Here is a 57254-nt window from a genome sequence, read left to right on the forward strand (position 1 = left end):
CCGCTCGGCCCGCTGCCGCGGGAGACGGCGCTGCGGCTGCTCGGCGAGCGTGGCGCGGCTGTGCGTCCCGGTTTCCGGGTCGATGACGACCCCGAGGCCGCGGCGGAGATCGTCCGCCGTCTCGACGGCCTGCCGCTGGCCATCGAGCTGGCGGCCGCTCGGCTGCGGATGCTCACCGCGCGTCAGATCGCCGACCGGCTCGACGACCGTTTCCGGCTCCTCACTTCGGGCGCGCGGACGGTGCTGCCCCGGCAGCAGACGCTGCGTGCGGTCGTCGACTGGTCCTGGGACCTCCTGGACGAGGGCGAGCGGGCGGTGCTGCGGCGTCTGGCGGTGTTCACGGGCGGCTGTGACCTGGAGGCGGCGGAGGCGGTGTGCGGTGAGCCGGGGGAGGGCGACGGTGTCCTCGATCTGCTCGGTTCGCTGGTCGACAAGTCGCTCGTCGTCGCCACCGAGGCCGGGTCGGAGGCAGGGACCCGGTTCGGCACCGCCATGCGCTACCGGCTCCTGGAGACCGTCGCCGAGTACGCCTCCGAGCGGCTCGACGAGGCCGGGGACCGGCCGGCCGCCGAGCGGCGCCACCTCACCCACTACCGGGAACTCGCCCGCCTCACCGACCCCGAACTGCGCACCGGGCGGCAGGTCGCCGCCGTCGCGAAGTTCGGGGCGGAGTACGGAAACCTGCGGACCGCGCTGCGCACCGCCGTCCGGCTGCGGGACGAGCACGAGGGCCTGGTCCTGGTGCACGCGCTGCTCTGGTACTGGAACATGCGCGACCTGCGGACCGACGCGCTGCACTGGGCCGAGGCCGTCTCGGCGCTCGGGCCCGATCCGTTCCTGCCGCCCACGGCCCCCGTCGTACCGCTGTACGAGCCGGTCACGGCCGCGCCGCCGCCGCTCACCGAGGAGCAGCTGTGGGAGGCCAGGCGCGGCGTGCGGCTCATCGAGCTGCTGAACATGGACCACGAGACCGGGCGGTGGACGACCCCGACGGGGATCGAGCGGCTGCGGCTGATCACCCGGGTGTATCAGCCGGGACTGCCGCAGACCTGCCGACTGCCCGGCTCCTTCACCGTCTTCGCGGTCCTGCTCATCGGCGAGCCCGGCCGGATGCGCGAGGCCCTCGACGCGAACGTGGACGCCTGCCGCCGCTACGGCTACGAGTGGGAGCTGGCCAACGGGCTGCAGCTGCGCGCCAACCTCCTCGCCAACCGCGCCGACTGGGCGCGCGGCGCGGCCGAGGACGCCGACGAGGCCCTCGGTATCTTCGTGCGCCTCGACGACGCCTGGGGCGCGGCCGAGGCGCTGTCCTCGCGGGCCGAGGCACGGGAGCGGCGCCTCGAATTCGAGGGCGCGGCCGAGGACTTCGCGGCGGCCATCGAGTACGCGCGGCGGATCGGCGCCCAGTCCCAGATGGCGCTGCTGCGCGCCCGCTACGCGGACATGCTGGTGGAGACCGGCGACCGGGAGGAGGCGGAGCGGATCCTGCGCGAGGTCGTGGACGGCGAGCACGGCCGCGGCCACGAGCCGATGCTGGCGGCCCGGATCTTCCTCGCGTCGCTGCTCGCCCGCACCGGCCGCCCGGCGGAGGCGCGGGTCCATCTGCTGCGGCTGCTCGACGACTTCGCGTCGGAGACCTTCTCGATCTTCGAGGGCTTCACGCTCGGCAGCCTGGGCTGGGTGGACAATCTGGAGGGCGAGTACGCCGCCGGGTTCGAGGCGGGGCGGTCGGCGTTCCGGCGCTCGCTCGGCCCGCTGTCGCTGATGGTGGCCCCGGAGATGCCGGCCTTCCATCTGGTGATCTGCGCCTGGTCGCTGGCCGGCCTCGGCGGCCGCCCGGCGGCCCGGACCGCGGCCGTGCTGCTCGGCGCGTACGAGGGGCTGCTGCCGCCCGCACATCAGCGGCGGCCGGCGGAGCTGGAGATCCTGGAGCGCGCGACCGGGATGGCCCGGGCCGCGCTCGGCGACGACGCCGACTTCGAGGCCGCGTACGCCGAGGGCGGCGGCCTCTCCCTTGAGGAGGCCGCCGCCCTGCTCGAACGCGCCGACGCGATCTGAGGCGCGCCGAGTCCTGAGCGCCCCTGCGCCGGTCAGGTCTTCTTGCGGAACTTGGACACCGCGAGCGGCGCCATGACCACGGTGATGCCGGCGGCCCAGGCGAGCGTCATGAACGCCGAGTGGGCGACCGGGCCGCCGGTGATCAGACCGCGGGCGGCGTCGGCGAGGTTGGACAGCGGGTTGTAGTCGGTGAAGGTCTGCAGCCAGCCGGGCATCGTGGTCGGCTTGGCGAAGATCGACGAACCGAACTGCAGCGGCATCAGCACGAGCATCGCCATCCCCTGGACGGCCTGGGCCGTCTTCATGGTCAGACCGAGCAGGATGAAGATCCACATCAGGGCGGCGCCGAAGACCATCGACAGGCCGATCGCGGCGAAGAGGCCGAGGACCGAGGTGTGGATCTCCAGGCCGAGCAGGAAGCCCATGGCCAGCAGGATCGTGGTGGCGATCAGCATGCGGCCGATCTCGACGACGATCTTCGCGATGAGGACCGAGGAGCGGGCGATCGGCATGGTCCGGAACCGGTCCATGACGCCCTTCTTGAAGTCGTCGTTGATGCCGGTGCCGACGCCCATCGCGATGTTCATGCCCATCATGGCCATCAGGCCGGGCACCAGGTAGTTCACATAGGCGGACTGGTTGCCCTTGCCGGCCATCGCGCCGCCGAAGACGTACGTGAACAGCAGGATGAAGATGATCGGCATCAGGACGGCGTCGAACATCGACTCCGGGTCCTGCTTGATCTGGAGGGCGTTGCGCCGGGCCAGGGCGCCGATGTGGCGCAGGTTGGCCCGCAGGCCGATCCGGCCGTCGGCGGAGGCCGCGGCCCGCCGGTCGGGTGCCGGGGCCGAGGAGCCGACGGGGGGCTGGGACAGGGTGGTGGTGCTCATGCGGCGACCTCCTGGGCCATCGTGTCGCGGACGCCGTCGTCGGTGGTCGTCTTCTCGCCCGTGATGGCGAGGAACACCTCGTCGAGGCTGGGCAGGTGGGTGCCGATGTGGGCGATGCCGAAGCCGCGGGCGCCGAACAGGCCCACGACGGCGGTCAGCTGCTCGTCGCTGAGGATCGGCACGTACAGCAGGCCCTCGTCGGGCACCACGGTCGCGCCCGCGACGCCGTCGAGGCCCGCCTCGCGCAGCGCGGCGGCCATCGCGGCCAGGTCGGCCGGGACGGCCGGGCGGACCTGGAGGGTGCGGCCGCCGACCTTCGCCTTGAGCTCGTCGACCCCGCCCCGGGCGATGACCCGGCCGCGGTCGATGACGGTCAGCTCGCTCGCGAGCTGCTCCGCCTCCTCCATGTACTGGGTGGTGAGCAGCACGGTCGCGCCCTCGGCGACCATCCGCTGGACCTCGTCCCACACCTCGTTGCGGGTGCGCGGGTCGAGACCGGTGGTGGGCTCGTCCAGGTAGAGCACGGCGGGCCGGCCGATCATGGAGGCGGCCAGGTCGAGCCGGCGCCTCATGCCGCCGGAGTAGTTCATGGCCGGGCGCTTGGCGGCCTCGGTGAGCGAGAAGCGCTCCAGGAGCTCGTCGGCGCGGGTGCGGGCGTCCTTGCGGGAGAGGTCGAGCAGCCGCCCGATCATGTAGAGGTTCTCCCGGCCGGACAGCTTCTCGTCGACCGAGGCGTACTGGCCGGTGAGGCCGATGGTGCGGCGCAGCTGGCGGGGCTGGCGCACCACGTCGTAGCCGGCCACGGTGGCGGTCCCGGCGTCCGGGACGATCAGGGTGGACAGGCAGCGGACGAGGGTGGTCTTGCCGGCGCCGTTGGGGCCGAGGACCCCGAGCACCGTGCCCTCACGGACGTCCAGGTCGACCCCGTCGAGGGCCTTGGTCGCGCCGAAGTGCTTCACGAGGCCCCGGACCTCGACGGCGTTGGTGGTTGATCGCGTCATGTCCACCATGGAACAGGCCGCCACCGACAGCGCACCGACAAGCGGCCGACAGCGCCGCCGACGGACGCCGACAGCCCGCCGACGGACACCAGCCGACGGACACCCGCGGACGGCGGCAGCCCGCCGACGGGGGACGGTCGGCGGGCTGCGCGTGGTGCCGGTGGTGGCTAGTGGAAGGTGTGCTCCTCGGCGGGGAACGCCCCGCCGCTGACGTCCTCCGCGAAGGCGCGGGCGGCGTCGCCGAGCGTCTCGCGCAGGTTGGCGTACTGCTTGGTGAAGCGCGGCACCTTGCCGCCGGTCAGGCCGGCCATGTCGGTCCAGACGAGGACCTGGGCGTCGGTGCCGGCACCGGCGCCGATGCCGATGGTCGGGATGTGCAGGGAGCGGGTCACCTCGGCGGCCAGTTCGGCCGGGACCAGCTCCAGGACGACGGCGAAGGCGCCCGCGTCCTGGGCCGCCTTGGCGTCGCGCAGCAGCTTGTGCGCGGCCTCGTCGCTGCGGCCCTGCACCCGGTAGCCCATGGTGTTGACGGACTGCGGGGTCAGGCCGAGGTGGGACATGACCGGGATGCCGGCCTGGACGAGCAGTTCGGTCTGCGGCAGCGAGCGCTCGCCGCCCTCCAGCTTGATGGCGCCGACGCCGGCGTCCTTGACGAGCCGGGTGGCGTTGCGCAGGGCCTGGACGGGCCCTTCCTGGTACGAGCCGAAGGGCAGGTCGCCGACGACGAGGGCGCGCTTGGTGCCCCGTACGACGGCGGCGGAGAGCAGCGTCATCTCGTCCATCGTGACGGGCACGGTGGTGTCGTAGCCGAGATGGCAGTTGCCCATGGAGTCGCCGACGAGGATCACCGGGATGCCGGCCTCGTCGAAGACGGAGGCGGTCATGGCGTCGTAGGCGGTGAGCATGGGCCACTTCTCGCCGCGGGTCTTGGCGGCGGCGATGTCGTGGACGGTGATGCGGCGGGTGCCCTTGCCGCCGTACAGCGCCTTGCTGCTGTCGGCGGGCGGTTTCTGGGCAGCCTGAAGCGTCATGGTGAACGGCTCCTCTGTGTCATCTCGAGGCGCCCTGTGGCGTCCCCGGACCACATCCATGGTGGCACTTCGCCCGGCGGACGGGGAAGTCGGGCGCGCGAGTCGGCGCGAGTGGCGCTGTTCACACGCCCGCAACGTAAAGACTCCGTCAGCTCTTTCGATACGAGACGGTCTCGTATCGAAATGGGGCTACGCTGAGCGACATGTCTCAGCCGTCCTCCGTGCACCACCGCCGTCGCTGGGCGATCCTCGGCGTGCTCATGCTCAGCCTGTTGATCGTCGTCCTCGACAACTCGATCCTCAACGTCGCCGTCAAGACCATCGCCAGCCCCGCCCCCACCGGCATCGGCGCCACCCAGAGCGAGCTGGAGTGGGCGATCAACTCCTACACGCTCGTCTTTGCCGGCCTGCTCTTCACCTCCGGCCTGCTCGGCGACCGGCTCGGCCGCAAGAAGATCCTGCTCTTCGGCATCGTCGTCTTCGGCCTCGGCTCCGCGCTCGCCGCCCAGTCCGGCTCGCCGGGCGAGCTCATCGCCTACCGGGCCGTGATGGGCTTCGGCGCCGCGTTCGTCATGCCGGCCACGCTCGCCGTGCTCATGAACGTCTTCGAGCGCGAGGAGCAGCCCAAGGCCATCGGCATCTGGGCCGGCGGCGTCGGCCTCGCCATCGCCATCGGCCCGATCACCGGCGGCCTGCTCCTGGAGCACTTCTGGTGGGGCTCGATCTTCCTGGTCAACGTGCCCATAGGCCTGCTCGCGCTCGCCCTGATGATCTGGCTGGTCCCCGACTCCAAGGACCCGAAGCCCGGCCGCATCGACCTGCCCGGCGTGCTGCTCTCCGTCCTCGGTCTCGTGCTCCTCGTGTACGGCATCATCCGCGGCGGCGAGCTGGCCAGCTTCACGGACGTCACCGTGCTCGCCCCGGCGCTCGGCGGTCTCGCCGTCCTGGCCGGATTCGTCCTGTACGAGAAGCGCAGCGCGCACCCGGCGCTCGACGTCTCCTACTTCCGCAAGCCCGCGTTCTCGGCCGCCGTCGCCGCCATCGCGCTGACCTTCTTCGCCCTCATGGGCGTGACCTTCTTCTCCGCGTTCTACCTGCAGAGCGTCCGCGGCTACAGCGCGCTCCAGTCCGGCCTGCTGATCCTGCCGCTCGCCGTCGCCCAGATGATCTTCGCGCCGCGGGCCCGGCTCGTCGTCGAGCGCTTCGGCGTGAAGGCCGTGTGCACCGCCGGCATGATCGCCGTCGCCGTCGGCCTGGGCGCCTTCGCCTTCTTCGAGGCCGACACCCCGCTGTGGATCCTGGAGGTCGTCTTCTTCCTCCAGGGCGCGGGCATGGCGCACATCATGACCCCGGTCACCGTCGCCGTGATGCAGGCGCTGCCCCGCGAGAAGGCCGGCTCCGGCTCCGCCATCAACAACACCTTCCGGCAGGTCGGCGGCGCGCTCGGCGTGGCCGTCCTCGGCTCCGTCCTGTCCACCACCTACCGCGGCGAGATCGAGAAGCACCTCGGCGCGCTCCCGGCGGGCGCCCGCGACGCGGCCGGCGAGTCCATCGAGGCCACCCTCGCCGTCGCCGAGAAGATCGGCCCGGCCGGCCGCGCCCTCGTCGCCCCCGCGCACGAGGCCTTCCTCGACGCCATGCACGTCACCGCCCTCGGCTCGGCCTCGGTCGCGGTCATCGGCGCGATCGTCGTCGCCCTCTTCCTGCCCGGCCGCGCCCCGGCCGCGCCGGCCGCGGACGCCGCCGTTCCGGGCAGCCGCGAGGAAGCGGGAGAATCGGTGACGAGGTAACCACGGACAGGCAGGCGCAGCAGGAGAGGCGGAACGGACGTGTCCCAGGCCGAGGCCCAGGCACCGTCGCCGTGCGGGAGCACCGCACGGCGCGGGCGGCCGCGCAGTGAGGCGGCCGACCAGGCGATCATCGACGCGGCGGTCGGTCTGCTGGAGAGCGGGATCCCGCTCGCGGACCTCTCCATCGAGAAGATCGCCCGCACCGCCGGGGTCGGCAAGGCGACGATCTACCGGCGCTGGGCCGGCAAGGAGGAGCTGCTGATCGACCTCCTGCGGTCCGTCGAGCCCCCGGACCCGGTGCTGCCCGGCACCTCGGTCCGGGAGGACCTCGTGGTGATGCTGGAGTCGATGCGGCGGCGCGGCCTCGTCAAGCGGACCTCGGCCCTGCTGGTCAACGTGTTCTCGCAGATGCAGATGTATCCGAAGCTGTGGGACGCCTACCACGAGACCGTCATCATGCCGCGCCGTCAGATGAGCGCGGACGCCATCCGGCGCGGCATGGAGCGCGGCGAGCTCCGGGCCGACCTCGACCTCGACCTCGTCAACGACCTGTTCATAGGGCCGCTGCTGGTCCGTACGGTCATCCGCCCCGGCGCCGCCCTCGAACCCGGCCTCGCCGAACAGATCGTCGACGCGGTCCTGGAGGGCCTGCGCCCCTCCGGCTGAATCCCGTACGAATGTGCGCGTTCTGTCACAGCCGTCCGCCTCGCGCCACCTGCAGGAACCCGCCACGGGCGTGTGTCGTCCCTCGATGCGGACGACCGACCCGTCATCGCCTAGTGTCGATGCCGGGTCGCACAGCAAGGCCGCAGGACAGCAAGGCAGTGAGGACGGCAGCGATGGCGCGGGTGGACATGACGGGGACCGAGCACGGCGGAACGCCGGAAGAGCAGGGTTCCGCGATCCGCCCCGGTTCCCGGCCCGGATGGCGCGGCAGACTCGCCGGACTGCGCGGCGACCGCGGGATCTGGCGGCGGGGCATCCTCCTCGCCCTCTGCGCCGTGCTGCTCGCGCTCCTGATGGGCCTTCACTCCGACGTGCCCAACCGGATCGGCAACCTCGGCAGCCTGGGCGAGACCTTCCTGCCCTGGTTCGGCCTGTTCGTGCCGCTGCTCCTGGTCCTCGCCCTGCTGCGGCGTTCCGCGACCGCGCTGATCGCGCTCGTGCTCCCGGCCGTGGTCTGGGTCAACCTCTTCGGCGGCCTGGTCGTCGACAAGGCCGAGGCCGGCGGAGACCTGACCGTCGTGTCGCACAACGTCAACGCCGACAACCCGGACCCCGAGGGCACGGCCCGTCAGATCGCCGCCTCCGGCGCGGACGTGGTGGCCCTGGAGGAGCTCAAGGGCGACATGGTCCCGGTGTACGAGCGCGGCCTGGCCGGCACGTACAAGCACCACTCCGTCCAGGGCACCGTCGGCCTGTGGAGCAAGTACCCGCTGCGCGACGCCCAGCCGGTCGACATCCGGCTCGGCTGGACCCGCGCGATGCGCGCCACCGTCGCCGCCCCGGCGGGCGAGGTCGCCGTCTACGTGGCCCATCTGCCCTCGGTGCGGGTCAAGTTGAACGCCGGCTTCACCGCCAACCAGCGCGACAACAGCGCGGGCGCCCTCGGCGAGTCCATCGCCCGCGACCCGCACCGGCGCATCGTCCTGCTCGGCGACCTCAACGGCACCATGAACGACCGCTCCCTGAACGGCGTGACCTCCCAGCTCCGCTCGACCCAGGGCGCGGCCGGCGACGGCTTCGGCTTCAGCTGGCCGGCCGCGTTCCCGATGGCCCGGATCGACCAGATCCTGGTGCGCGGCGTCGAGCCGATGTCGTCGTGGACGCTGGCGGAGACGAACAGCGACCACCTGCCGGTGGCCGCTCGCCTCAGGCTCTAGGGCCTGTCCGGCGGATCATGGCCGGGGCCGACCCTGATCCGCCTGACAGGCCCTAACGGCCGGTCGCCTCCCGCCACCGGTTGGTGATCGGCAGCCGGCGGTCCTTGCCGAAGCCCTTCGCGGAGATCTTGGTGCCCGGCGGGTACTGGCGCCGCTTGTACTCCGCCGTGTCGACCATCCGCAGCGTGCGGGCGACCAGCTCCTCGTCGAAGCCCGCCGCCACGATGGCGTCCTTGCCGCGGTCCCGGTCGACGTACAGCTCCAGGATCCGGTCCAGGACGCCGTAGTCCGGCAGCGAGTCCGTGTCGACCTGGCCCGGGCGCAGTTCGGCGCTCGGCGGCTTGCCGATCGTGTTCTCCGGGATCGGCGGGGTCTGGCCGCGCTCCTCGGCGGCCCGGTTGCGCCAGCGGGCGAGCCGGAAGACGTCCGTCTTGTAGACGTCCTTGATGGGGCCGTACGCGCCGACGGAGTCGCCGTACAGCGTCGAGTAGCCCACCGCCAGCTCGGACTTGTTGCCGGGTGCGAGGACGATGTGGCCCTCCTCGTTGGAGAGCGCCATCAGCATCGTGCCGCGCAGCCGGGACTGGAGGTTCTCCTCGGCGAGCCCGGTCAGTGCCAGCTTCCCCATGTAGGCGTCGAACATCGGCTCGATCGACACCGTGCGGAAGTCGAGGCCGGTGCGCCGGGCCAGCTCGGCGGCGTCGCCGCGCGAGTGGTCGGAGGAGTACTTCGACGGCATCGACACGCCGTACACGTTGCGCGCGCCGAGCGCGTCGCAGGCGATCGCGGCGACGAGCGCCGAGTCGATGCCGCCGGACAGGCCGACGAGGACGGACCGGAAGCCGTTCTTGTTCACGTACGCCCGCAGGCCGACCACGAGCGCCGAGTAGACCTCCTCGTCGTCGTCGAGCCGCGGCGCGTAACCACCGGTGACCTCCGGCTCGTAGGCGGGCAGCGGGTCGGCGGAGAGCACCACCCGGTCGATCCGCAGCCCGTCGTCGACGACGGCCTCGTCGGCGGGCGCCCCGGGGTCGGCGGCCGGCAGCTCCAGGTCGAGGATCACGCTGCCCTCGGCGAACTGCGGGGCGCGCGCGACCACCTCGCCCGCCGCGTCCACGACGATCGAGTCGCCGTCGAAGACCAGCTCGTCCTGACCGCCCGTCATGGCCACGTAGGCGGTGGTGCAGCCGGCCTCCCGGGCGCGCCTGCGGACCAGTTCGAGCCGGGTGTCGTCCTTGTTCCGCTCGTACGGCGAGGCGTTGACGGAGACGAGCAGGCCGGCCCGGGCGGTGCGGGCGGCCGGGACGCGGCCGCCGTCCTGCCACAGGTCCTCGCAGATGGCGAGGGCCACGTCGACTCCGTGGACGCGGACGACGGGCAGGGTGTCGCCCTGCACGAAGTAGCGGTACTCGTCGAAGACGCCGTAGTTGGGCAGGTGGTGCTTGGCGAAGCGCAGCACCACCTCGCCGCGGTGCAGCACCGCCGCCGCGTTCTCCGGCGACCCGGCGGGCCGCCCGAGCCGGGGCACGGCCCGCTCGGAGCGGTCCAGGTAGCCGACGACGACGGGCAGTTCGCCGAGCCCCTCGTCGGCGAGCCGCCGGGCCAGGCCCCGCAGGGCCTGGCGGGAGGCCTCGACGAACGAGGAGCGCAGCGCCAGGTCCTCGACCGGATAGCCGGTGAGCACCATCTCGGGGAACGCGACGAGGTGCGCTCCCTGCTCGGCGGCGTGCCGGGTCCAGAGGACGACGGCCTCGGCGTTCCCGGTGAGATCGCCGACGGTGGAGTCGATCTGATTCAGAGCGAGGCGTAGTTGAGGCACCCGCTCAGTTTATCGTCAACTCGACGCTATGTCCTCTGGTAGCCGAGAACCGTCATCATCCCGGACTCCGAGTGGTAGACGTTGTGGCAGTGGATCATCCACAGGCCCGGGTTGTCGGCGTCGAAGTCCATCGTGAGCGTGCTCTTCGGCAGGATCACCGCCGTGTCCTTCCGCACCCCGTTCGCCAGGGCGAAGGTGTGGCCGTGCAGATGCAGCGGATGCCACATGTCCGTGGTGTTGGTGAACTCCATCCGGACCCGCTCGCCCGCCCGCACGCCGAACCGCCGCGCCGGGTCGTACGGCGTGCCGTCGAAGGCCCAGTCGTACGCCGTCATCGAGCCGGTGAGCTTCGACGTGATCGTCCGGTCGGGCGTGCGGGCCGCGAGCGCCGAACCGGGCGCCGGCCGCAGCCGGTCGGCCGTCACCACCCGGCCGTCCAGCTCCCTGGGCCGCACCGAGGCGGCGGGCGCCGCGCCCTTGCCCGTGCGCAGCACGGCCAGGCCCGTCGCCCGCTTGCCCTCGGCGAGCGCGGTGAGCGGGAAGACGCCGTCCTCGACGGTGACCAGCACGTCGTAGCGCTCGCCCATGCCGAGCAGCAGCGCGTCGGTCCTCGCGTGGACGACCGGGAAGCCGTCGGTGTGCGTCACGGTCATCTCGTGGCCGCCGAGCGCGACCCGGAAGGCGGTGTCGCCGCCCGCGTTGACGAAGCGGATCCGGACCCGGTCGCCGGGCCTGGCCCGGAACTCGCTCGGAGCCTCCGGGACACGGCCGTTGACCAGGTAGTACGGGTAGGCCACATCGCCCGCGTCACCGCCGAGCAGCTCGCTGGCGGCGCCCATCATCATGCGGGAGGGGCCCGCGGACGGGGACGCGTCGGCCGGCATGGAGTGGTCCATGCCGGGCATCGAGCCCATGTCGTGGCCCATGCCGCCCATGCCCCGGCGGAGTTCGGCGAGCACGGCGTCCGGCGTCGAGCCGTCCACCCCGTCGACCCAGTCGTCCAGGACGACGACCCACTCCTCGTCGTACGCCAGCGGCTCCTTCGGGTCCTCGACGATCAGCGGCGCGTACAGCCCGCGGTCCTGCTGCACACCGGAGTGCGGATGGAACCAGTACGTGCCCGGATGCGGGACCTTGAAGCGGTACGCGAACTCGCCGCCCGCCCTGACCGGCTGCTGGGTGAGGCCCGGCACGCCGTCCATGTCGTTGCGCAGCGCGAGGCCGTGCCAGTGCGTCGAGGTGGCCTGCGGCAGGTGGTTGGCGAGGGTGAGGGCCAGGGTGTCGCCCGCCGTGACCCGCACCTCCTTGCCGGGGAGCGCGTCCCCGTACGCCCACGACCGCACCGTACGGCCGGCGCCGAGGTCCAGGGTGGTCGGGGTGGCGGTGAGCCGCACCTCGCGGACCCGGCCGCCGCCGTGCCGCGTCCGCTCGGCGGCACCGACCTCGGTGCCGGTGGGGGAGACGTAGCCGGCGGCGCCGCCGGCCGGGGCGGACGCGTCGGAACAGGCGGTGAGCAGACCGGTGCCGGCGAGGGCCAGGCCGGCGCCGAGGACGGAACGGCGGCCGAACCGCGGAGGGTCGAACTGCGGAGACATGACGAACGGACCTCTCGTGCGAGGGGGAAGGGAAGGGCGAAGGGAAGGGACCGGGCGCGCGTCCGCGCGCCCCGTCACCGGCTTTCGGCCCTCCTAGATCCGCAGCACCGCCACCCGTTCGAGCACCGGTATCGACGCCGGGGGCGCATGCGGCCACCCGGACCACGGCGCGCCCGCCGTACGCGCCCGGGCCCGCCCCGCCCACCGCCGCGCCCCGCGCAGCGCCACCCCGCCGAGCACGACGACCAGCGCGCCGAGCACGGCGAGACAGACGGCGAGCGGGCTGCCGGAGTGGTGGACGGGGGCGTCCGGGGCGTGGGAGGCGGCGGGGGCGTTCGTGTCGTAGCCGGTGGCGAGGGCGTTCGTGCCGTGGCCGGTGGCGGGGGCGTCCGGGACGTGGCCGGCGGCCGGGGCCGCCTGCCGGTCCATGGGCGCATGGCCCGCCGTCGTCATGGGCGCCGTCAGGGGCGCGACCCGTGCCGTCCGCGCCGGCGCAGCCCCGTGCTCCGGACCCGCGCCATGGCCCAGCGTGTGCATCGTCACCAGGCCGAGCAGCAGCGCCGCGAGCAGCAGCAGCCGCTCCGCGCCCTGGTGCGCCCGCCTGGTCTCCGACATAGCGGGCAGCATACCCCCGCCCCGTATGAGCCGGGGAACCGCCGGGCACGCGCCCGCGTTCGACCGGGTGTGACCTCCACAGCGAGCTTCGTACGGATCGCAGACGTCGCCCACCACGTCGTCGTCGAAGGCTCCGGGCCCGTGTGCGTGCTCGCCACCGGACTCGGCCTGAGCTGGTTCGACTGGGACCCGGTCGTCCCACTGCTCACCCCGCACCGCACCGTCGTCCGCTTCGACCGGCCCGGCCACGGCCTGTCCCAGCCGGCCGCCGGACCGGTCACCGCCGCCGGGGAGGCCGACCGGATCGCCGCGCTGCTCGACGCCCTCGGCCACGGCGCGGAGCCCGTCACCCTCGTCGGGCACTCCATCGCCGGCTTCCACACCGAGGCGTTCGCCCGCCGCCACCCCGCCCGCACCGCCGGGCTCGTCCTCGTCGACTCCTCCGTGGAGTCCGCCGACGACCGCCCCCGCGCCTCCCGCACCGCCCCGGCGCTCGCCCGCGCGCTCGGCGCGACCCTGTGCGCCACCGGGATACCGGCCGCCTTCGGTCCGCTGCTGCGCCGGGTGGCGATCCGGGACGACCCGGCCGCGCCCGGACTCGTACGCAGGGTCTACGGCACCTCACGCGTGCTGCGCGGCACCCTCGACGAGAACGCCCACTACGGCGCCGTCGCCGCCCAGCTGCTCGCCCTGCGCGCCACGCACCCGCTGCCGCCCGGCCTGCCCGTCACCGTTCTCGCCGCGCCGAACGGCTCCGCGCGCCGCGAGCGCCGCCAGCGCGCGCTGGCCCGCCGGCTCGGCGCCCGCTACGAGGCGGCCGAACCGTCGGGCCATCTGGTCATGCTGGACCGCCCGGACGCCGTGGCCCGGGCCGTACTCGGGACGGGTCACAGAGGAGAAGCGGCGTAGACCTTCTCGCAGAACTCCGCCAGCTGCCGGTCCGTCAGGTGCTGGGCCAGATCCGCCTCGCTGATCATGCCGACCAGCCTCTTGTCGCCGTCGATGACGGGCAGCCGCCGGATCTGGTGGTCCTCCATCTCCGTCAGGACCGCGCCCACGTCCGCGTCGGTCTTGATCCAGCGCGGAGTGCCCTTCGCCATCTCGCCGCAGGTGACCTTCGCGGGGTCGTGGCCCATCGCCACACAGCCGACGACGATGTCGCGGTCCGTGATGATCCCGCAGAGCCGTTCGTTCTCGTCGGCGATGGGCAGTGCGCCCACGTTCTCGTTGCGCATCATCTGGGCGGCGCGGTCGAGCGTCTCGTGTGCCGGGATCCACTTGGCCCCGGTGTGCATGATGTCCTTCGCCGTGGTCATGGGGTGCGTGCCTTTCGTCGAACGTCGTCGTACTCGTCTGCACGTACGTCCCCGAGCACCCTCAATTGTCCCGGCGCGACGCGGCCCCCGCGACCGCTGCGGTCGCGGGGGCCGGTGGGGCCGTCACGGAGCGCTACGCGCCGCGCGCCTTCAGCATGTCGGCCATCAGCTTGATCTCCGACGACTGGGCGTCGACCATGCCCTGCGCCAGGTCCCGCTCGACGCCGGGCACGCAACGGTCCACACAGCCCTGGGCCATGTGGATGCCGCCCTGGTGGTGCGCGGTCATCAGCTTCAGGTAGAGCACGTCGGCGTCGCGGCCGGACGCCTTGCGCAGCTGGTCGAGCTGGGCGCGGGTGGCCATGCCCGGCATCAGCGCGCCGTCCTCGCCGCCCATGTCCATGCCGGGCATGTCGCCCATGCCCATCCACGCCATCGGCGCCACGCCCGACTGCACCTTCGGCAGCCCCCACATGTCCAGCCAGCCCAGCATCATGCCGCGCTGGTTGGCCTGGGTGTTGGCGATGTCGTAGGCGAGGCGGCGGACCTCCTCGTCCTTCGAACGGTCGCGGACGATGAACGACATCTCGACGGCCTGCTGGTGATGGACCGCCATGTCACGCGCGAAGCCGGCGTCCGCGGACCGCGCGGTCGGCGTGCCCGGCGGCTCGTCGCGGTTCGCCGAGGCGACGGTGACCGCGCCGCCGGCGAAGAGCAGCGCGAGGACGACGGCGGTGACGGACGCCCACTGCGTCCGGTTCAGCTTCACTGGCCCATCCCGGCGCCGCCCCGGCCGCTCGCGTCGACGCCTCCGGTGCAGGCGGCGCCCGGCTCCGGGGTCTGCGGGCCGTTGACGTACTTGGTGAAGAAGGCGTCGACGCGCGGGTCGTCGGCGCCGTCCACGGTCACCTGCTTGCCCCAGGCGCTCAGCATGATCGCGCCGGACTGGCTGTCGATCGGGCTCATCAGCGAGTACGGGGTCTTCTTGACCTTGGTGCGCAGCTTGTCGAGATCGCCCGGGGCGGCCTTCTTGTTGTACGTCACCCAGACGGCGCCGTGCTCCAGGGAGTGCACGGCGTTCACGTCGGCGACCGGCTTGTCGTAGACGTCGCCGTTGCAGTTCTGCCAGACCGGGTTGTGGTCGCCGCCGACCGGCGGGTTCATCGGGTACTTGACCGGGGTGGTGACGTGGTTCCGGGTCAGCTTCTTGGCGTCCCAGTCCTTCTCGCCCTGGATGGGCGCCTTGGCGGCGGCCGCCGCCTGGTCCTTCTCGTTGCTCTGCTTGTTGATCACCCAGCCGCCGAAGCCGACGAGGCCGAGCACGACGACGGTGGAGATTCCGATCGTCAGGAAGCGGTTGCGGCGCTCACGGGACTGCTCGGCGCGGCGCATCTCCTCTATTCGGGCGCGGCGTTCGGCGGTGTTGGAGCGGTTCGCGGCCATGTGGAATGTCGTCCTTCGTGAAGTATGGAAAAGCGGTGTACGGAGGGGGAACGCGTCGGAAGAACCGGCGGCTCACGTCCGCAGTACTTGAAGGACGTGGAGGTCCGGCGCCCGGGGCCGCGCGTCGGTGCGCGGCGCCTGGCCGGAGCGGTGCGGCACGGTGAGGTGCGGGAGCCGGCCCTCGGCGTGCAGCGGCGGGTCCATCGGCGGCGCGCTGAGCACCGCCGGGGAGAGGGCCGGGAAGAGCGAGCAGCCGCCGGGCTCGTACGGGCAGACGTACTGGTCGCCCGCGATCCCGGTGGCCGGGTGTGCGGCCGCCTGCCTCCCGTGAAGGGCCTGCCTCCCGTGATGGGCCTGCCCGCCGGGATCGGCGGTCATCGCGAGGCAGAGGAAGAGCGCGCCGAGGAGCGTCGCCACGGCACTCGCCAGTGCCAGGGGACGCGCGTGTCGCGGCGGGCCGTCGAGCCGGAAGGCTCCCATGGGCGCAGATCGTAGTGGCAGAAGCCGTCCCGTGGGCCGAACGGGGTACGAAGCGGGCCGTCCCCCGTTACCTGAGTCACAGCCGAGCAGGCAGTATGGGTGTGCAACGTGAACGAAACCATGTGGTGGGATGCTCGGGTCCGGGAGCAGGCGGCCTGACCGGCGAGGATGGGTGTGGAAATGGACAAGCAGCAGGAATTTGTGCTCCGTACGCTCGAGGAGCGCGACATCCGCTTCGTGCGTCTGTGGTTCACCGACGTGCTCGGTTTCCTGAAGTCGGTCGCGGTCGCCCCGGCCGAGCTGGAGCAGGCCTTCGACGAGGGCATCGGCTTCGACGGCTCCGCGATCGAGGGTTTCGCCCGGGTCTACGAGTCCGACATGATCGCCAAGCCGGATCCGGGCACCTTCCAGATCCTGCCCTGGCGCGCCGAGGCCCCGGGCACCGCCCGGATGTTCTGCGACATCCTGATGCCGGACGGCTCGCCGTCCTTCGCCGACCCGCGCTACGTCCTCAAGCGGGCCCTCGCCAAGACCTCGGACCTGGGCTTCACCTTCTACACCCACCCCGAGATCGAGTTCTTCCTGCTCAAGGACAAGCCGCTGGACGGCTCCCGGCCGACCCCGGCCGACGAGTCGGGCTACTTCGACCACACCCCGCAGAACGTGGGCATGGACTTCCGCCGCCAGGCCATCACCATGCTGGAGTCGATGGGCATCTCGGTGGAGTTCTCGCACCACGAGGGCGCGCCGGGCCAGCAGGAGATCGACCTGCGCTACGCGGACGCGCTCTCCACGGCGGACAACATCATGACCTTCCGCCTGGTCATGAAGCAGGTGGCCCTGGAGCAGGGCGTGCAGGCCACGTTCATGCCGAAGCCGTTCTCCGAGTTCCCGGGCTCGGGCATGCACACCCACCTCTCCCTCTTCGAGGGCGACCGCAACGCGTTCTACGAGTCGGGCGCCGAGTACCAGCTCTCCAAGGTGGGACGTTCCTTCATCGCGGGCCTGCTCAGGCACGCGGGCGAGATCTCGGCCGTCACCAACCAGTGGGTCAACTCCTACAAGCGCATCTGGGGCGGCTCCGGCCGCACCGCCGGCTCCGGCGGCGAGGCCCCGGCGTACATCTGCTGGGGCCACAACAACCGCTCCGCGCTGATCCGCGTGCCCATGTACAAGCCCGGCAAGATGGGCTCCTCGCGGGTCGAGGTCCGCTCCATCGACTCCGGCGCCAACCCGTACCTGACCTACGCCGTCCTGCTCGCCGCCGGCCTCAAGGGCATCGAGGAGGGCTACGAGCTCCCGGCCGGCGCCGACGACGACGTCTGGGCGCTCAGCGACGCCGAGCGCCGCGCGATGGGCATCGAGCCGCTGCCGCAGAACCTGGGCGAGGCGATCACCCTGATGGAGCGCAGCGAGCTGGTGGCGGAGACGCTCGGCGAGCACGTCTTCGACTTCTTCCTGCGCAACAAGAAGCAGGAGTGGGAGGAGTACCGCAGCGAGGTCACCGCCTTCGAGCTGCGGAAGAACCTGCCGGTGCTCTAGGGCCTGTCCGGCGGCGGGGCCCTAATCCCGTTGCGCCCGCGCCCGCGCGGGCCGAGACTTCCGCCGTGAGCAATGTGAAGATCATCGAGACGGAGCGGCTGCTCCTGCACCCGCTCTCCGTCGACGACGCCCGGCGCGTCAACGAGGCACGGCCGGGGACCGCGGACCGGTGGGCCGAGGGATACCCCTCCGACGGAGACGTCCGCGCGACCCGCGGCTTCCTGAACGGCACCGAGGCCCATGGCGACCCCGGCCCCTGGCGGCCGTACGAGATACGGCGCCTCGCCGACGGCGTCGCCGTCGGCGGCATCGGCTTCCACGGCCCGCCGGACGAGACCGGGGCCGTCACCGTCGGGTACGGGCTGGTGCCCGCGGTCCGCGGGCAGGGCTACGCCTCCGAGTCCCTGCGCGCCCTGATCGAGCGCGCCCGCGAGGCCGGCGCCACCGCCGTGCGCGGCGACGCCGACCTCGACAACACCGCCTCGCACCGGGTGATGGAGGCCGCGGGCATGACGTACGAGGGCGAGGACGAGAAGGTACGGAACTACCGCCTCGTCCTCACCCGCTGACGGCTCACATCCGGGCGTACGCGCCCGCCGCCGTCACCGTGTCGAACGGCAGCCGGACCGCTGTCGCCGAGTCCGCCGGGACGGGCGTGTCCGCCGACCGCAGCGCCGTCAGCTCGCCGTCCGACAGGGCCCGGCGGACCAGCCGGAACTCGTCCATCGAGCCGCGGAAGCGGTCCGCCGCCGTGCCGTCGGGGCGGGCGCCGAGCGTGAAGCCGCGCACGTCGAAGCCGTCGTCGTACGTCACCGAGCCCGCCGGCGCCTGCTTCGTGGCGCTCGTGCCGTCCACCGACAGGGTCAGCGCCCCGCCCTGGCGGCGCAGCGCCACCAGATGCCAGGCGCCGTCGCCGAACGCCGTGCCCTGCGGGGCGGCGACGTCCAGCGTGGTGGTCGCCGCGTCCGTCTGGAACAGGGCCGTCACCTTGTTCTGCGCGGGCACCGCCCGCAGCCAGATCTGCCGCTCGCCGCCGCCCACGCCGTACGCCCAGGCGAGCACCGGCGTGGTGTTGAGCCCGTCCTGGTAGCGCACCCACGCGGCCAGCGTGAAGTCGCCCGCGCCGAGCGCCTTCGCGTCGCCGTACGGCAGCTCGACGGCGTCGTCCGTGCCGTCGAAGTCCAGCGCCCGGCCGTACTTGGCGCCCGTCGCCGAGGCCGTCGCGCCGCCCCGTACGTACCCGTGGCCGCAGTGCGTGCCGGCGTCGGGCGTGGCGCGCGTCGACGCGTCGTCGACCGGCCGCATCACCAGGTGCTGCTCGGTGTTGCCCGGTTCCATGGACCACCACAGGGCGGGGTCCTTCGGCGGGGCCCAGCCACCCATGGGAGTGTCGGCCAGGTCGGCGACGTCCGCGGCGGACAGCACCCGCCCGTAGAAGCGGAAGTCGTCGAGCACCCCGGTCAGGACGTCCGTGCCGGTCGGCTTCGAACCGATCCGGAAGCCCTCGGGGGTGGCGATGCCGTCGGTGAAGGAACCGGACAGGCCGTCGGCCGTCCGCTCGCTGCCGTCGACGGCCAGCGTCAGCCGGGAGCCCGGCGCCGCGCCGGCGCTCCGGGTCAGCGTCAGCAGGTGCCACTGGTCGTCGCCGAAGGCACGCCGGTCGCTCTGGCCGGCCGGCTGGGTGTCCGGCAGGTCGATCGTGACCGCGCCGGCGGCCGTCTCCGCCCGGACCGTCAGCCTGTCGAGCGCCGGCTTCGCGCGCACCCACAGCGACGGCTTGCCCGAGGTGGAGCCGTACGCCCACATCAGCGCCGCGTCCGGGGTGGTCGCGGTGGAGGCGTAGCGGAACCAGAGCGTGAAGGTGAAGTCGCCCGCGCCGGTGTCGAGGGCGGGCACGTACGGCACCTCCACGCCCGGCAGCGCGCTGTTCACGACCAGCGCGCCGCCGCCGATCCGCCCGCCGGTCAGGGCGCTCTCGGAGGACGTGGTGCCGAGCAGCGTGCCGTCGGCGCAGTGGCCGGACACGTCGTCCTGGATCCGGGTGGTGCGCAGCGCCGCCGGGTCGGCGGTGTCGACGACCTGGAACGGCAGGTGCGCGGCCAGCCTGTCCGGGGCCACGCCGGCGGCGCCGGCGCCGCGCAGCAGGGCGCGCTGGTCGGCCGGCAGGGCGGTCCGGTAGAGCCGGAACTCGTCGACGGCGCCGGTGAAGCCGTCCACGGGCGCGCCGACCGGGTCCACGACCGGCTTGTCGCCGATCTCGACGCCGAGCCCGGCGGCGTTGTCGGTGCGCGGGCCGGCGAGCGCGCCGGAGACCGTGCCCTGCTGGGTGCCGGTCAGCCCGTCGACGTCCAGGGTCACGGTGCCGCCGGAGCGGACCAGCGTGAGGTGGTGCCACTGGCCGTCGCCGAAGGCGGGCTTCGCCTGGTCAAGGCCGCCCAGCGTGGCCGTCGCGGTGCCGCCGGTGCCCTGCACCCAGGCGTAGATCCGGTTCAGGCCGGGCTGCGCCCGCACCCACACCTGCGGCTTGGCCGAGCCGACCCCGTACGCCCAGAACAGCGCCTGCTGCGGGCTGCCCGTCGTCGTGTCGTACTTGAAGAACAGCGAGTACGTGACGTCTCCCGCGCCCGGGTCGAGCGAGGGGGTGTACGGCAGGTCGGCGTGGCCGTCGACGCCGTCGAGGACCAGGCCCTGCCCGAAGGAGACCGAGGGCCCGGCCGGCGGGTAGACGGCGCCGGAGCCGAGGGCGGCGCCGGTGGAGAGATAGCCGTCATTGGCCTCGGCGGTCCGGTCCGGGGTGGTGCGCCCGGCGGCCGGGCTGGGCGCGGGGAGCGCGGAGCCGAGGTGGGTGACCGAGGCCGGCAGCTGGAGGTCGGCGGCGCGGAAGCGGTCGAAGTAGACGTTCTCGGCGGAGAAGCTGGGCCCGCCCTCGTAGAGCAGGCCGAACTCGCCCTCGGACAGTTCGGCCAGGTCGGAGTAGCCCGCCCGGTCGGCGGCCGCCGTGCTCAGCAGGCCGCCGGGCGCGTTCGTCCAGGTCGTGCCGTTGTCGGTGGAGTAGCGGATCCGCATCTCCTGGCGGTTGACGGGATGCGCCGGGGCGGACATGAGCAGCAGGTCGCCGGGGACCGAACGGTAGGTGCGGGCCGGGGCGAGCACCGAGGCGTCGACGTCCGGGCCGGTCCAGCCGCCGGTGAGGGCCAGCTTCGGCACGGTCGCGCCGCCGTCCTCGCTGATGGCGTGCATCCGGTGCCCGGCGTCGTACGGGCTGCGGGCGCTGACGTACACCCGGCCGCCCGGCAGCTCGGCGACGGACGGCTCGCCGGGCTTGGCGACCGGGGTGCCGGCGGCGTCCGTCGCGTACGAGTTGACGGTGGTGCTCGCCTGCCAGGTCGCGCCGTGGTCGTCGCTGTAGAGCACGCCGGCGCGGGCGTCGGTGCCGCTGAGCCGCTCGTACGCGCCGACGAGCAGCCGCCCGGCGTGCGTGCCCTCCTTCAGCTGGATGCCGTGGCCGGGGCCGGTGCCGAACCAGCCGGTGCCGTTCGCGGTCAGCCGCGGGGCCGGCTGCGGTGCGCCCCAGGTCAGGCCGTCGTCGGTGCTCTTCTGCACCCACGACCTGCGGTACTCGCCGTCGGTCGGGACGGCCTTCTCGGAGTTGGACAGCAGGAAGACGTCACCGGAGACGAGATCGGCGACGGGGGAGGCGTTGCCCCGGACGTACGGTGCCTCGGGATCGGTCTCGCTGCCCGAGAGCACCACCCGTATCGGGCCCCAGGTCCGGCCGTCGTTGGTCGAGCGGCGCATCACCGTGTCGATGGGGCCGCGGTCGGCGCAGGACGGCGAGGTGCGCGCCTCGGCGAAGGCGAGCAGCGCGCCCGACTTCGTCCGCACCAGGGTGGGGATGCGGAAGCAGCCGTAGCCGGCCGTTCCGGAGCGGAAGAGGATCTGCTGGGTGCCGATGCGGTTGGCGTCGGACAGGGCCGCGCCGGCGGCCGCGGCGGGCGGCGCGGCGGCGGCGCCGAGCCCGCAGAGGGCGGCGAGGGACGCGAGCGAGGTCAGGAACGCCCCGGCGCGCAGCCGGGGCCGTGATCGTGTTCTCCACATGGGCCCGGACGCTAACCAGACGTCAGAACCCGCTGTGCACGGGCCCCTTGGCGGATCCGCTCTGCCACGCTTCGGGACGGAATGGCGACGCCGCGCGTTCGCCGTCACGCCGGCGCCAGGACATCAACGCCGGACATCAACGCCGGACATCAACGCCGGACATCAACGCCGGACATCAGCACCGGACACCAGCGCCGGGACGCACCGCGGGGACGGGGACGTGACCGTCGGGACGTCAGTGCCTGGACGTCACCGTCGGGTCAGCGTTCGGACAGCTCCGAGGGCGCCTCCTGCACCGTCCACCCGTTGCCGTCCGGATCGCTGAAGGCCATGAACGAGTTCCACGTCCCGCCCTTGCCCTCCTCCCAGCCCGTCGCGCCCACGTGCCGCACCGGCGACACCTCCACGCCCGCCGCGACCAGCTGCTCGCGGGCCGCGTCGATGTCGGTGACGCACAGCTGGAGGCCCTGCAGGGAGCCGGGGGCCGCCTCGTGGCCGCCGGGGAACGGCGGCATGCCCCGGACGAGGGAGATCGAGCAGCGCGAGCCGGGCGGGGTGATCTGGATGATGCGGACGCCCGGGGCCACCTCCTGGTCCAGGTCGACCGTGAAGCCGCACTTCTCCCCGTAGAACTCCTTGGCCCGGTCCAGGTCGGTGACGGGTACGGCGACGACTTCCAGCGTCCAGTCCACGGTCTCGTCCCCTCGCTCGCGTACGGTCGGTACCACCCTCCCGCACAAGGGCGCTGCCGCGCATCCGGAACGGTTCGCCGGATAGGCTCGATCGCGCACTCTTGACCAAGCGGCACGGGGACGGCGGAGGGAGCGGCGGCATGACGGCGCCGGGACGCAGGAGCAGTACGTTCACCCGGCTGCTGCGGCACGGGTTCACCGACCCGTCCGCCGCCGGACGGCTGCTCGACCTGGACGACCTCGCCCCGCTGCGCGACGACGCCGTGCTGCTCGACGCCCTCGGCGCCACCGCCGACCCCGACCTCGCGCTGCGCGGCCTGGTCCGGCTCGTCGAGGCGCAGCCGCCCGCCGACCGGCCCGCCCTCACCACCACGCTGCTGGCCGCGAAGCCGTTCCGGGACCGGCTGCTCGGGGTGCTCGGCGCCTCCGAGGCGCTCGCCGACCACCTGGCCCGGCACCCGCACGACTGGCAGGCGCTCGTCACCTACGAGGCGGCCGACCTGCACCCGGGCGTCGCCGAGTTCGAGCGCGGGCTCGCCGAGGCCGTCGACCCGGTGACGCTGCGCGTCGCCTACCGGCGCTGTCTGCTCGCCATCGCGGCCCGTGACGTGTGCGGCTCCGCCGACGTCGCCCAGACCGCCGCCGAACTCGCCGACCTCGCCACCGCCACCCTGCGCGCCGCGCTGCGCATCGCCACGGCCGCCGCGCCCGAGGACGCGGCCCGGTGCCGGCTCGCCGTGATCGCCATGGGCAAGTGCGGCGGCAACGAGCTCAACTACGTCTCCGACGTCGACGTCATCTTCGTCGGCGAGGCCGCGGACGGCACGGAGGAGGCCCAGGCGCTGCAGGCCGCGACCCGCCTCGCCTCGCACCTCATGCGGATCTGCTCCGAGACCACCGTCGAGGGCGTCATCTGGCCCGTCGACGCCAACCTCCGCCCCGAGGGCCGCAACGGGCCGCTGGTCCGCACCCTCTCCTCGCACCTCGCCTACTACCAGCGCTGGGCCAAGACCTGGGAGTTCCAGGCCCTGCTGAAGGCCCGCCCGGTGGCCGGCGACGCCGAGCTCGGCGCCGCGTACGTCGACGCCGTCTCCCCGCTGGTCTGGCAGGCCGCCGAGCGCGAGAACTTCGTGCCCGACGTGCAGAAGATGCGCCGCCGGGTCGTCGACAACATCCCCGCCGGCCACGTCGAACGCGAGCTGAAGCTCGGCCCCGGCGGCCTCAGGGACGTCGAGTTCGCCGTACAGCTGCTGCAGCTGGTGCACGGCCGCAGCGACGCCGGCCTGCACAGCGGCACCACCCTCGTCGCGCTCGAAGCCCTCGCCGCCGGCGGGTACGTGGGCCGCGCCGACGCCGCCCAGCTCGACGACGCCTACCGCTTCCTGCGCGCCATGGAGCACCGCATCCAGCTCTACCGGCTGCGCCGCACCCACCTCGTCCCCGAGGGCGAGGCCGACCTGCGCCGCCTCGGCCGCTCCCTCGGCCTGCGCACCGACCCGGTCAACGAGCTCAACCGGGAGTGGAAGCGGCACGCGGCCGTGGTGCGCCGGCTGCACGAGAAGCTGTTCTACCGGCCGCTCCTCGACGCCGTCGCCCAGCTGGCGCCCGGCGAGATCCGGCTCAGCCCCAAGGCCGCGGGCCAGCGGCTCGAAGCGCTCGGCTACGCCGACCCGGCCGCCGCCCTGCGCCACCTGGAGGCGCTGTCCTCCGGCGTCAGCCGCAAGGCCGCCATCCAGCGCACGCTGCTTCCGGTGCTGCTCGGCTGGTTCGCCGACTCGGCCGACCCGGACGCGGGCCTGCTCGGCTTCCGCAAGGTCTCCGACGCGCTCGGCAAGACGCCCTGGTACCTGCGCCTGCTGCGCGACGAGGGCGCCGCCGCCGAGAACCTCGCCCGGGTCCTCTCCGCCGGCCGCCTCGCCCCCGACCTGCTGCTGCGCGCCCCCGAGGCGGTCGCCATCCTCGGCGACCCGGAGGGCCTGAAGCCGCGCGGCCAGGACCACCTCGAACAGGAGGTGCTCGCCGCCGTCGGCCGCGCCGGCGGCGCCGAGCAGGCGGTGGCCGCGGCCCGCGGCGTGCGCCGCCGCGAGCTGTTCCGTACCGCCGCGGCCGACCTCATCGCCTCCTACGGCACCGAGGACAACCCCCGCGAGGCCGACCCCGGCGCCCTGGTCGACCGCGTCGGCCGGGCCGTCACCGACCTCAACGCCGCCACCATCGCCGGCGCGCTCCGGGCCGCCGTGCGCGCCGAGTGGGGCGAGGAGCTGCCGACCCGGTTCGCCGTCATCGGGATGGGCCGCTTCGGCGGACACGAGCTCGGCTACGGCTCCGACGCCGACGTCCTGTTCGTGCACGAGCCGCGCGAGGGCGTCGACGAGCAGGAGGCGGCGAAGGCCGCGAACCGGGTCGTCACCGAGATGCGCCGGCTGCTCCAGCTGCCCACCGCCGACCCGCCGCTGCTCATCGACGCCGACCTGCGCCCCGAGGGCAAGAGCGGCCCGATGGTCCGCACCCTGAAGTCGTACGAGGCGTACTACCGCCGCTGGTCGCTGGTCTGGGAGTCGCAGGCGCTGCTGCGGGCCGAGCCGATGGCCGGCGACCGCGAGCTCGGGCAGCGCTTCGTCGAGCTCGTCGACCCGCTGCGCTACCCGATGGAGGGGCTCGGCGAGGAGGCGGTGCGCGAGATCCGCCGTCTCAAGGCCCGCATGGAGACCGAGCGCCTCCCGCGCGGCGCCGACCCGACCCTGCACGCCAAGCTCGGCCGCGGCGGCCTCAGCGACGTCGAGTGGACCGTCCAGCTGCTCCAGATGCGGCACGGCTGGGCCGAGCCGGGCCTGCGCACCACCCGGACCCGCGAGGCCCTGGCCGCCGCCCACGCCGCCGGGCTCATCGGCACGGAGGAGGCGCAGACGCTGGACGAGGCCTGGGTGCTCGCCACCCGGGTGCGCAACGCGGTCATGCTGGTCCGCGGCCGGGCCGGCGACACCTTCCCCTCCGAGCCGCGCGAGCTGGCCGCGGTCGGCCGCTACCTGGGCTACGCGCCCGGCCACGTCGGGGAGATGGTCGACGACTACCGCCGGATCACCCGCCGGGCGCGGGCGGTGATGGAGGAGCTGTTCTACGGCGCCTAGGGTCTGCGGCGCCCAGGGTCTACGGCATCCAGGGGCTACGGCGCCTGGGGCCCCGTGTCCCGCGGATCAGGGCAGGAGCGGTCCTAGCGCCCGTTCCCGGCCCTCGTCGGTACGAGCGAGGCGAGTGCCGTCACCGCCACCACCAGGGCGAGCGAGTGCCACGGGAGGATCGCGCCCGGCCGGTCGTCGATGAGGTCGACCCCGTGCCACACGGCGGCGATCCAGCCGGCGGTCCCGACCGGCACCACCACCTTCAGCCCGCGCTCCCCGGCGATCCGCATGCCGATCCACAGCACCAGCGGCATCACCAGCGCCGTGTTCATCAGCGCGGTCGTGAACGCCTGGTCGTACGAGTAGCCCTGCGGGCTGCCGAGCGACGCCGCGGCCTGGCCCATCAGGCCCAGGTTCAGGGTGTCGGAGAGGATCAGATGGGCGGCGGCGACGGCGAGCACGGTGACGACGATCGCCTTGAGCAGCCGTGAGAGCGAGGTCATGGGGCCGACTATACGCAGCATGTATACATGGAGTGCATAGTGGGGTGGAGGAGGAGGCCGGACCGGGTGCCGGTCCGGCCTGGGGCCTGTCCGACCCCGATCCGCCGGACAGGCCCTAGCGGCCGGAGCCGACGCGCTCGGGGGAGTCCGCCGGAGAGTCCTTCGGCGCGGGCCCGTCCTGGGCCTCCGGCCCGGCGTCCCGCGCCGGCACCGTCGCCGGCTCCACGAGCTTCGGCAGCCGGTGCGGATGCGTGCCGAACCAGACGTACGACACCGCGAAGCCGAAGGTCAGGCAGACCGCGCCGCCCAGCGCGTCCATCCAGAAGTGGTTGGCGGTGGCCACGATGACGACCAGCGTCGCCGTCGGGTACAGCAGGCCGAGGATCCGCGCCCAGGGCGCCTTCGCGAGCAGGAAGACGGTGAGCCCGCACCACAGCGACCAGCCGATGTGCATCGACGGCATCGCCGCGTACTGGTTCGACATGTGCTTGAGGTTGCCCGAGGCCATCGAGCCCCAGGTGTCGTGCACGAGCACGGTGTCGGTGAAGTGGCCGCCGGTCATCAGCCGGGGCGGCGCGAGGGGGTACAGGTAGTAGCCGACCAGGGCCACGGCCGTGGTGGCGAACAGGACGGTGCGGAACGCCGCGTAACGGCCCGGATGCCATCGGTACAGCCACACGAGCACACCGATGGTCACGACGAAGTGCAGCGTGGCGTAGTAGTAGTTCATGCCCACGATCAGCCAGGTCACCGAGTTCACGGCCTGGTTGACGGCGTGCTCGAAGGCGAGCCCGAGGGTGTGCTCGGTCTGCCACACCCAGTCGGCGTTCTTGAGGGCCTGGGCCTTCTGCTCCGGCACCGCGTTGCGGATGAGCGAGTACGTCCAGTAGCTGACCGCGATCAGGAGCACCTCGAACCAGATCCGCGGACGCCGGGGCGTACGGGACCGCAGGGCGCGCGCGAACCAGCCGTCGGCCACGATGGGTGACGACGGGGTCGTCCGAATTTCCGAGGTCTTCACGGTCGTTTCACCCATAGGAGGAGAGTTTGCCAGATGTCGTCTCCTCGACCGATCATCCCTCGGTCGGGTATGAGGCGCATCCCCCTACGCCTCAGGACGTAGGGGAAGCCGGCGCCGGCGCGGGCGCCGAGGCGGTCGAACCGCGCACCACCAGCTCCGGCATGAAGACGAACTCGCTGTGCGGCGCCGGCGTCCCGCCGATCTCCTCCAGGAGCGCCCGGACCGCCGCCTGCCCCATCGCCTGCACGGGCTGGCGGATCGTGGTGAGCGGCGGATCGGTGAACGCTATGAGCGGGGAGTCGTCGAAGCCGACCACCGAGACGTCCCTCGGCACCTGGAGCCCCTGCTGCCGGGCCGCCCGGATCGCGCCGAGCGCCATCATGTCGCTCGCGCACACGATCGCCGTGCAGCCCTTGGCGATCAGCGCGGCGGCGGCGGCCTGGCCGCCCTCCAGCGTGTAGAGCGAGTGCTGGACCAGCTCGTCGGTCTCCTCCGGGGAGAGCCCGAACCGCTCCCGCATGCCCTTGCCGAAACCCTCGATCTTGCGCAGCACCGGCACGAACCGCTTCGGCCCGACCGCGAGCCCGATCCGGGAGTGCCCGAGCGCCGCCAGGTGCGTCACGGCGAGCACCATCGCGGCCCGGTCGTCGGGGGAGACGAAGGGCGCCTGCACCTTGGCGGAGAAGCCGTTGATCAGGACGTACGGGACGCCCTTGCCGCGCAGCCGGTCGTAGCGGCCCATGTCGGCCGTGGTGTCGGCGTGCAGCCCGGAGACGAAGATGATGCCGGCCACGCCCCGCTCGACCAGCATGTCCACCAGCTCGTCCTCCGTGGACCCGCCGGGGGTCTGGGTGGCGAGCACCGGGGTGTATCCCTGCCGGGTGAGGGCCTGCCCGATGACCTGCGCGAGCGCGGGGAAGATCGGGTTGTCCAGCTCGGGGGTTATCAGTCCGACGAGGCCCGCGCTGCGCTGGCGCAGCCGTACGGGACGCTCGTAGCCGAGCACGTCGAGCGCGGCGAGGACGGATTCACGGGTGGCCGCGGCCACACCGGGCTTGCCGTTGAGCACGCGGCTGACTGTGGCTTCACTGACCCCCGCCTGGGCTGCGATGTCGGAGAGCCGCGCGGTCATGGGAGTGGACTGTACCGCTCGCGGATCGGATTGCCCACCGTGGCCGCCTTCCGGCCACCGCCGCCCCCGTGCGGGCCTTCTTGCGCAAGATCTTGCAAGCCGGACCGGCCTCCCGTCGCTGTCAAGCGGCTCATCGGCAACCTTCGGGACACGCGGATGTAACGATCGCCCGGTCTTGCAGAAATTTCCCGCAAGGTCTTTCGGCGAGTTTTCATCCCTGTTACGTTCCTGCCCAGCCCGGCGCGCCGCGAGGGAGCGGTCGCATGAGGAAGGTTCGAGCCCCTCGTCCACCCGGGAATCTGAAGGAGTGCACATGCGGCGTGGCATAGCGGCCACCGCGCTGGTCGCGGCCCTGGGCGTGTCCCTGGCGGCCTGCGGAAGCGGCGACAACGGTTCCGCCGGCGGCGGCTCGAAGGGCTCGGGCGAGCTCTCCGGCACCGTGACCTGGTGGGACACCTCCACGGTCGGCTCCGAGGACAAGGTCTTCAAGCAGATCGCCGAGGACTTCACCAAGCAGCACCCCAAGGTCACCGTCAAGTACGTCAACGTGCCCTTCGGCGATGCCCAGAACAAGTTCAAGAACGCCGCCCAGTCCGGCTCCGGCGCCCCCGACGTGATCCGCTCCGAGGTCGCCTGGACCCCGGACTTCGCGAACCTCGGCTACCTCGCGCCGCTGGACGGCACCGCCGCCCTGAAGAACCAGGACGACTACCTCCCGCAGGCCGCCGCCTCCACCAAGTACAACGGCAAGACCTACGCCGCGCCGCAGGTCATCGACTCCATGGGCATCTTCTACAACAAGAAGATCTTCAAGGACGCCGGTGTCGAGGTCCCCAAGACCATCGACGAGCTCAAGGCCGTCTCCGCCAAGATCAAGCAGAAGACCGGCAAGACCGGCCTCTACCTGCGCGGCGACGACGCCTACTGGTTCCTCTCCTTCCTGTACGGCGAGGGCGGTGACATGGTCAACGCCGACAGCAAGACCGTCACCATCGACAACCCGGCCGGCGTGAAGGCCTTCAAGACCGTCAAGGACCTCGTCGACTCCAAGGCCGCGATCACCGACGCGACCAACGGCTGGGACAACATGCAGGCCGCCTTCAAGGACGGCAAGGTCGCGATGATGATCAACGGCCCGTGGGCCGTCGCCGACACCTACACGGGCAAGGAGTTCGCCGACAAGGCGAACCTGGGCATCGCCCCGGTCCCGGCCGGCTCCGCCGGCCAGGGCGCCCCGCAGGGCGGCCACAACCTCGCCGTCTACGCCGGCTCCAAGAACCTGGACGCCTCCTACGCCTTCGTCCAGTACATGAGCTCGCCCGAGGTGCAGATCAAGGTCGCCAAGCAGCTCAGCCTGCTCCCGACCCGCCAGTCGGCCTACTCCGAGCCCGGTGTCGCCACCAACCCGATGATCGGCTTCTTCAAGCCCGTCGTCGACAAGGCCGTCGAGCGCCCCTGGATCCCGGAGGGCGGCAGCCTCTTCGCGCCGCTCGTCACCGAGTACACCAAGGTCCTCACCAACCAGAGCAGCCCCGAGGACGGAGCGAAGGCGGCGGGCGACTCCTACCGCAAGCTCCTCAAGGGCTGGAAGTAACACCCACCGCAGGACTCCCTCGCAGGACGCGTGAAGGAAGGCAGACCGGCTAGATGGCTGTGGACACCAGCAGCCAGTCGGTGGCGAAGGCCGCGGGCGACGACGTCGCCCGCGGCCGGAGCCGCGGCACTGGCAAGCGGCAGGGACGCGTGAGGCGTTCCCTCTCCACCCACTGGTACGCCTGGGCGATGGTCGCCCCGGTCGTGCTCGTGATCGGCGTGATCATCGGATACCCGCTGGTCCGCGGCATCTGGCTGTCGCTGACCGACGCCGACGAACGCAACGTCGAGCGTTCCATCGGCGTCAACCACATCCCGGCGACCTACGAGTTCGTCGGCGTGGACAACTACGTCGACGCGCTCACCGGCAGCCAGTTCCTCGCCACCCTCGGCTGGACGCTGCTGTGGACGGTCTCCTGCGTCTCGGTGACCTTCGCCCTCGGGCTCGCGCTCGCCAACATGCTCAACCGGAAGTTCGCCGGCCGCTCCGTCTACCGGATGCTCCTCATCCTGCCCTGGGCGGTCCCCGGCTTCGTCTCCGTCTTCGCCTGGCGCTTCCTCTACGACGAGCGCCGCGGCATCCTCAACAGCCTGCTCGCGGGCGGCGGCATCGACGCCGTGCCGTGGCTCAACGACCCCACCTGGGCCAAGTTCTCGGTCATCGCCGTCAACGTCTGGCTCGGCGTCCCGTTCATGATGGTCGCCCTCCTCGGCGGCCTGCAGTCCATACCCGGCGAGCTGTACGAGGCCGCCGAGATGGACGGCGCGGGCGCCCTGCAGCGCTTCCGGCACATCACCCTGCCCGGGCTGCGGTCCGTCAGCACCACCGTGATCCTGCTGAGCACCATCTGGACCTTCAACATGTTCCCGGTGATCTTCCTGCTCACCCGGGGCGGTCCCGGCGAGGCCACCCAGATCCTGGTGACCCAGGCGTACAAGTTCTCCTTCGAGATCAGCCCGCGCGACTACGCCCAGTCCTCCACCTGGGGCGTGCTGATCCTGATCCTCCTGATGGTCTTCGCCGCGGTCTACCGGCGGGTCCTCCGCAAGCAGGGAGAAGTCTGGTGACCACCGCACGCACCTCCGCCCCCGCGCACGCCCGCGTGCCCGCCAAGGCCAAGGCCGGCGCGTACCGCCGCGGCCGGCGTTCGCCGCTCGCCTCCGCCGGGCTGCACCTCACCCTGATCGTCGCCTCCGTGATCGCCGTCTTCCCGGTGCTGTGGGTCCTGCTGACCTCGCTCAAGCCCGCGAAGTTCGCCACCACCACGGACTTCGTGAAGGAGCCGACGCTCGAGAACTACACGAGCCTGCTGCGGGACACCCCGTTCCTCACCTGGTTCGGCAACTCGCTGCTCGTCGCCGCCCTCACCACCGTGATCGGCGTCTTCGTCTCCTCCACCACCGGCTACGCCGTCAGCCGCTTCCGCTTCCCCGGCAAGCGCGGACTGATGTGGACGCTGCTCGTCACCCAGATGTTCCCGGTCGCCGTCCTCATCGTGCCGATCTACAACATCATGGCGTCGATGGGCCTGCTCAACAGCCCGACCGGCCTGGTCATCACGTACCTGACCATCGCCGTCCCGTTCTGCGCCTGGATGATGAAGGGCTTCTTCGACACCATCCCGCGCGAGATCGACGAGTCGGGCCACGTCGACGGCCTCACCCCCTTCGGCACCTTCTGGCGGCTGATCCTGCCGCTCGCCAAGCCGGGCATCGCCGTCACCGCCTTCTACTCCTTCATCACCGCCTGGAGCGAGGTCGCCTACGCCTCCGCCTTCATGGTCGGCGACGAGAACCTCACGCTCGCCGGCGGACTGCAGAAGTTCGTCAACCAGTACGGCGCCCAGTGGGGCCCGATGACCGCCGCCTCCGTGCTCATCGCCATCCCCGCCGCCCTGGTGTTCCTCTTCGCCCAGCGCCACCTGGTGACCGGCATGTCCGCCGGCGCCGTCAAGGGCTGAGCCCGAGCCGCACGCCCGGACCGACCCCGTACGCACAGACCGGGGGACCGTACGAATGTCCTTACGACGCAAGGAAGACATGACCCAGCACCTCGCCACCGCCGCCGCTGACGCCGCTCCGACCACCGGCACGCAGTCGGGCTGGTGGAGAGACGCGGTGATCTACCAGGTCTACCCGCGCAGCTTCGCCGACGGCGACGGCGACGGCATGGGCGACCTCATGGGCATCCGCAGCCGGCTTCCGTACCTGAAGGAACTCGGCGTCGACGCCGTCTGGCTCTCCCCGTTCTACGCCTCCCCGCAGGCCGACGCCGGCTACGACGTCGCCGACTACCGGGCCATCGACCCCATGTTCGGCACGCTGCACGACGCCGACGCCGTCATCCGCGACGCCCACGCCCTGGGCCTGAGGATCATCGTCGACCTGGTCCCCAACCACTCCTCCGACCAGCACGAGTGGTTCCAGCGCGCGCTGCGCGAGGGCCCCGGCTCGGTGCTGCGCGAGCGCTACCACTTCCGCCCCGGCAAGGGCGTGGACGGCGAACTCCCGCCCAACGACTGGGAGTCCATCTTCGGCGGTCCCGCCTGGACCCGCACCGAGAACCCCGACGGCACTCCCGGCGACTGGTACCTGCACCTCTTCGCGCCCGAGCAGCCCGACTTCAACTGGGAACACCCGGCCGTCCGCGACGAGTTCCGCTCCATCCTGCGCTTCTGGCTCGACATGGGCGTCGACGGCTTCCGCGTCGACGTCGCCCACGGCCTCGTCAAGGCCGAAGGCCTGCCCGACATCGGCGGCCACGACCAGCTGAAGCTGCTCGGCAACGACGTCATGCCCTTCTTCGACCAGGACGGCGTCCACGAGATCTACCGCTCCTGGCGCAAGGTCCTCGCCGAGTACGACGGCGAGCGCGTCCTCGTCGCCGAGGCCTGGACCCCGACCGTCGACCGCACCGCGAACTACGTGCGCCCCGACGAGATGCACCAGGCGTTCAACTTCCAGTACCTGGGCACCCACTGGGACGCCGAGGAGCTCCGTACGGTGATCGACGCCTCGCTCGCCGCGATGCGCCCCGTCGCCGCCCCCACCACCTGGGTGCTCTCCAACCACGACGTCACCCGGCACGCCACCCGCTTCGCCAACCCGGCGGGCCTCGGCACCCAGCTGCGCACCCCCGGCGACCGCGCGCTCGGCCTGCGCCGGGCCCGCGCCGCGACCCTGCTGATGCTGGCGCTGCCCGGCTCCGCCTACGTCTACCAGGGCGAGGAGCTCGGCCTGCCCGACGTCACCGACCTGCCCGACGAGGTCCGCCAGGACCCGTCCTTCTTCCGGGCCTCCGGCCAGGACGGCTTCCGCGACGGCTGCCGGGTGCCCCTCCCGTGGACCGTCGGGGGCACGTCGTACGGCTTCGGGTCCGGCGGCTCCTGGCTGCCGCAGCCCGCCACCTGGGGCGAGCTCAGCGTCGAGGCGCAGACCGGCGACCCCGGCTCCACCCTGGAGCTCTACCGCGACGCGCTCGCCCTGCGCCGCGCGCGTCCCGAACTCGGTGCGGGCGAGGCCGTCGAGTGGCTGGAGGCACCCGAGGGTGTGCTCTCCTTCCGCCGCGACGGCTTCGTCTGCACCGCCAACACCACCGGCCGGGCCATCTCCGTCCCGCTGCCCGGCCGGTTCCTGCTCGCCAACGAGCCCGTCACCGTCGACGGTTCGGGCGGCGATGTCGTCGAGCTGCCCGCCGACACCACCGTCTGGTGGGCGGTGTGACGATCCCCCTGCCGCGGGGCGCCGGAGGGGGCGCCCCGCGGCTCGCGGACATCGCCGCCCAGTCCGGGGTGAGCGAGGCCACCGTCAGCCGCGTCCTCAACGGCAAGGCGGGCGTGGCCGGCGCGACCCGGCACAAGGTGCTCGCCGCGCTCGACGTGCTCGGCTACGAGCGTCCCGTACGGCTCAAACGGCGCAGCGCCGGGCTGATCGGCCTGGTCGTGCCCGAGCTGACCAACCCGATCTTCCCGGCCTTCGCCCAGGTCATCGAGCAGGTCCTGGCCGGCCACGGCTACACCCCGGTGCTCTGCACCCAGATGCCCGGCGGCGCCACGGAGGACGAGCTGGTCGAACAGCTCGTGGAGCGCGGGGTGGCCGGCATCGTCTTCCTGTCCGGCCTGCACGCGGACGCCACCGCCGACCCGGCCCGCTACACCCGGCTCGCCGACCGCGGGGTGCCGTTCGTCCTCATCAACGGCTTCAACGAGCACGTCGACGCCAACTTCGTCTCGCCCGACGACCGGGCCGCGGCCCGGATGGCCGTGCGCCACCTGGTCGAACTCGGCCACGAGCGGATCGGCCTCGCCATCGGCCCGACGCGTTACGTGCCCTCGCGCCGCAAGGCGGAGGGCTTCGCCGCCGAGCTGCGCGCCCTGCTCGGCATCGAGCGGGCGGAGGCCGAACGCTTCGTGCGGCCCACGCTGTTCGGCGTCGAGGGCGGCCACGCCGCCGCCGACCTGCTGCTCGCCGAGGGCTGCACCGGCATCGTCTGCGGCTCCGACCTGATGGCGCTCGGCGTCGTCCGGGCCGCCCGCGCCCGGGGCCTCGACGTGCCCACGGACGTGTCCGTCGTCGGCTTCGACGACTCCCCGCTGATCGCGTTCACCGACCCGCCGCTGACGACGGTCCGGCAGCCGGTGCAGGCCATGGCGACGGCGGCGGTGGGCGCGCTCCTGGAGGAGATCGAGGGAAACCCGGTCCAGCGCACGGAGTTCGTGTTCCAGCCGGAGCTGGTGGTGCGCGGCTCGACGGCGCAGGCGCCGGCCCGGTCGCCGCGCGTCGTCGCGTAACTCTTTGCGCAATCGCTTGCGTTGAGGTGTGCGGGGGGTTGACCGCACACCTGTACGCCCCTACGGTCACGGCTGAAAACAGTTGCTGTCACTTTCGGCAACTTCTTGCGAACTCGCTCTTGCGACAGGGACGTCGCACAGGAGGAAGCATGGCCAGAAAGACCGTGGCCGCTGCGCTCGCCCTTGTGGCGGGAGCCGCTGTGGCCGTCACGGCACCCCCCACCGCCGCCCGGGCCGCGGCCCCCGGCGACAAGGACGTCACGGCCGTGATGTTCGAGTGGAACTTCGCCTCGGTGGCCAAGGCGTGCACCGACCAGCTCGGCCCCGCCGGCTACGGCTACGTGCAGGTCTCCCCGCCCCAGGAACGCGTCCAGGGCTCCCAGTGGTGGACCGCCTACCAGCCCGTCAGCTACCGGATCGCCGGACCGCTCGGCGACCGCGCCGCCTTCAAGACCATGATCGACACCTGCCACGCGGCGGGCGTGAAGGTCGTCGCCGACTCCGTCGTCAACCACATGGCCGGCCCGGCGGACCCGGGCGCCACCTACACCGGCACCGGCGGATCCACCTACAGCAAGTACAACTACCCCGGCGTCTACTCCGGGGCCGACATGGACGACTGCCGCGCCGCCATCACCAACTACCAGGACCGGGCGAACGTCCAGAACTGCGAGCTCGTCAACCTCGCCGACCTCGACACCGGCGAGGAGTACGTGCGCGGCCGCATCGCCGCGTACCTGAACGACCTGCTCTCCCTCGGCGTCGACGGCTTCCGCATCGACGCGGCCAAGCACATGCCGGCCGCCGACCTGGCCAACATCAAGTCCCGCCTGACGAACCCGAACGCCTACTGGAAGCAGGAGGCGATCCACGGCGCCGGCGAGGCCGTCCAGCCGAGCGAGTACCTGGGCAACGGCGACGTCCAGGAGTTCCGCTACGCCCGCGACCTCAAGCGGGTCTTCCTCGGCGAGAAGCTCGCCTACCTGAAGAACTTCGGCGAGGCGTGGGGCTACATGCCGTCCGGCCAGTCCGCCGTCTTCGTCGACAACCACGACACCGAACGCGGCGGCGACACCCTCAACTACAAGGACGGCGCGAACTACACCCTCGCCTCCGTCTTCATGCTCGCCTGGCCCTACGGCTCCCCGGACGTCCACTCCGGCTACGAGTGGACCGACAAGGACGCCGGCGCGCCCGCCAACCACCAGGTCAACGCCTGCTACAGCGACGGCTGGAAGTGCCAGCACGCCTGGCGCGAGATAGCCTCCATGGTCGCCTTCCGCAACACCGCGCGCGGCCAGGCCGTCACCGACTGGTGGGACAACGGCGGCAACGCGATCGCCTTCGGCCGGGGCGCCAAGGCGTACGTGGCCCTCAACCACGAGGCCGCCCCGCTCACCCGCACCTTCCAGACCTCCCTCGCCGCCGGCACCTACTGCGACGTGCAGTCCGGCAACCCGGTCACGGTCAGCGCCTCGGGCCAGTTCACGGCGACGCTGGGAGCCAACACGGCCCTGGCCCTGCAGGTGGGCGCGAAGACCTGCGCCTCCCAGCCGCCGGCGGCAACGGGCACCTCGTTCGGAGTCAACGCCACCACCGTCCCGGGCCAGGACATCTACGTCACCGGCAACCGCCCGGAGCTCGGCGACTGGTCCCCGGCGGCGGCCCTGAAGCTCGACCCGGCCTCGTACCCCGTCTGGAAGCTCGCCGTCCCGCTCCCCGCCGGCACGGCCTTCGAGTACAAGTACCTCCGCAAGGACGCCGCCGGCACGGTGACCTGGGAGTCGGGTGCCAACCGCACGGCCACGGTCCCGGCCTCGGGCCGGCTCACCCTGAACGACACCTTCCGCAACTGACGCCCCGCACGCTACAGGGCCGCCCCACCCGGGGCGGCCCCCCTTCCCGTACCCCTGGGAGCACTCCCGTGATTCGCAAGAGAACGGCGGTCGCGCTGGCCGCCGCCCTGTGCGCCGCGCTCGTGCCCGCCGTCCCCGCGACGGCGACGGCCGCGGCGCAGGCCCCCGCCCCGCCCTCCGACCGCGCCCTCGCCGCCACGCCCGCCCGCCACGACCTCACCCGTGAGCAGTTCTACTTCGTGCTGCCGGACCGCTTCGCCAACGGCGACCCGGCCAACGACCGCGGCGGCCTCACCGGCAGCCGTACCGCCACCGGCTTCGACCCGACGGACAAGGGCTTCTACCAGGGCGGCGACCTGAAGGGGCTGACCGACCGCCTCGACTACATCAAGGGCCTCGGCACCACCGCGATCTGGATGGCGCCGATCTTCAAGAACCGGCCCGTGCAGGGCGAGGGCAAGGACGCCAGCGCCGGCTACCACGGGTACTGGATCACCGACTTCACCCAGGTCGACCCGCACTTCGGGACCAACGAGGACCTGAGGAAGCTGATCGCCGCCGCCCACGCCAAGGGCATGAAGGTCTTCTTCGACGTCATCACCAACCACACCGCCGACACCGTCGACTACGCCGAGAAGAAGTACGGCTACCGCCCCAAGGGCGCCTACCCCTACCTCGACACCAGCGGCCGCCCCTTCGACGACCGGCAGCGGATCGGGAAGGTGGACGCGGACTCCTTCCCGTACACCCCGGTCGTCGCGCCGGAGAAGGCCGACGCCAAGGTCCCGGCCTGGCTCAACGACCCGACGATGTACCACAACCGGGGCGACTCCACCTGGGCCGGCGAGTCCGCCGAGTACGGCGACTTCGTCGGGCTCGACGACCTGTGGACCGAACGCCCCGAGGTCGTCGAGGGCATGAAGCGGATCTACGAGACATGGGTCCGCGACTTCGACGTGGACGGCTTCCGGATCGACACCGTCAAGCACGTGGACCTGGACTTCTGGACCCAGTGGGCCACCGCGCTCGACGCCTACGCGAAGAAGCGGGGCAGGCCGGACTTCTTCATGTTCGGCGAGGTCTACTCCGCCGACCCCGCCGTCACCGCCCCCTACGTCACCCGCGGCCGGCTCGACGCCACCCTCGACTTCCCCTTCCAGGACGCCGCCCGCGCCTACGCCTCCCAGGGCGCCGGCGCCGACCGCCTGGCGAAGGTCTTCGCCGAGGACTACCGCTACACCACCGACAAGGCCAACGCCTACGAGCAGGTCACCTTCCTCGGCAACCACGACATGGGCCGCATCGGGACCTTCCTCAAGCAGGACCACCCGGACGCCTCCGACGCCGAACTCCTCCAGCGGGCCCGGCTCGCCGACGAGCTGATGTTCCTCAGCCGCGGCAACCCGGTCGTCTACTACGGCGACGAGCAGGGCTTCACCGGCGCCGGCGGCGACAAGGACGCCCGCCAGACCCTCTTCGCCTCCCGCGTCGCCGACTACCTCGACGACGACCAGCTCGGCACCGACCGCACCCACGCCTCGGACGCCTACGACACCGGCCACCCCCTCTACCGCTCGATCGCCGCGCTCTCCCGGCTCACCCGGGAGAACCCGGCGCTGCGCGACGGCGTGCAGCAGGAGCGGTACGCCGAGGGCTCCGTCTACGCCTTCTCCCGCACGGACGCCCGCCGGCGCACCGAGTACCTGGTCGCCACCAACAGCGCGACCGGACCGAAGACCGTCACCGTGCCCGTCGACTCGGCGAACTTCCGCACCCTGTACGGGGGCCAGGGCGCCGTCGCCGCCGAGAACGGCAGGATCACCGTCACCGTCCCGGCCCTCTCCTCCCTCGTCCTCAAGGCCGACGCGCCCCTCCCGGCCCCCGCCACCGCGCCCACCGTGCGGCTGAAGGCCCCGGCCGCCGGCGCCACCGGCACCGTCGAGCTCACCGCCGACGTCTCCGGCGGCGGCCTGAACCGGGTCGTCTTCGCCGCCCAGATCGGCACCGGCCCCTGGAAGACGCTGGGCACCGCCGACCACGCGCCCTACAAGGTCACCCAGAACCTCACGGCCCCCGCCGGCACCGCCCTGCGCTACAAGGCCGTCGCCGTCGACGCCGCCGGGCGCACCGCCAGCGCCCTCGCCGCCTCCACGTCCGGCGCGCCGCCGGCCCCCGACAAGCCGGTGGCCGTCGAGCGCGCCTACGCCGTCGTGCACTACCGGCGCCAGGACGGCGACTACGACGGCTGGAAGCTGAAGGCCGCCGGCCAGGAAGCCGCCTTCACCGGCCGCGACGCCCACGGCGCCTTCGCCTGGGTGCGCGTGCCCGAGGGCGCGTCGACCGTTCCGTACACCGTCGAGAAGGACGGGGCCGCCGACGGCCCGCAGCGCAGCATCGCCCTCGCCCGCACCGGCGAGGTCTGGATCACCGAGGGCGCCGGCGGCCAGTCCGACACCGACCCGGCCCCGGCCCCGCAGGACACGGCGAAGGCCGTCATCCACTACCAGCGCCCGGACGGGAACTACGACGGCTGGGGCCTGCACCTGTGGACCGGCGCCGCCCGGCCCACCGACTGGTCACGGCCGCTGCCGCCCACCCGCTTCGACGCCTACGGCGCCGTGTACGAGGTGCCGCTGGCCGAGGGCGCGAGCTCGCTCTCGTACATCGTGCACAACGGCGACGCGAAGGACCTGCCCACCGATCAGTCCCTCGACCTCGGCACCTTCGGCCACGAGGTGTGGCTGCTCGCCGGGCAGCCGGCGTACCTCCTCCCGCAGACCGGCGGCACCCCGAACCTCGACCTCGGCAAGGCCGAGGCGCAGTGGATCGACCGGAACACCGTCGTCTGGAAGGTCAAGGCGACCGACTCCACCAGCGAGCAGCTGGTCTACGCGGCGGGCACGGCGAGCGGCGGGATCACCGTCACCGACGGCGCCCTGAGCGACGAGGGCCGCTGGCTCCGGCTCGCCCCGGCCACCCTCACCGACGCCCAGAAGGCCCGCTTCCCGCACCTCAAGGACTACCCGGCCTTCACCGTCGACCCGCGCGACGCCGACCGCGTCCGCGACTCGCTGCGCGGCCAGCTCCTCGCCACCCAGCGCGCCGCCAACGGCGCCCTGCTCGCCGCCACCGGCGTGCAGACGGCGGGCGTGCTCGACGACCTGTACGCGGCCGACGCCACGCGCAAGGACCTCGGCCCGGTGTTCCGCGGCGGCCGCCCCACCCTCTCCGTGTGGGCGCCGACCGCCCAGTCCGTCGCCCTCGAACTCGACGGCAGGACCGTCCCGATGCGCCGCGACGCCGCCTCCGGCGTCTGGTCCGTCACCGGGCCGCGGACCTGGGCGGGCAAGCCGTACCGGTACGCCGTCACGGTCTGGGCGCCCAGCGTCCGCAAGCTCGTCGAGAACAGGGTCACCGACCCGTACTCCACCGCCCTCACCACCGACTCCGCCCGCAGCCTCGTCGTCGACCTCGCCGACCCGAAGCTCGCGCCCCAGGGCTGGCAGGGCCTGAGGAAGCCGGCCGCCGTGCCGCTGCGCGACGCGCAGATCCAGGAACTGCACATCCGCGACTACTCGATCGCGGACACCACCGTGCCCGCCGCCGACCGCGGCACCTACCTCGCCTTCACCGACACCGGCAGCGCGGGCTCACGCCATCTGCGCGACCTGGCCGCCGCCGGCACCTCCTACGTCCACCTCCTCCCGGCCTTCGACCTCGGCACGGTCCCCGAGAAGAAGTCCGAGCAGACCACGCCCGCCTGCGACCTCAAGGTCTACGCCCCCGACTCGGCGGAGCAGCAGGCATGCGTGACCGCCGCCGCGGCCAAGGACGCCTACAACTGGGGCTACGACCCGCTGCACTACACGGTGCCGGAGGGCTCGTACGCCACCGACCCCGAGGGCACCCGCCGCACGGTCGAGTTCCGCCGCATGGTCCAGGCCCTCAACGGCGACGGTCTGCGCACGGTCATGGACGTCGTCTACAACCACACCGTCGCCGCCGGACAGTCCGACAAGTCGGTCCTCGACCGGATCGTCCCCGGCTACTACCAGCGCCTCCAGGCCGACGGCTCCGTCGCCACCTCCAGCTGCTGCGCCAACACCGCGCCCGAGAACGCGATGATGGGCAAGCTCGTCGTCGACTCGGTCGTCACCTGGGCCAGGCAGTACAAGGTCGACGGCTTCCGCTTCGACCTCATGGGCCACCACCCCAAGGCCAACATCCTCGCCGTCCGCAAGGCCCTCGACGCGCTGACCGTCGAGAAGGACGGCGTCGACGGCAAGGCGATCGTCCTCTACGGCGAGGGCTGGAACTTCGGCGAGATCGCCGACGACGCCCGCTTCGTCCAGGCCACCCAGAAGAACATGGCCGGCACGGGCATCGCGACCTTCTCCGACCGGGCCCGCGACGCCGTCCGCGGCGGCGGCCCCTTCGACGAGGACCCCGGCATCCAGGGCTTCGCCTCCGGTCTCTACACCGACCCGAACACCTCGGGCGCCAACGGCACCCCGGCCGAGCAGAAGGCCCGGCTGCTCCACTACCAGGACCTGATCAAGGTCGGCCTCTCCGGCAGCCTCGCCTCGTACTCCTTCACCGACACCTCCGGGCGCACGGTCAAGGGCTCCGAGGTCGACTACAACGGCGCCCCGGCCGGCTACGCCGCCGCCCCCGGCGACGCCCTCGCCTACGCCGACGCCCACGACAACGAGAGCCTCTACGACGCCCTCGCCTTCAAGCTGCCGGCGGGCACGACGGCCGCCGACCGGGCCAGGATGCAGCTCCTCGCCCTGGCGACGACGACCCTCTCGCAGGGCCCTGCGCTCTCCCAGGCCGGCACCGACCTGCTGCGCTCGAAGTCGCTCGACCGCAACTCGTTCGACAGCGGCGACTGGTTCAACGCGATCCACTGGGACTGCCGCGACGGCAACGGCTTCGGCCGCGGCCTCCCGCCGGCCGCCGACAACAAGGCCAAGTGGCCCTACGCCAAGCCGCTGCTGCCCCTGGCCTCGTTGCGGCCCGGCTGCGCGGAGATCGACGGCACCTCCGCCGCCTACCGCGACCTGCTGCGCATCCGCCGCACCGAGCCCGCCTTCTCGCTCGCCACGGCGGGACAGGTTCAGGACGCGCTCTCCTTCCCGCTGTCCGGCCGTGACGAGACCCCGGGCGTGATCACCATGCGCCTCGGCGACCTGGTCGTGGTCTTCAACGCCACCCCGCAGGAGCAGAAGCAGACCGTCGCGGGCCTGGCGGGCACGGCGTACCGCCTCCACCCGGTGCAGGCGGCGGGCGCGGACGCGGTGGTGAGGACCGCCTCGTACGAGCCGGCCTCGGGCACCTTCACGGTCCCGGCCCGCACGGTGGCCGTCTTCACGGCGCGCTAGCGGCGGGAGCCGCTGCGGCTGCCGTGCCCCCGGCCCGTCCGGGCGCGGCAGCCGCACCGGAACGTCGAGGCCCCGGCCGTCCGCCTGCCGGAAGGTCACTTGTGCGCTCGCGGCGATCACCGTAAAGGTGTCTGCGACCATCAGGACCATCAGGACCAGCAGGAACGAGCCCGGCCATGCCCCACATCACCGTCGACTACTCCGCGCCCCTCGACCGGCGCGGCTTCGCCCTCGCGCTGCACCCGATCGTCGTGGAGACGGTCGACGCGCGCCTCGCCGCCTGCGTGACCAGCTTCCGGGAGATCGAGGAGACCGTGACCGGCGACGGCACCGGCGCCCCGGCCCTCGTCCACGTCGACATCGCCCTGCTGCCGGGCCGCACGCCCGAGGCCAAGGCCCGCCTGTCGGCGGCCGTCCTCGACCTGCTGCCCCGCTACCTCAAGGACACCGAGGGCGTGGGCCTGTCGGCCGAGGTCCGCGACCTCGACCCGTCCTACGCCAAGGGCTGACCCGGGCCCTGACCGGGGATCCCGGGCACGAGGGCCAGGAGCCGGCCCACCAGGTCGCCGAACGGCCCGTCGGCCGGCTCGTCGGCGAGCATCCGGACCAGGATCTCCGCCATGTCGGGGTCGTACGCGGCGCTGACGGCGGCGAGCGCCGCGAAGTCGTGCACGAGCTGGAGCTCCAGCTCCTCGCGCGGCACCCGGCGCCCGTCCAGCCACAGCAGCGCCGTCGACTCGGCGAGCGACACCCAGGAACGGACGACCAGTTCGAGCCGCGCTGAGGGCTTGTCGACGTCCAGGTGGGCCAGGATCTGCTCGTACGCGGCCTGCCGCACCTCGTCGATCATCGCGTTGGTCGTCGAGGAGCCGACCGCCGGGCCGCCCCGCATCAGCGCGGCGAAGCCCGGCCCGTGGTCGTCGACGAAGTCGAAGAACCGGCCCATCACGCGCAGCAGGCGCGCGCCGAGCGGGCCCTTCGGCGGTTCGACGAAGCGGGCGGCCAGCTCGTCCGCCGCGCGCCGCAGCGCGGCCTCGTACAGCGACTGCTTGCCGGGGAAGTAGTGGTAGACGAGCGGCCGCGAGATGCCCGCGGCCGCGGCGATCTCGTCGATGGAGACCTCGTCGGGGGAGCGGTGGCTGAACAGCTCCAGGGCCACCCCGATGAGTTGCTGCTTGCGCTCCTCGACGCCCATCCTGCGGCGCACTCCGGTCGTCATGCGAACAGCCTAACGGGAGTCCGTTACGCTCCCGCCACATGAGCGCTTCTGAGCAGGGCACCCCGGACCCGTCCGATACGCGGGACGAGTCGACCGGTCTCACCCCGAGGCAGGCCCGGCTCCTGCGGATCGTCGTCGGATCGGTCCTGCTCGTGGTGCTCGGCGTCGTCCTCGTGGTGCGCCTGGCGGCCCATACGTCCGTGCTCGTCGTCGGCGTGTACGGGCTCGCCATGATCCTCTGCGGGATCGTGATCGAACTCTCCCGCAACGGCCGTACGCGGCTTGCCTCCTGGCTCCTGGGCGGCGGCCTGATCGCCACCCTGGCCTTCGACTGGATCCTGCCGTGAGCGTCTCGCTCTAGAGATCCAGGACGAGCCGCTCGCCGGCGCAGCGCGAGACGCAGATCAGCATCGAGTCCGCCCGCTCGGCGTCCGTGAGCAGCTCGTCGCGGTGGTCGATCTCGCCCTCGACGACCCGCTGTTGGCAGGTCCCGCAGAACCCCTGCTGACAGGAGTAGAGGACGCCGGGCACGGCCTCGCGCACGGCGGACAGCACCGACTGGTCGGCCGCCACCGTCAACGTGCGCCCGGTGCGCCGCAGTTCGACCTCGAACGCCGTCCCGCCCTCGGTCCGGGTGGCGGAGAAGCGCTCCAGGTGCGGGGCCCGTCCCTCGGGCACGGCGGCGGACACGGCGTCCATCAGCCCCTCGGGCCCGCAGCAGTAGACCTCCGTCCCGGCCGGGAGCGCGCCGAGGAAGGCGAGGTCGGGCCGCCCGTCGGTGTCCTCCGGGACGACGCTCACCCGCCCCCGGCCCAGCTTCTCGGCCTCGTCCGCGTACGGCATGGAGGCGCGGCTGCGCCCGCAGTACAGCAGCCGCCAGTCGGCCCCGGCCGCCTCCGCCGCGCGGACCATCGCCAGGACCGGCGTGATCCCGATGCCGCCCGCGACGAAGACGTAGGCGGGCGCGGGCGCGGGCGCGAGCGGGAAGCGGTTGCGGGGCCCGCGGATCTCGATCTCCGTGCCCACGTGCAGCTGTTCGTGCACCTCGCGCGAGCCGCCGCGGCCGTCCTCGATCAGCCGTGTCGCGATCGTGTAGCCGCCGCGGTCGGCCGGATCGCCGCACAGCGAGTACTGCCGCACGGTCCCGGACGGCAGGACGAGGTCGATGTGCGCGCCCGGCTGCCACGCGGGCAGTCCCGCGCCCTCCAGGCGCAGCTCGGCCACGCCCTCGGCGGGCTCGGTGCGCGCGGCGACCACGACGCGGCGGGTGACGGTGGCCAGCCGGCTGCCGTGGCCGGAGACCGGCTCCTCCAGGGCGGGCAGCGGCCACAGCGGGGAGGCGCTGACCCGGCGCCGCAGCGCACGGCGGACGAGCAGCGCGCCCCCGGCGAGAAGGACGACGGTGCGGAGCCCGGGCATCAGTGACGGCCTCCGTTGGCGCCGGGGGAGCTCGCCAGGTAGGCGGCGGCCTGCGCCGTGTTGCCCTCCTGGGTGGGGTGGTAGGCCCGGCTGAGGTAGCGGGGGATGGAGCGCAGCATGTCGGGCGTCGACGGCAGCACGCCCTCGCGGCCCTTGCGCACGAACTGTCCGACGCTCGGCTTGGCGCCGAGGATCGTGGGGTCGTTCTCCATGAAGAAGCGGACGCCGCGCTGCCACATGAACACCAGCGCGGAGAAGGCCAGCGCCCAGGTGCGGGCCCGCCGCCGGTACCCGCCGTCCAGGTGCAGGAACAGCTCGAACGCCACCGACCGGTGCTCGACCTCCTCCGCGCCGTGCCAGCGCAGCAGGTCCAGCATCACCGGGTCGGCCCCGACCCGGTCGAGCTCGTCGGCGTTCAGCACCCAGTTGCCCAGGAACGCCGTGTAGTGCTCGATCGCGGCGATCAGCGCCACCCGCTCCATCAGCCACCACCGCCGCGCCCGCCCCGGCGGCAGCGTCCGGTCCCCGAGCAGCTTCTCGAAGAACCAGTCCACCTGCGCGGTGTACGGCGTCGGGTCGAGCCCGAGCGCGCGCAGGTGCGGCAGCACGTCGTCGTGCGCCTGCGAGTGCACCGCCTCCTGCCCGATGAACCCGATGACGTCCGCCCGCAGCCGCTCGTCGGTGATGTACGGCAACACCTGCTTGTACACGTGCACGAACCAGCGCTCACCGGCCGGAAGGAGCAGGTGCAGCACGTTGATGGTGTGCGTGGTGAACGGGTCGTCGGGCACCCAGTGGAGCGGGGTGTCCTCCCAGTCGAAGGAGACCTTGCGGGCCTTGAGCTCGATGTGCTCCGACGCCACCGGTGCAGGCTGCGTATTAGACATGGCGTCAATGTACTGAGCGGTAAGCGAGACGGCCAGAGGTCGCGCAGGAGGATTTTCCGTGAAGGTACGCCCCGCGCGGGCACACCCGAGGTGCGCCCCGCGCGGGCCCACCGGGGCGGGCTACCGCAGCGCCCCCACCCGCGTCCCGTCCTCCAGCGTCCCGCTGAGATCGGCCCGGCTGCCCCGCGCCGCCCTGACGGCCAGCACATGGCCCTCCGCGCGCCCGCGCACGGCCCCCGTCACCTCCAGCGACGCCACGTCCTCGGACCCCGCCGCCAGCACCCACCACCCCCCGCTCCGCGCCTGCCACACCACCCCCGCCAGCACCCTCGGCTCGCGCGGCCCGCACGCCGGTGACCCCTCCGACCGCGCCGCCAGCACCGCCCCCCGCATCGTCCCCGCCGCACGGAACAGCGCCAGGCTCCGGCTCCCCGTGCCCCGCCACGTCTCGGCCCGCGCGCACACCCACTCCGCGCTCCCCGCCCCCTCCGGCAGCCGCTGCGTCGCGTAGGCCCACGCGTTCACCGACCGCACCCCGTGCGACCGCACCGCGCCCAGCTGGCAGGCGACCCGCGCCCACCGCTCCCGAGCGGCCGCGCCCGTCACGTCGGCGGCGTGCCCGGGCGGGCCGGACGTCAGCCGGGCCGGGGCCAGCTCGCCGAGATCGGACAGCACCCGCACGGCGCCCCCGTCCCGCACCTGGAGCACGCTCCAGCGCGCACAGCCCGGCGTCCGCGCCGTCACCGGACTCGGGATCGGCTCCGTCACCCCGTACCCGTCCCGGGCGAGCGTCCGCGCCGCCCCGCCGGGCGCGAGGAGGTCCCGCACCGCCGCCTCCGTCACCCAGGGAGCCGTCAGATAGCGGACGTTGCCCGCCGCCCGGGACACCACGAGCGCCGCGGAACCGGCCTCGTCCGCACCGTCCGTACGCGCGAAGTCGAGGGCCGCGCCGTCGCCCCCGTCGGCCGGCTCCGCGTACCGCACCACCCGCAGCCCGTCGTGGAAGAGGACCACGCGCGCCGCGTCGACCCGCCCCGCGAACAGCAGTTGGGCCGGTCCCATCGGCGGCCCCGGCGGCGTGCCGGGCGTCGCCGACGCCCGCACGTCCGGCCCGGGCCTGGCCCAGACGGCGAGCGCCCGGCGCAACAGGGCGGAGTCGCCGACGAGTTCGCCGCGGGCCGGCCACACGGAGAAGTCCGTACGGGCCGAGCTCCGCCAGTCGGCCGGCCCGACCCGCTTCAGACCGGCCGGGTCGAGCGCCGCCTCGGCCGCCGGATTACGGGCGTACGACGGCGCCGCGGCACCGTTTCCTCCCCAGCCGACGCCCGGCGGCCCGAGCAGCGCCCCGCACACCAGGACCGCCGCGGCCGCCGCGAGCGCCGCCCTGCCGTGCTGGCGGCGACGCATCAGGTCCGTCGGCCGGGCCTGGAGCGAGCAGGGGTCGAACTCGGGCGAGTCCAGCAGCGCGTTCTGCGCCTCGACGCCATCGGCCTCCCGGAGCGCCGCCGCGGGATCCGCCGCCCCGGCGGCGGCCAGGGCCCGCAGCACCTCCGGGTCGCCCTGCCGCTCCAGACCGCGCAGCACGTACGCCGCCCGGGCCGGGCCGGAGAGCGCGGAGAGCCGCTGGTCCAGGGCGAGTTCGTCGGCGCCGCCGGCCCGCGGGAAGAGCCGCAGCCCCCACACGTGCGGCAGCAGCGGCGGGAACTGCGCCCGCCGCGGCAGCGCCCGGCGCCGCAGCGGCAGCCCGGCGACCAGCGCCTGCCGCAGCACCTCGCCCCGCACGTACGCGTACCCGGGATCGACCGCGTCCTCCGAAGCCCGCCGGGCGCCGGGCACGGCCGCTCCGGAGGCCGTGGAGGTGCGGCGGCGGGGGAGCGAGCGCTGCACCAGCGCGTGCGCGGTCAGCACCCGGCGGTTGCGCCCGAGCGAGGCCGGCAGCACCAGATAGGCGATCCGGACGAGCCGCGGATAGTGCTCGACGAGAGCGGCCTCGGCGTGCTCGACGTCTACGGGAGCGGGGGCGAGTTCCTGGGTGCTCACGTTCAGCAGAACGAGCGAATCGTGCGATGGTCACCCCGGCGGACCGGCCCGGAGGCGTCACGGCGCCCCCTCAGGCGGCGTACACCGTCAGCCGCTCGCGGATGACACCGATGACCTCGTCCGGCACGCCGAGCCCCTCCCGCACGTACTTCTCCATCGTCCCGTGCCGCACCGCGACCTCGTCGAGCGCCGCCTCCAGATACGCCGGCACGACCCCGAGCAGCGCGAGCGCCAGCTCCGGGTCGCCGCCCTGCAGCGTGAAGCCCTCGATGAGCGGCGCGAAGGCCTCCCGCACCCCCGGATTGACCGCCAGGTACTCGGTCAGCACCGTCTCCTCGTCCGCCCCGAGCAGCGACAGCAGCACGGTCGCCGCCCAGCCGGTGCGGTCCTTCCCGGCCGTGCAGTGGAAGAGCACCGGACCGGCGGCCGGATCGCCCAGCGCGGTGAGGAAGGCCCGGTAGGAGGCGCGCGCCGAGTCCGTGCTCACGAACGCCCGGTACGTCCGTGTGAACGCCGCCCGCGCCCGGCCCCCGCCCAGGTGCTCCTCGGCGAGCGCCGGATCGGACAGCAGCGTCTTCAGGCGCGCGGCGGGCGGCAGCCCGCTGGTCGCGAGGTAGTCGGCGAGCACGTCCGCGACCAGCGGCCGCGCCCCCGCCGGCAGCCGGTCGGGCCGCTCCGCCCGCTCCGCCCAGGTCCGGAAGTCGACCACCGTACGGATCCCGAGCCGGGCCACCACCGGATCGTCCGCCTCCAGCCGGTCCAGCTGCGCCGACCGGAACACGAGCCCCTCGCGCACACTGCGCCCCGCGCCGAGCGGGAGCGTGCCGAGATCCCGGAGATTGGCGACGGTGGCGGCGGGAATGGCGGGCATGCGGCGACCCCTCCTGGCGGCGCGGACCTTCCGGAAGCGTTTACGCATCGAATGTCCCCCACATCCCCGCGCACCGCGACCGAGGGCGAGGGCGACCGCAGGGCGGGGAGGGCGGTCTCGTCCGGCCCGCGGCGGGATGACACGATGATCTGACCATGACGCACCCCCGCTCGCCGCTGCGCGCCCTGCGAGCCGCACTCTTCGCGGCGGTGTGCGTCACTTTGGCGGCGGTGGGCCATTCGTCCATGTCCGCGCACTCCATCCCGGTCTCCTCCCTGCTCGCCGCCTTCGCCGCGACGACGGTCCTCGCCTGGGCCGCCGCGGGCCGGCGCCGTGGCCCGGCCGTCCTCGTGCCGGGCCTGGCGGCCGTGCAGGGGGCGCTGCACCTGCTCTTCGGGGCGGGCGAGCCGGCCGGCACGGCGGCCGGAGCCGGGTCCATGGCCGGGTCCATGGCCGGGTCCATGGCCCACATGCCCGGCATGACGATGCCCATGGGCGCCGGCGCGGGCTCCGGCATGGGCGCCGGGACGGCAACGGCCCTGCACGCGGGCATGAGCTCCGGCATGGGCTCAGGGACGGGCTCGGCCGTGCATGCGGGCATGAGCTCCGGCATGGGCTCCGGCGCCGGGATGCTCGCCGTGCACGTCCTCGCCGCCCTGGCCTGCGGCCTCTGGCTCGCCCGCGGCGAGGCCGCGCTCTTCGCCCTCGCCCGGACCGCCGGCGCGCTGGCCCTCGCCCCGCTGCGGGTCGCGCTCGCCGTCGTGCGCCTGCTCGTCCCCGTACCGCCGCCGCCGCGTCCCGTACGCCCGCGCACGCCCGCCCGCGTCCTGCGCGGTGTCCTCCTCGCCCAGGCCGTGCCCCGGCGTGGCCCGCCGCGGCTGTCCGCACCCCGCGCCACGGCCCTCGGAGCCCGCACCGTCTGACGACTGTCGACCGACCGGGGGCCGCTTCCCCATGTCGACATCCGACACGACACGACACCACTCCAAGGACCGTCATGACCATCGACGACCTCGCGCGCCCGGAAACGGCTCCGGACGCCCCCGGACCACGCCCGCGCGGCGGCTGGTCCGCTCTGCGCCCGCTCCTGCTGCGCCTGCACTTCTACGCGGGCGTGCTCGTCGCGCCCTTCCTCCTGGTGGCCGCCGTCAGCGGACTGCTGTACGCGCTCTCGTTCCCGGCGGAGAAGCTCCTCTACGCGCACGAACTCGAAGTCCCGGTGCCCGAGGACGCCTCGGCCCTGCCGCTGTCCCGGCAGGTCGCGGCCGCCCGGGCCGCGAACCCGGACGGCACCGTCACCGCCGTCTGGCCCGGCGCCGAACCCGGCGCCACCACCCGCGTCCTGATGGCCGACCCCGAGGCGCCCGAGGGCACCTCGCTCGCCGTCTTCGTCGACCCCTACACCGGCGCCGTACGCGGACAGCTGCCCAGCTACGGCAGCACCGGCGCGCTCCCGCTGCGCACCTGGATCGACGGGCTCCACCGCGATCTGCGCCTGGGCGAACCGGGCCGTCTCTACAGCGAACTGGCCGCCAGCTGGCTGTGGGTGATCGCCCTCGGCGGCCTGCTGCTCTGGCTGGGCCGCCGCCGCAAGCACCGCCGCGCCCTCCTCCTGCCCGAGCGCGGCCCCAGGTCCCGCCGCCGCACGCTCTCCTGGCACGGCGCGGTGGGCCTGTGGGCGGTGGCCGGTCTCGTGGCGCTCTCGGCGACCGGACTCACCTGGTCGACGTACGCGGGCGAGCGCATCGGCGCCGTCCAGGACGGGCTCGGCGGCGCGACCCCGGCGCTGTCGGCGGGCGTGACGGCGGGCGGCGCCGGCTCCGGCGGTGAGCACGCGGGCCACACCGGCCACCACGCGATGCCGCCGACTCCGGCGCGGGGCGCGGACATCGGCGTCGACAGGGCCGTCGCCGCGGCGCGCGCGGCCGGCATCGACAGCCCGTCGATCTCCGTCGTGCTGCCGGCCGAGGGCAACGGCTACGTGGTGAAGGAGACCGACAAGCAGTTCCCGGTCGAGCTGGACTCCGTCGCCCTCGACCCGGCCGACGGCACCGTCCTCGACGAGCTCCGCTTCGCGGACTACCCGCTGCTCGCGAAGCTCACCCGCTACGGCATCGACGCCCACACCGGCGTCTTCCTGGGCCTGTTCAACCAGTTGGCGCTCGCCGCCCTCGCGCTCGCCCTCGTCCTGCTGATCGTCTGGGGCTACCGCATGTGGTGGCTGCGCGGCCAGGGCCGCTGGGGCCGCCCGATCGCCCGCGGCACCTGGCGCCGCGTCCCGCCCGCGCTGCTGCTGCCGCTGCTCGCGGCGACGGCGCTGGTGGGCTGGTTCGTGCCGCTGCTGGGCCTCAGCCTGGTGGCGTTCCTGGCCGTGGACCTGGTCCTGGCGTTCGCCGCCAGGACCAGGTCGCGGGCCTGACCGGGTTCCTGATCGAGGCCTGATCGGGTCCTGATCGGGTCCTGATCGGGCCTGGATCCAGGCCCGATCGAGGTCTGGATCGTGGTCTGGATCGGGGTCTCGATCGGGGTCTGATCAGGGGGTGTACTTGTAGCCGACCCGCCGCACGGTCTGGATCGTGTGGCGGTGCTCGGCGCCCAGCTTCCGGCGCAGCCGGGCCACGTGCACGTCGACGGTCCGGCCGTCGCCCACGTGCCCGTAGCCCCAGACGGTCGTGACCAACTGGTCGCGCGTGTGCACCCGGTGCGGATGCGCGACCAGATGGGCGAGCAGCTCGAACTCCAGATACGTGAGGTCCAGCGCCTGCCCGTCGACGCGCGCGATGCGCTGCACGCTGTCGATCGCCACCGGCCCGTGCTCGGCGGCGGGGGAGGCGGGGGGCTGCTCATCGGCGGGCAGCAGCACCAGATAGCCGACCATCGGCGGCCGTCCCGGCAGCGTCGGCAGCGTGTGCGGCGGCGCCGGCAACAGCGTGGCACCCGGGGGCAGATACTCGGCCACCCGTGCGAGACCGGCGACCTCGTCGGGCGCGACGGCCCGCAGACGAGGGCGGAGCGGGGTGGTCAGAGGGGAGGCGGCGACAGCCTGGGTATGGGCCATGAAAGCTCAGCTCTTTCGCGCGAGTCACGAGGACGGTGGACGTCGTACGTCATGCGTCATGTGTCCTGCGCGTCGGCCGAAGGCCAGAGCGACCGGATATCGGATCCGATCGGGCTTTAGAGGGCCGACGCGTTCCTCACGCGCCGACAGCACCGGTCGAAGTCGTGGTGCTGCCGGGAAGGCCAGAACGGCTCGAGGTCGAAGCGCCTCGAAGCGGTGTCGTTCTGGATGCGGGCCATATCCCTATTAAACCAGGAGGGAAACGGGCTGGGCACCCCTGTCTCACCCCCTGTCTCACGGATGTCTCACCGATGTCTCACGGATGCGTCGCGGATGCGTCGCGGATGCGGCGCCGAGGGGCGCCGAAGGGGCGCCCGCCGTACGCGTGGTACGGCGGACGCCCCTTCGGAAGAACGGCCCGGGAACGGGCGGATCAGACCTGGCCGGCCTTCTCCAGCGCCTCGCAGCAGGTGTCCACCAGGAGGCGGGTCACCGTGTACGGGTCGACGTTGGCGTTCGGGCGGCGGTCCTCGATGTAGCCCTTCTGGTCCTGCTCGACCTGCCAGGGGATGCGGACCGAGGCGCCGCGGTCGGAGACGCCGTAGGAGTACTGGTCCCACGGGGCGGTCTCGTGCAGACCGGTCAGGCGGTCGTCGATGCCGGCGCCGTAGTTCTTCACGTGGTCGAGCGGCTTGGAGCCCTCGCCCAGCGACTCGCACGCGGTGATGATCGCGTCGTAGCCCTCGCGCATCGCCTTCGTGGAGAAGTTGGTGTGCGCGCCGGCACCGTTCCAGTCGCCCTTCACCGGCTTCGGGTCCAGGGTCGCGGTGACCTTGAAGTCCTCGGCGGTGCGGTAGAGCAGCCAGCGAGCCACCCACAGCTGGTCGGCGACCTCCAGCGGCGCCAGCGGGCCGACCTGGAACTCCCACTGGCCGGGCATGACCTCGGCGTTGATGCCGGAGATGCCCAGGCCCGCCGTGAGGCAGTTCTCCAGGTGCGCCTCGACGACGTCACGGCCGAAGATCTCGTCCGCGCCGACACCGCAGTAGTAGCCGCCCTGCGGCGCCGGGAAGCCGCCGACCGGGAAGCCGAGCGGACGCTCGCCGTCGAAGAAGGTGTACTCCTGCTCGATGCCGAAGATCGGCTCCTGCGCGGCGTACTTGGCGTACACCTCGGCCAGCGCGGCACGCGTGTTGGACTCGTGCGGCGTCATGTCCGTGTTCAGGACCTCGCACAGCACGAGGATGTCGTCGCCGCCGCGGATCGGGTCGGGGCAGACGAAGACCGGCTTGAGGACGCGGTCCGAGGCGTGGCCCTTGGCCTGGTTCGTGCTGGAACCGTCGAAGCCCCAGATCGGCAGCTCCTCCAGGGGCAGCGGCGCACCGGGGATGATCTTCGTCTTCGAACGGAGCTTCGCGGTCGGCTCGGTGCCGTCGATCCAGATGTACTCAGCCTTGAAGGTCACGTGCCTCATCCTTTGGCGTGCTGCGGGTGCCGGCGGCGGCTCGCGACGGGCGAGAGCTGCGGTGGCGGTGTCGTCTGAGCGCAGCTTCGCAACATGGCATTTCCCGTCGGTTGCCCGATTGTGAACCCCGTGTTACTCAGCCTTCCTCCGTTAACGCGCCGGGGGCGCCCCGGAGCGTGCGCTCCGGGCCGGATCGGGGGCGTCTGCGGGTGATCCCGGATCCGGGCGGGGGCGCGGCCCGGCAGACTGAGGGGCATGACGAAGCTCCCGGGCTCGAAGCCCCGTATCGGTCTGCTCGGCACCGGCCCCTGGGCCGGGCGCACGCACGCGCCCGCGCTCGCGGCGCACCCGGGCGTGGAGTTCAGCGGGGTGTGGGGCCGGCGGCCCGAGGCCGCGGCCGCGCTGGCCGGCGCGTCCGGCACCCGGGCCTACGAGGACGTGGACGCGCTGTTCGCGGCGAGCGACGCGATAGCGATCGCCCTGCCGCCGGACGTCCAGGCCCCGATGGCGGCCCGGGCGGCCGCCGCGGGCTGCCATGTGATCCTCGACAAGCCGGTGGCGACGTCGGCGCCCGCGGCCCGGAAGCTGGCCGACGAGGTGACGGCGGCCGGGGTCGCGTCGATCGTCTTCTGCACGCTCGGATTCGCGGAGCCCACCGCCCGCTGGATCGACGAGCAGGCGGCGGCCGGCGGCTGGTTCCTCGGCGAGGCCCACTGGCTGGGCTCCCTCTTCGGCCCCGGCTCGGACAGCGCCTACGCGGCCTCGCCGTGGCGCCGCGAGAAGGGCGGCCTGTGGGACGTGGGCCCGCACGTCCTCTCCGTCTACCTCCCGGTCCTCGGCGACGTCACCTCGGTGAGCTGCGTCGCCGGCCCGGCCGACACCCGCCACCTGGTCCTGCGCCACGCCTCGGGCGCGAGCAGCACCGCCACCCTCACCCTCAGCGCCCCGCCCGCCGCCTCCGAGGCCGCCCTGTCGCTGTACGGCGAGCGGGGCCGGGCGACGATGCCGGGCTGGGACGGCGCCCTCGGCGCCTTCGGCAGCGCGGTGGACGCCCTGCTGAAGGCGATACGCACGGGCGAGCCCCACGCCTGCGACGTGCGCTTCGGGGCCCGGATCACGGAGATCCTGGCCGAGGCGGAGAGACAGGCGGAGACGACGGCGGCGAGCGCCTAGCGGGCTTGGGGGGCGTCCGGGGCGCCCGGGGCGTCCGGGGTGTCCGCGCCGCCCAGGGCGTCCGGGCCGCCTGGGGTGTCCGGGGAGTCCGGGGCGCCGGCGGTGTCCCGGGTCCCGCCGGCGCCCCCGGTTTCCGGCGGGGCCGGGGATCCGGTGGCCATCAGGTCCCGTACGCCGGTGAGGAAGCGGCGTACCGCCTCCGACTCGTGGGCGTCGAAGTCGCCGAGCAGCTTCACCGTGCCGTCGATCAGCGGACCGAACCAGGTCCGGCCGAGCTCCTTCGCCGAGTCCTCGACCCGCAGCAGCACCCGCCGCCGGTCGCGCTCGTCCCGGACCCGGGCGAGATGGCCGAGGCGTTCGAGGCGGTCGATGACGGCGGTGGTCCCCGCGGAGTTGAGGCCGAGCTGGGCGCCGAGCCGGCCCGCGGTGGCGTCGGTGCCGGCCCGTTCCGCGTCGAGCAGGCAGATCAGGGCGCGCACATCGGTCGGGTGCATGGCGTTGCGGGCGGCGAACTCGGCCTGGCGCAGGCCGAATTCGACGGTTACCGCGCGCAGTAGATGAAAGATCCGCAACTCTTCCGACTCCACCATGGAGGTGTCCCGCCTTCCCTTCTATTATCTCGCTCAACGAGATTATCGCCGAGCGAGAGGATCCGTGCCATGTCCCGGGAAGCCTTCGGCCTCGCCTATGACGCCGTCCTCGCCCACTGGCCGCACGGCACCACGACCACCACCCTGCCCACTCCCTACGGCGCCACCTTCGTCATCAGCCACGGCCCCGCCGACGCCCCGCCCGTGCTGCTGCTGCCCGGCGGCGGCGCCACCGCCACCGGCTGGTACGCGACGGCCGCGGCGCTCGGCGCGACCCACCGGGTGCACGCCGTCGACCTGGTCGGCCAGCCTGGCCGCAGCGTCCCCGACGCCCGGCGCCCGATCCGCAGCGCCGCCGACCTCATCGGCTGGCTCGACGCCCTGCTCGACGCGCTCGGCATCCCGCCCACCGGCAAGGTGGGGCTCGTCGGCCACTCCTACGGCGCGTGGATCGCCCTTCAGTACGCGCTCGCCGCCCCCGCCAGGGTCGGCCGGCTCGCCCTGCTCGACCCGACGAACTGCTTCACCCGCTTCTCGCCGCGCTTCCTGCTCCGCGCCCTGCCGGTCGTACTCCGCCCGACCCCGGCCCGGAACACCGCGCTCCTCGACTGGGAGACGGGGGAGTCCGGGAGGCCCGGGACGGCGGGGGAGGCGGGCGGCGTGGCGATCGACCGCGACTGGCGCGAACTGTACGGTCGCGGGGCGGAGTTCCCGACCGTGCGGCCCGTGACCGGCCGGCCTCCCGGCGCGGCCCGGCTGGCCGCGCTCACGCGGCCGACGCTCGTCCTGCTCGCCGGGCGGACCCGGGTCCACGACCCGCGCGCGGTGGAGCGCCGGGCCCGGGCCGCCGTCCCCGGCGTGGAGACGGCGATCCTGCCCGACGCGACCCACTTCACGCTCCCGGACGCGGCCTCGCCGGAGACCCACGCCCGGATCGCCCGCCACTTCCGCTGACGGTCAGCGGGACAGCGCGTCCCGCACGGCCTCCTCGGAGCGCGCGACCACGGCCGTGCCGTCCTCGGCGGTGATGATGGGGCGCTGGATCAGCTTCGGGTGCTCCGCGAGCGCCGCCACCCAGCGGTCGCGGTTCGCCGCGTCCCTGGGCCAGTCCTTGACGCCCAGCTCCTTCGCCGCGGCCTCCTGGGTCCGGGTGATGTCCCACGGCTCCAGGCCGAGCCGGTCGAGCACGGCCCGGATCTCGTCCGGCGACGGCACGTCCTCCAGGTAGCGGCGCACGGTGTAGTCGGCGCCCTCGGCGTCCAGCAGGGTCAGTGCGCTGCGGCACTTGGAACAGGCGGGGTTGATCCAGATCTCCATGCCCTCCAACGTACCGTCAAAGACCCCGTCAAAGACCCCGTTGGAGAGCCCGCAAAGACGCCGTCAAAGACCCCGTCAAAGCCGGGCTGGCCAGGGACGATTGTCAGTGGGGGCCAGTAAAATCGTGGGTGAAGGTGAGGGTCCCGGGGAGGGCCCCCACCCCCGTTCGTCAGGAGGTCGCCCATGGCCGTAGCCACGCTCAGGACACCGTCCATCGAACCCTTCGCGCCCCTCCGGAAGCAGCCGCTCCCCGCGGGCCGCCCCCGCGAGTGGTACGTCACCCACAACCGCCGGCTGAAGGCCATGCGCCTGGCCATCGCCATGCTCGACGCCGGCGTCTATCTGCCGTCCCGGGCCAGTAACGCGCGGATACGGACGACCGCGGCCCAGCTCGGCATCCACCCGCCGTCCGACACCACCTGCCACATGGTCCGCGCCCTGATCCGCTACGGCCGCTGACCGAGGCGGGCAACGGCGCCGCCCGGCCCGGGCCATGAGCCCGGGACCGGGCGGCGCACCTCAGCGCGTCCTCGGCGCCTCGCCGCCGCCTCCGCGCGCGCCTACCAGGCGACGGGCAGCCGTTCGGGCAGCCGCTTCATGAAGTTGGTGCGCCACACCAGCTGTTCGACCGGCACCGCGAGCCGCAGTCCGGGCAGCCGCTCCAGGAGCGTCTCCAGGGCGATCTCGGCGTGCCGCTTGCCGAGCGCGGTCGCCGGGCAGTAGTGCCGGCCGCCGCCGAACGACAGATGGTCGGCGGCGTTCTCCCGGTCCGGCCGGAAGACGGCCGGGTCCTCGAAGTGCGCCGGATCGTGGTTCGCCGCCTCCACGAGCACGAGCACCAGCTCACCCGCCCGCACGTCCACGTCCCCGAGCCGCACGTCCTCCAGGGCGAGCCGCGGCAGCCCGTCCCCGATCGACAGGTTGACCCGCAGCAGCTCGTCCATCGCCCCGGCGACCCGCCCGCCGCCGCCGGCGAGGGCCTCCCGCACGTCCGGCCGGGTCAGCACCGACACCAGCGCCATCGTCAGGAAGCCCGAGGTCGAGATCACCCCGGCGCCGAACAGCGTCACGCCGACCGTCGCCAGCATCTCGTCCGTCAGATGCGCGTACTCCGGGTCGCCGCGCAGCGCCGCGATCTCCGCCATCAGTCCGCCGGTCGTCGGATCGTCGAGCCGCTCCGTCATGTACGCGATGTCCCGGTCCCAGTGGAGCCGGGCCGCCTCGATCTCGCGCGGCGCGTTCATGAAGGCCACGTCCAGGCTCCGCAGCAGCCGCGGCCCGTCCTCCTCCGCGATGCCCAGCATCCGGCAGTGCAGTCCCGCCGAGAACGGATCGGCGAAGCCGCCCCGCAGCTCCGCGGGCGCCCCCTCGGCCAGCAGGGCGTCCACCAGCGACCCCGCCCGCGCCCGCAGCCACTCCTCCAGGCCCGGCGCCTTCGGGTTGAGCGCCTTCATCACGGCCTTGCGCAGCCCGGCCCCGGTCATGTTGGCCATGTTGTTCACGACGTGCGGCGGGATCGTCAGCGCGTACTGCCGAGGCGCCCCCGGCGCCGAGGTGTCCTTCA

General features: G+C 73.1%; 45 protein-coding genes and 2 pseudogenes (2 of these 47 cut by a window edge). 22 read left to right on the top strand and 25 right to left on the bottom strand.

Annotation, left to right across the window (positions count from 1 at the left end):
* Positions 1 to 2058, top strand: the 3' portion of a protein-coding gene (locus tag ACFYU9_RS09770; RefSeq protein WP_389343991.1) for a BTAD domain-containing putative transcriptional regulator. 1341 nt of this gene lie to the left of the window's left edge; only the last 2058 of its 3399 coding nucleotides appear in the window; its start codon lies off the left edge, out of view; it ends in the stop codon at positions 2056 to 2058.
* Positions 2059 to 2090: 32 nt separating this feature from the next.
* Here the strand turns inward: ACFYU9_RS09770 and ACFYU9_RS09775 are convergent, their stop codons facing one another.
* The 3 genes from ACFYU9_RS09775 to panB form a co-directional block, all read right to left on the bottom strand.
* Positions 2091 to 2948, bottom strand: a complete 858-nt coding sequence (locus ACFYU9_RS09775; RefSeq protein WP_389205552.1) for an ABC transporter permease — start codon at positions 2946 to 2948, stop codon at positions 2091 to 2093.
* Positions 2945 to 3958: an ATP-binding cassette domain-containing protein gene (locus ACFYU9_RS09780; protein WP_389343993.1), complete on the bottom strand. Its 1014-nt coding sequence runs from the start codon at positions 3956 to 3958 to the stop codon at positions 2945 to 2947. The genes ACFYU9_RS09775 and ACFYU9_RS09780 overlap by 4 nt, the downstream gene beginning before the upstream one ends.
* A 158-nt stretch (positions 3959 to 4116) precedes the next feature.
* Positions 4117 to 4980: a 3-methyl-2-oxobutanoate hydroxymethyltransferase gene (gene panB, locus ACFYU9_RS09785; RefSeq protein ID WP_030314175.1), complete on the bottom strand. Its 864-nt coding sequence runs from the start codon at positions 4978 to 4980 to the stop codon at positions 4117 to 4119.
* Between the two features lie 203 nt (positions 4981 to 5183).
* Between panB and ACFYU9_RS09790 the strand changes: the two genes are divergently transcribed.
* The 3 genes and pseudogenes from ACFYU9_RS09790 (at position 5184) to ACFYU9_RS09800 (ending at position 8653) form a co-directional block, all read left to right on the top strand.
* Positions 5184 to 6770 carry an MFS transporter gene (locus ACFYU9_RS09790; RefSeq protein WP_389205547.1) on the top strand — a complete coding sequence of 529 codons (1587 nt, stop codon included), beginning with the start codon at positions 5184 to 5186 and terminating at the stop codon, positions 6768 to 6770.
* A gap of 39 nt (positions 6771 to 6809) precedes the next feature.
* Positions 6810 to 7436 (top strand): TetR/AcrR family transcriptional regulator, encoded by a 627-nt coding sequence (locus ACFYU9_RS09795; RefSeq protein ID WP_389205545.1) that lies wholly within the window; start codon positions 6810 to 6812, stop codon positions 7434 to 7436.
* Between the two features lie 259 nt (positions 7437 to 7695).
* A pseudogene (locus tag ACFYU9_RS09800) lies at positions 7696 to 8653 on the top strand (endonuclease/exonuclease/phosphatase family protein).
* A gap of 52 nt (positions 8654 to 8705) precedes the next feature.
* On the opposite strand, the gene ACFYU9_RS09805 reads toward ACFYU9_RS09800, so the two are convergent.
* The 3 genes from ACFYU9_RS09805 to ACFYU9_RS09815 all read right to left on the bottom strand — a co-directional run bounded on the left by ACFYU9_RS09805 (position 8706) and on the right by ACFYU9_RS09815 (position 12682).
* Positions 8706 to 10472, bottom strand: a complete 1767-nt coding sequence (locus ACFYU9_RS09805) for an NAD+ synthase (protein ID WP_389343995.1) — start codon at positions 10470 to 10472, stop codon at positions 8706 to 8708.
* Between the two features lie 26 nt (positions 10473 to 10498).
* Entirely contained in the window at positions 10499 to 12067 is a 1569-nt protein-coding gene (locus ACFYU9_RS09810; protein ID WP_389343997.1) for a multicopper oxidase family protein, read from the bottom strand.
* Between the two features lie 93 nt (positions 12068 to 12160).
* On the bottom strand, positions 12161 to 12682 hold the full coding sequence (locus ACFYU9_RS09815) for a hypothetical protein (protein WP_389343999.1): 522 nt from the start codon (positions 12680 to 12682) through the stop codon (positions 12161 to 12163).
* 69 nt (positions 12683 to 12751) lie between these two features.
* Here ACFYU9_RS09815 and ACFYU9_RS09820 point away from each other — a divergent pair, with 69 nt between their 5' ends.
* Positions 12752 to 13591, top strand: a complete 840-nt coding sequence (locus ACFYU9_RS09820) for an alpha/beta fold hydrolase (RefSeq protein ID WP_389344001.1) — start codon at positions 12752 to 12754, stop codon at positions 13589 to 13591.
* Here ACFYU9_RS09820 and ACFYU9_RS09825 read toward each other — a convergent pair.
* The 4 genes from ACFYU9_RS09825 to ACFYU9_RS09840 form a co-directional block, all read right to left on the bottom strand.
* Positions 13570 to 13998, bottom strand: a complete 429-nt coding sequence (locus ACFYU9_RS09825; RefSeq protein ID WP_389205535.1) for a CBS domain-containing protein — start codon at positions 13996 to 13998, stop codon at positions 13570 to 13572. The two genes, ACFYU9_RS09820 and ACFYU9_RS09825, sit on opposite strands and share 22 nt — an antisense overlap.
* A gap of 133 nt (positions 13999 to 14131) precedes the next feature.
* Complete coding sequence (locus tag ACFYU9_RS09830; RefSeq protein ID WP_389206707.1) at positions 14132 to 14761, bottom strand: DUF305 domain-containing protein; 630 nt, start codon at positions 14759 to 14761, stop codon at positions 14132 to 14134.
* A gap of 2 nt (positions 14762 to 14763) precedes the next feature.
* A complete protein-coding gene (locus ACFYU9_RS09835; RefSeq protein ID WP_389205533.1) occupies positions 14764 to 15441 on the bottom strand; it encodes a DUF3105 domain-containing protein in 678 nt (225 codons plus the stop codon).
* Positions 15442 to 15513: 72 nt separating this feature from the next.
* Positions 15514 to 15921, bottom strand: coding sequence for a hypothetical protein (locus ACFYU9_RS09840; RefSeq protein ID WP_389205531.1), 408 nt, complete (start codon positions 15919 to 15921; stop codon positions 15514 to 15516).
* A 180-nt stretch (positions 15922 to 16101) separates the two neighbouring features.
* On the opposite strand from ACFYU9_RS09840, the gene ACFYU9_RS09845 reads away from it, so the two are divergent.
* Positions 16102 to 17463, top strand: coding sequence for a glutamine synthetase family protein (locus ACFYU9_RS09845; protein ID WP_389344003.1), 1362 nt, complete (start codon positions 16102 to 16104; stop codon positions 17461 to 17463).
* A gap of 65 nt (positions 17464 to 17528) precedes the next feature.
* Entirely contained in the window at positions 17529 to 18032 is a 504-nt protein-coding gene (locus ACFYU9_RS09850; RefSeq protein ID WP_389205527.1) for a GNAT family N-acetyltransferase, read from the top strand.
* 4 nt (positions 18033 to 18036) lie between these two features.
* Here the strand turns inward: ACFYU9_RS09850 and ACFYU9_RS09855 are convergent, their stop codons facing one another.
* Both ACFYU9_RS09855 and ACFYU9_RS09860 read right to left on the bottom strand, forming a co-directional pair.
* Positions 18037 to 21561 (bottom strand): LamG-like jellyroll fold domain-containing protein, encoded by a 3525-nt coding sequence (locus ACFYU9_RS09855; RefSeq protein ID WP_389344005.1) that lies wholly within the window; start codon positions 21559 to 21561, stop codon positions 18037 to 18039.
* Between the two features lie 260 nt (positions 21562 to 21821).
* Complete coding sequence (locus ACFYU9_RS09860) at positions 21822 to 22253, bottom strand: VOC family protein (RefSeq protein ID WP_389205523.1); 432 nt, start codon at positions 22251 to 22253, stop codon at positions 21822 to 21824.
* 140 nt (positions 22254 to 22393) lie between these two features.
* Between ACFYU9_RS09860 and ACFYU9_RS09865 the strand changes: the two genes are divergently transcribed.
* Positions 22394 to 25381: a bifunctional [glutamine synthetase] adenylyltransferase/[glutamine synthetase]-adenylyl-L-tyrosine phosphorylase gene (locus ACFYU9_RS09865; protein ID WP_389344007.1), complete on the top strand. Its 2988-nt coding sequence runs from the start codon at positions 22394 to 22396 to the stop codon at positions 25379 to 25381.
* 83 nt (positions 25382 to 25464) lie between these two features.
* Here ACFYU9_RS09865 and ACFYU9_RS09870 read toward each other — a convergent pair whose 3' ends face one another.
* From ACFYU9_RS09870 to ACFYU9_RS09880, 3 genes are all read right to left on the bottom strand, one after another.
* Positions 25465 to 25875, bottom strand: a complete 411-nt coding sequence (locus tag ACFYU9_RS09870) for a hypothetical protein (RefSeq protein WP_389344009.1) — start codon at positions 25873 to 25875, stop codon at positions 25465 to 25467.
* A 115-nt stretch (positions 25876 to 25990) separates the two neighbouring features.
* Positions 25991 to 26911: a phosphatase PAP2 family protein gene (locus tag ACFYU9_RS09875; RefSeq protein WP_389205517.1), complete on the bottom strand. Its 921-nt coding sequence runs from the start codon at positions 26909 to 26911 to the stop codon at positions 25991 to 25993.
* A 76-nt stretch (positions 26912 to 26987) separates the two neighbouring features.
* Positions 26988 to 28028, bottom strand: a complete 1041-nt coding sequence (locus ACFYU9_RS09880; protein ID WP_389344011.1) for a LacI family DNA-binding transcriptional regulator — start codon at positions 28026 to 28028, stop codon at positions 26988 to 26990.
* 313 nt (positions 28029 to 28341) lie between these two features.
* On the opposite strand from ACFYU9_RS09880, the gene ACFYU9_RS09885 reads away from it, so the two are divergent.
* The 8 genes from ACFYU9_RS09885 (at position 28342) to ACFYU9_RS09920 (ending at position 42160) form a co-directional block, all read left to right on the top strand.
* The gene (locus tag ACFYU9_RS09885) at positions 28342 to 29622 is read left to right on the top strand and encodes an extracellular solute-binding protein (protein ID WP_389205513.1); all 1281 of its coding nucleotides are present in this window, start codon (positions 28342 to 28344) and stop codon (positions 29620 to 29622) included.
* A 53-nt stretch (positions 29623 to 29675) separates the two neighbouring features.
* Positions 29676 to 30689, top strand: coding sequence for a carbohydrate ABC transporter permease (locus tag ACFYU9_RS09890; protein WP_389205511.1), 1014 nt, complete (start codon positions 29676 to 29678; stop codon positions 30687 to 30689).
* Positions 30683 to 31582 carry a sugar ABC transporter permease gene (locus tag ACFYU9_RS09895; RefSeq protein WP_389206705.1) on the top strand — a complete coding sequence of 300 codons (900 nt, stop codon included), beginning with the start codon at positions 30683 to 30685 and terminating at the stop codon, positions 31580 to 31582. Before ACFYU9_RS09890 ends, ACFYU9_RS09895 begins: the two co-directional genes overlap by 7 nt.
* Before the next feature lie 79 nt (positions 31583 to 31661).
* Positions 31662 to 33344, top strand: coding sequence for an alpha-amylase family glycosyl hydrolase (locus tag ACFYU9_RS09900; RefSeq protein ID WP_389344013.1), 1683 nt, complete (start codon positions 31662 to 31664; stop codon positions 33342 to 33344).
* Positions 33332 to 34411, top strand: coding sequence for a LacI family DNA-binding transcriptional regulator (locus ACFYU9_RS09905; protein WP_389205506.1), 1080 nt, complete (start codon positions 33332 to 33334; stop codon positions 34409 to 34411). The genes ACFYU9_RS09900 and ACFYU9_RS09905 overlap by 13 nt, the downstream gene beginning before the upstream one ends.
* 149 nt (positions 34412 to 34560) lie before the next feature.
* The gene (locus ACFYU9_RS09910) at positions 34561 to 36267 is read left to right on the top strand and encodes a carbohydrate-binding module family 20 domain-containing protein (RefSeq protein ID WP_389344015.1); all 1707 of its coding nucleotides are present in this window, start codon (positions 34561 to 34563) and stop codon (positions 36265 to 36267) included.
* Between the two features lie 68 nt (positions 36268 to 36335).
* Positions 36336 to 41651: a pullulanase-type alpha-1,6-glucosidase gene (pulA, locus tag ACFYU9_RS09915; protein ID WP_389344017.1), complete on the top strand. Its 5316-nt coding sequence runs from the start codon at positions 36336 to 36338 to the stop codon at positions 41649 to 41651.
* Between the two features lie 176 nt (positions 41652 to 41827).
* Positions 41828 to 42160 (top strand): 5-carboxymethyl-2-hydroxymuconate Delta-isomerase, encoded by a 333-nt coding sequence (locus tag ACFYU9_RS09920; protein ID WP_389344019.1) that lies wholly within the window; start codon positions 41828 to 41830, stop codon positions 42158 to 42160.
* On the opposite strand, the gene ACFYU9_RS09925 is transcribed toward ACFYU9_RS09920, so the two are convergent.
* Positions 42145 to 42870 carry a TetR/AcrR family transcriptional regulator gene (locus tag ACFYU9_RS09925; RefSeq protein WP_389344021.1) on the bottom strand — a complete coding sequence of 242 codons (726 nt, stop codon included), beginning with the start codon at positions 42868 to 42870 and terminating at the stop codon, positions 42145 to 42147. The genes ACFYU9_RS09920 and ACFYU9_RS09925 overlap by 16 nt on opposite strands.
* A 38-nt stretch (positions 42871 to 42908) precedes the next feature.
* On the opposite strand from ACFYU9_RS09925, the gene ACFYU9_RS09930 reads away from it, so the two are divergent.
* Complete coding sequence (locus ACFYU9_RS09930) at positions 42909 to 43217, top strand: hypothetical protein (RefSeq protein ID WP_389344023.1); 309 nt, start codon at positions 42909 to 42911, stop codon at positions 43215 to 43217.
* A 10-nt stretch (positions 43218 to 43227) separates the two neighbouring features.
* On the opposite strand, the gene ACFYU9_RS09935 is transcribed toward ACFYU9_RS09930, so the two are convergent.
* From ACFYU9_RS09935 to ACFYU9_RS09950, 4 genes are all read right to left on the bottom strand, one after another.
* The gene (locus ACFYU9_RS09935) at positions 43228 to 44289 is read right to left on the bottom strand and encodes a PDR/VanB family oxidoreductase (RefSeq protein ID WP_389344025.1); all 1062 of its coding nucleotides are present in this window, start codon (positions 44287 to 44289) and stop codon (positions 43228 to 43230) included.
* The gene (locus ACFYU9_RS09940; RefSeq protein ID WP_389205493.1) at positions 44289 to 45176 is read right to left on the bottom strand and encodes a metal-dependent hydrolase; all 888 of its coding nucleotides are present in this window, start codon (positions 45174 to 45176) and stop codon (positions 44289 to 44291) included. Before ACFYU9_RS09940 ends, ACFYU9_RS09935 begins: the two co-directional genes overlap by 1 nt.
* 120 nt (positions 45177 to 45296) lie before the next feature.
* The gene (locus ACFYU9_RS09945; RefSeq protein WP_389344027.1) at positions 45297 to 47216 is read right to left on the bottom strand and encodes a hypothetical protein; all 1920 of its coding nucleotides are present in this window, start codon (positions 47214 to 47216) and stop codon (positions 45297 to 45299) included.
* Positions 47217 to 47286: 70 nt separating this feature from the next.
* Entirely contained in the window at positions 47287 to 48087 is an 801-nt protein-coding gene (locus ACFYU9_RS09950; protein WP_389344029.1) for a tyrosine-protein phosphatase, read from the bottom strand.
* 155 nt (positions 48088 to 48242) lie between these two features.
* On the opposite strand from ACFYU9_RS09950, the gene ACFYU9_RS09955 reads away from it, so the two are divergent.
* Together ACFYU9_RS09955 and ACFYU9_RS09960 are read left to right on the top strand one after the other, a co-directional pair.
* Entirely contained in the window at positions 48243 to 49010 is a 768-nt protein-coding gene (locus tag ACFYU9_RS09955; RefSeq protein WP_389344031.1) for a hypothetical protein, read from the top strand.
* Positions 49011 to 49084: 74 nt separating this feature from the next.
* Positions 49085 to 50506 carry a PepSY-associated TM helix domain-containing protein gene (locus tag ACFYU9_RS09960; RefSeq protein WP_389344033.1) on the top strand — a complete coding sequence of 474 codons (1422 nt, stop codon included), beginning with the start codon at positions 49085 to 49087 and terminating at the stop codon, positions 50504 to 50506.
* A 114-nt stretch (positions 50507 to 50620) separates the two neighbouring features.
* Here ACFYU9_RS09960 and ACFYU9_RS09965 read toward each other — a convergent pair whose 3' ends face one another.
* Both ACFYU9_RS09965 and glnII read right to left on the bottom strand, forming a co-directional pair.
* Complete coding sequence (locus tag ACFYU9_RS09965) at positions 50621 to 51145, bottom strand: winged helix-turn-helix domain-containing protein (protein ID WP_389205484.1); 525 nt, start codon at positions 51143 to 51145, stop codon at positions 50621 to 50623.
* A 433-nt stretch (positions 51146 to 51578) separates the two neighbouring features.
* A complete protein-coding gene (gene glnII, locus ACFYU9_RS09970) occupies positions 51579 to 52610 on the bottom strand; it encodes a glutamine synthetase (RefSeq protein ID WP_389205482.1) in 1032 nt (343 codons plus the stop codon).
* A gap of 255 nt (positions 52611 to 52865) precedes the next feature.
* Here glnII and ACFYU9_RS09975 point away from each other — a divergent pair, with 255 nt between their 5' ends.
* On the top strand, positions 52866 to 53783 hold the full coding sequence (locus ACFYU9_RS09975) for a Gfo/Idh/MocA family protein (RefSeq protein ID WP_389344035.1): 918 nt from the start codon (positions 52866 to 52868) through the stop codon (positions 53781 to 53783).
* A 140-nt stretch (positions 53784 to 53923) separates the two neighbouring features.
* Here ACFYU9_RS09975 and ACFYU9_RS09980 read toward each other — a convergent pair.
* Positions 53924 to 54373, bottom strand: a pseudogene (locus ACFYU9_RS09980) (MarR family transcriptional regulator); the annotation flags it as partial.
* Between the two features lie 69 nt (positions 54374 to 54442).
* Here ACFYU9_RS09980 and ACFYU9_RS09985 point away from each other — a divergent pair.
* Positions 54443 to 55327 (top strand): alpha/beta fold hydrolase, encoded by an 885-nt coding sequence (locus tag ACFYU9_RS09985; RefSeq protein WP_389344037.1) that lies wholly within the window; start codon positions 54443 to 54445, stop codon positions 55325 to 55327.
* A gap of 3 nt (positions 55328 to 55330) precedes the next feature.
* Here the strand turns inward: ACFYU9_RS09985 and ACFYU9_RS09990 are convergent, their stop codons facing one another.
* A complete protein-coding gene (locus tag ACFYU9_RS09990; protein ID WP_389344039.1) occupies positions 55331 to 55690 on the bottom strand; it encodes an arsenate reductase family protein in 360 nt (119 codons plus the stop codon).
* A gap of 183 nt (positions 55691 to 55873) precedes the next feature.
* Here ACFYU9_RS09990 and ACFYU9_RS09995 point away from each other — a divergent pair, with 183 nt between their 5' ends.
* Positions 55874 to 56149 carry a hypothetical protein gene (locus ACFYU9_RS09995; protein ID WP_389205474.1) on the top strand — a complete coding sequence of 92 codons (276 nt, stop codon included), beginning with the start codon at positions 55874 to 55876 and terminating at the stop codon, positions 56147 to 56149.
* 101 nt (positions 56150 to 56250) lie between these two features.
* Here the strand turns inward: ACFYU9_RS09995 and ACFYU9_RS10000 are convergent, their stop codons facing one another.
* Positions 56251 to 57254, bottom strand: the 3' portion of a protein-coding gene (locus ACFYU9_RS10000) for a cytochrome P450 (RefSeq protein ID WP_389344041.1). 190 nt of this gene lie beyond the right edge of the window; 1004 of the gene's 1194 nt are visible here — the last part of the coding sequence; its start codon lies beyond the right edge, outside the window — the gene reads right to left on this strand; the stop codon is at positions 56251 to 56253.

This window comes from Streptomyces sp. NPDC004327, from assembly GCF_042873935.1.
Lineage (GTDB): Bacteria > Actinomycetota > Actinomycetes > Streptomycetales > Streptomycetaceae > Streptomyces.

Coding starts and splice junctions, on each gene's coding strand:
- ACFYU9_RS09960 (WP_389344033.1), top strand. CDS start 49,085: ATGACCATCGACGACCTCGCGCGCCCGGAAACGGCTCCGGACGCCCCC.
- ACFYU9_RS09950 (WP_389344029.1), bottom strand. CDS start 48,087: ATGCCCGCCATTCCCGCCGCCACCGTCGCCAATCTCCGGGATCTCGGC.
- ACFYU9_RS09900 (WP_389344013.1), top strand. CDS start 31,662: ATGACCCAGCACCTCGCCACCGCCGCCGCTGACGCCGCTCCGACCACC.
- ACFYU9_RS09985 (WP_389344037.1), top strand. CDS start 54,443: ATGTCCCGGGAAGCCTTCGGCCTCGCCTATGACGCCGTCCTCGCCCAC.
- ACFYU9_RS09865 (WP_389344007.1), top strand. CDS start 22,394: ATGACGGCGCCGGGACGCAGGAGCAGTACGTTCACCCGGCTGCTGCGG.
- ACFYU9_RS09920 (WP_389344019.1), top strand. CDS start 41,828: ATGCCCCACATCACCGTCGACTACTCCGCGCCCCTCGACCGGCGCGGC.
- ACFYU9_RS09930 (WP_389344023.1), top strand. CDS start 42,909: ATGAGCGCTTCTGAGCAGGGCACCCCGGACCCGTCCGATACGCGGGAC.
- ACFYU9_RS09880 (WP_389344011.1), bottom strand. CDS start 28,028: ATGACCGCGCGGCTCTCCGACATCGCAGCCCAGGCGGGGGTCAGTGAA.
- ACFYU9_RS09870 (WP_389344009.1), bottom strand. CDS start 25,875: ATGACCTCGCTCTCACGGCTGCTCAAGGCGATCGTCGTCACCGTGCTC.
- panB (WP_030314175.1), bottom strand. CDS start 4,980: ATGACGCTTCAGGCTGCCCAGAAACCGCCCGCCGACAGCAGCAAGGCG.
- ACFYU9_RS09840 (WP_389205531.1), bottom strand. CDS start 15,921: ATGGGAGCCTTCCGGCTCGACGGCCCGCCGCGACACGCGCGTCCCCTG.
- ACFYU9_RS09825 (WP_389205535.1), bottom strand. CDS start 13,998: ATGACCACGGCGAAGGACATCATGCACACCGGGGCCAAGTGGATCCCG.
- ACFYU9_RS09835 (WP_389205533.1), bottom strand. CDS start 15,441: ATGGCCGCGAACCGCTCCAACACCGCCGAACGCCGCGCCCGAATAGAG.
- ACFYU9_RS09775 (WP_389205552.1), bottom strand. CDS start 2,948: ATGAGCACCACCACCCTGTCCCAGCCCCCCGTCGGCTCCTCGGCCCCG.
- ACFYU9_RS09955 (WP_389344031.1), top strand. CDS start 48,243: ATGACGCACCCCCGCTCGCCGCTGCGCGCCCTGCGAGCCGCACTCTTC.
- ACFYU9_RS09940 (WP_389205493.1), bottom strand. CDS start 45,176: ATGTCTAATACGCAGCCTGCACCGGTGGCGTCGGAGCACATCGAGCTC.
- ACFYU9_RS09875 (WP_389205517.1), bottom strand. CDS start 26,911: ATGGGTGAAACGACCGTGAAGACCTCGGAAATTCGGACGACCCCGTCG.
- ACFYU9_RS09910 (WP_389344015.1), top strand. CDS start 34,561: ATGGCCAGAAAGACCGTGGCCGCTGCGCTCGCCCTTGTGGCGGGAGCC.
- ACFYU9_RS09975 (WP_389344035.1), top strand. CDS start 52,866: ATGACGAAGCTCCCGGGCTCGAAGCCCCGTATCGGTCTGCTCGGCACC.
- ACFYU9_RS09815 (WP_389343999.1), bottom strand. CDS start 12,682: ATGTCGGAGACCAGGCGGGCGCACCAGGGCGCGGAGCGGCTGCTGCTG.
- ACFYU9_RS09855 (WP_389344005.1), bottom strand. CDS start 21,561: ATGTGGAGAACACGATCACGGCCCCGGCTGCGCGCCGGGGCGTTCCTG.
- ACFYU9_RS09845 (WP_389344003.1), top strand. CDS start 16,102: ATGGACAAGCAGCAGGAATTTGTGCTCCGTACGCTCGAGGAGCGCGAC.
- ACFYU9_RS09790 (WP_389205547.1), top strand. CDS start 5,184: ATGTCTCAGCCGTCCTCCGTGCACCACCGCCGTCGCTGGGCGATCCTC.
- ACFYU9_RS09995 (WP_389205474.1), top strand. CDS start 55,874: ATGGCCGTAGCCACGCTCAGGACACCGTCCATCGAACCCTTCGCGCCC.
- ACFYU9_RS09990 (WP_389344039.1), bottom strand. CDS start 55,690: ATGGAGATCTGGATCAACCCCGCCTGTTCCAAGTGCCGCAGCGCACTG.
- ACFYU9_RS09965 (WP_389205484.1), bottom strand. CDS start 51,145: ATGGCCCATACCCAGGCTGTCGCCGCCTCCCCTCTGACCACCCCGCTC.
- ACFYU9_RS09780 (WP_389343993.1), bottom strand. CDS start 3,958: ATGGTGGACATGACGCGATCAACCACCAACGCCGTCGAGGTCCGGGGC.
- ACFYU9_RS09885 (WP_389205513.1), top strand. CDS start 28,342: ATGCGGCGTGGCATAGCGGCCACCGCGCTGGTCGCGGCCCTGGGCGTG.
- ACFYU9_RS09810 (WP_389343997.1), bottom strand. CDS start 12,067: ATGTCTCCGCAGTTCGACCCTCCGCGGTTCGGCCGCCGTTCCGTCCTC.
- ACFYU9_RS09890 (WP_389205511.1), top strand. CDS start 29,676: ATGGCTGTGGACACCAGCAGCCAGTCGGTGGCGAAGGCCGCGGGCGAC.
- ACFYU9_RS09935 (WP_389344025.1), bottom strand. CDS start 44,289: ATGCCCGGGCTCCGCACCGTCGTCCTTCTCGCCGGGGGCGCGCTGCTC.
- ACFYU9_RS09925 (WP_389344021.1), bottom strand. CDS start 42,870: ATGACGACCGGAGTGCGCCGCAGGATGGGCGTCGAGGAGCGCAAGCAG.